The following is a 57,671-nucleotide window of genomic DNA, read 5'->3' on the forward strand; positions in this document are numbered from 1 at the left end:
ACATTAATGCCAAATGGCGATCTATACTTTGTACACTCAGATCATGGGGTATTTATATACAATATAGATTCTCAAGTAATAACGCGTTTGGGTGGCCAGTTTGATCAATTTGAACCCTTTTTAGCCCATGGTTTTTTACCTGCGCTGAGCAATAAACCAGATTCACCATTATTTTTTAATGCCGGTATTTTATACCAAGTAAACCCAAGTGATTTAGCACTTAAAATGATTTATAAAGTGCCAAAACAGCATGAAAACGTAGCCATTAGTGTGCTTTCTTACTTAATTGATAACAACAATATATTGTGGATATCACTTTCTAATTTCGGCTTAATAGGCCTTGACGCATCTACCTATCAATTAGTCCATACAATTGATTTAGAAAGGAATAAATTAGGCACTCTGCTATACGATATGGTGCTAGATGATGATGGCATGATCTGGATGAGTAGCCATAAAGGCATTTGGCGATTAAACCCAGAAACACTTCATTTTCAGCAATTTTCTACATCAGAAGGGCTACTCTCTGCTGAGTTTAATAGCAACGCCATGGCACAGCTCAAAGATGGCCATATTGCGTATGGTAGCTTAAAAGGTTTTACTTATTTTCATCCAATGGAAAACCAAAACTATCAGTCGCTTATTGATCACGTAAATATTACGCGAGTAGATTTAATGTCACGAGATTTATCGCTTGATCTAAAACAACCGCTCAACGAGGTTGTTTTAAACCATGATGATATAGGGCTTGAAGTTGCATTTTCGGCCATGGCATTTAGTAATCAAGAACGCATCATTTATGAGTATCAACTTGATAACGGACAAAAAAGTTATACCCGAAATAACAACCGTGTATTGTTTCCAAAATTGAATCCAGGTAATTATCAATTAAAAGTTTGGGCTAAAGACCCCCTGACTGGCGAATATACCTCGCCTGCTATTTTAAAAATAAAAGTAAAGTATCCACTTTGGCGTGCACCTTATTTTATGGTGCTTTACGGCATGCTGTTTATTGGCTTTGTTGCCATGTGGGTTATGCGGCGTAATAAAATTCAGCGTATTTTATTGGCAGCAAATAAAGAAAGTAAAGAAAGCGAAGCGCGTTTAAAACTAGCGCTTGAAGGCAGCGAATCGGGTGTTTGGGATTGGGAATCAAGCAATCCAAGTATTTACCAACCTCGCTTAGCGAGTGAGTTAGGCTACGAAAATGAAACCGTGAGCCTTGATGAATATTTATCTAAAATTCATCCGCAAGACAAACAGCTATTTCGCTTAGAGTGGCTTGAGTTTTTATCTACCGATAAAGGTTACTTTAATTGCACCTACCGCCTGCGCCATGCAAAAGGCTATTGGCGCTGGTATAAAGATTTTGGAAAAGTAGTTGAGTGGGATGATAAAACGCCACAAAAAGTAGCGGGTACCTACACAAATATGACCCGTGAGATGGTGTTTGAAGAACACGCTTTATTATTTACGGCAGCATTTGAGCAAACACGTGATTGGGTGTTTATCCTCGATAAAAATTTAAATATTCGGGCTTCTAATAAATCACTGCAAACCGCCTTTAACTTCTCTGCTGAGTCGTTATCTAGTCGAGCATTAAATTTAGGTATATCGCGCAGCAATCGTTTTGATTATTTACGCATAATGCAAAAGCTATCTATTGGAGAACACTTTTCGTGTGAAGACAGTGTAGTTTTAGCAAGTGGTGAGTCGCGTCATGTACTTGTGAAAATAAGTGCAGTGGCCGATAACGAACAGCGCCTTAATAGTTATGTCATTATTTTAACCGATATAAACGCACAAAAATCAGCCGAAAACGAGCTGCACTTATTGGCCAACTACGATGCATTAACAGGGTTGCCAAATCGTACGTTATTTAATGACCGCGTTGAACACGCCCTTGAGCAAGCAAAATTGCACGAATGTAAAGTTGCTTTATTACATATAAATATTAAGCGTTTTAAATACTTTAATGACTCTTTGGGGCATGCAGTTGCTGATGAACTAATTAAAGAAGTTGCTGAGCGTTTAAAATGCTCCTTGCGTCCGTCTGATAGTGTTGCTCGATTTGGTGGCGATGAATTTGTAGTACTGGTGGAAGATATTCAGCAAATCGAACAAGTACTCATTATATGCACTAAGTTGATGGATTGTGTGAATCAAAATATTACGATTAATGGCCAAGTTGTAAACGTTAATTTAAGTATTGGTGTGGCTATATCACCAGATGATGCACAGCAAGGCTCTGCGCTTTTAAAAGCTGCGAGCATAGCGTTATATCATGCAAAAGACTCTTTAGAGGGGCGTTATCAGTTTTATAAGCAAGAGATGAATCAGCATGTTCAAAGAGCGTTGCATCTTGAGTCTCAGCTAACTAAAGCGTATCAAGAAGAAGAATTTTGTAATTACTACCAGCCTATCATTAACGCTGAAAGTCAAAAAACAGAAGGCTTTGAAGTACTGCTGCGTTGGCCTGAAAATAAGCTTGTGCAAACTCAAGAGTTTTCGGTGGCAGCAGAAGGTATAGGCCTAATTACAAAAATTATGCTGCAGACTTTTGCGCGCGCTTTATTAGAGCTAAAAGAGTGGCGAAAAGCCTCACCTAGCCTGTATTTATCTATTAATTTATCGGCTCTTGATTTTGAGTTTAAAGACCTTGTTCCTGAAATTAAAAAAGCGTTAAGTAATTCAGGAGTGTCGTCTGAGGCAATTGTTTTTGAAATAACCGAATCAATATTAATGCGTGATTCAAAAGAAGCGCTACACAGCATGGAACAACTTAAAAAGTTGGGCTGTAGATTGTATATGGATGATTTTGGTACGGGTTACGCATCGCTTACTTATTTAAAGCGTTTTCCTATTGATGTATTAAAAATAGATAGAAGCTTTGTACAAGACATAGGCATAGATTCTGACGATGAAGCTATTATTCAATCAATACTCGCGCTTGCAGATAGTTTAGGTAAAGAATGTGTAGCTGAAGGCGTAGAAAGCTCGCACCAACTCGCCTTTTTAAAGGCGCGAGGATGCATGCATTTTCAAGGGTACTTATTTAGTAAACCGGTACCTAATACCGAAGTGCTACCGCTTATTAATCGCAATTGGAGTGATATATTTAATTAATAATAGCAGTACATATTTAAGGCCTTTTACCGCAGTGCCTGCAAAACAAATGGCTATTATGCTCATTCAACTGCGTTTTAATGGCCTTATTAGCTTCTAGTTTACTCAAGCCTAATTTATAGCGTAGTTCTTCTAGGTGTTCTTGTTGAGTATCATTAAGAGTGCCATCTTGAATTTGTTCATGTACGGCATCTTCAAAAAATTGGCGGCGTTTACGTATTTGTTCTGAAAAACTAGACGCCAGTAAACCGGTAGGTATCGCAACCATTCCCATGCTCAGTAGTGTAATAACCCCGCCGAAAAACTTACCCAATGGTGTTATAGGTACTACATCGCCATAACCAACGGTTGTTAATGTTGCCATTGCCCACCACATAGCCGCAGGAATAGAGCCAAATTTATCGGGTTGTATGTCGTGCTCAATTAAGTAAATTCCGCATGAAGCTAAAATAAGCACGACGGCCATAATAAAAAAAGCAGCCATTAATGAACTACCTTCATCGTTAAAGGCTTTTAAAAGTAGCTGCATGGCGCGTGAGTAGCGAGTGAGTTTAAATACCCTTAATAGTCGGAGCACGCGTAAAAAACGTAAATCGAGAGGAAATAAAAACATCATTAAGCTTGGTAAAATCGCAATTAAATCAACAATTGCCAAAGGGGAGAAAAAATAGCTAAGCCGACGTTTGGTATGAGACCCTTCCATTGCTGCATATTGTGTTTTATCTACGCAAGCCCAAAGTCTGGCTAAGTACTCAATAGCAAAAATAGCGACCGAGACAATTTCTAAAACTAAGAATTCGTTGTAATACTGCTCTGCCACACTTGGAATTGATTCAATAACAATGGCTACAACGTTAATCATTATTAAGCTAATGAGTGCAATATCAAGAATATGTCCTGCTCGATGGTACTGGCCTGTGCCTTCAAACAGGCAAGCCATTTTTTGTCTTAAAGTGTGTGGTTCATTCATTATTTAAGTTTAAGTACCATATTAATACTGCCTTCTTCAAAGTCGCGACTAATTTTAAAGCCTAACTTACGGGCAAGCTCAATCATCCCCGTATTCTCTGGTAAAGTTATGCCTTCAATCGACTCAACACCTTGGCGTTTACAGTGGTTAATTGCAGCACTCATTAGTATGCGACCAAGCCCTAAGCCTTGGCAATCTGAGCGTACTACAATGGCAAACTCAGCATGCAGGTTATCGGGGTCCATAATGACGCGAGACACACCTAATGTGCGAGTTTTACCTTCAAAGCGTTGGCAAACAATAAACGCCATTTCACGGTCGTAATCAATTTGCGTCATTTTCGCGAGTTGATCGTGGTTAAATTGTGGTAGTTCGCCAAAAAAGCGTTTATATCTGTCTTCTTTATTAAGTGACTCGTCAAATGCTTTATGAGCTTGTTCATCTTCTGGCTTTATTGGTCTGAGCGTAGCTTGGGTGTCGTTTTTAAGTGTTACCACTTCAACAAGTTCTATAGGGTAGGGACGAATAGATAAGCGCTTACGATTGCTCTGAGTTTGATAACGGCTAAGTGTCATGGTGGCATCGAGCACTAAAAACTGTCCATTACTGGCAAGTATAGGATTAAGTTCCATTGAGCTTATGTCAGGTTGATCAATAACTAACTGAGAAATACGCGTTAGCAGTGCACACAAACGATACTTATCAACTTTTTCGGGTAATATGCGCTCCTTTAGTACGCCTTTATCGTGCGCTGCGGCAATTAAATACTTTGCTAAGTTCATATTTAGTGGAGGCAGAGCAACGGCGGCTTGCGCATATTCAAGGCCGGTGCCTGCTTCACCTAATAATATAACAGGACCAAAATTAGGCTCGGTTTTAATTGCAATTCGCAGCTCATTTGCGCCTGCTCGCGGCGCCATTTTTTGTAATGAAAACCCTTCAATAACAGCATCCGGATAAGTGTTTTTAATACGGATAAGCATTGCAAAAGCGGTTTGTTCAACCTCGTTGGCGTCGTTTAAGTTAAGCACCACACCACCTACTTCAGACTTTGAAGCAATACTTGGGCTAATAAGTTTTAACGCGACCGGAAAACCAAGTTCTATGGCTTGCTCTCTGGCTTCTGTTGGGGTGTAAGCCACCTCAGTTTGAATGCATGTAATACCATAGTGATTTAATACTTGGCTTGCCTGATGGGTAGGTAAGTAGCTTTGTCCGTCATCTAAAAACTCATTAATAAGCGCTTTAGCTGCTACTTTATTTATTTTTGCGTCATCTGTATTCGACTCAGGTGTTTGCGTTAAATGCTTTTGGTTACGGCGATACGTTACCAAGTGCATAAACGCGCCAACAGCACCCTCTGGTGTTCTATAAGTTGGTATTGCGTTGTTTGAGCACACTTTTCTGGCGGCGTAAGATGCGTCTTCACCCATAAAATTAGTTATAACGTAAGGGCGTGCCATTTTGGGTAATGTTTGTAAGGTTTCTACAATAATGTTGGCGTAGTCTTCGCTGGGCGCAAGCGCTGATGGAGTATGGATAATCAGTAAGTTTTTAACTTCTTTTGCGTGCAGTAAAATTTCTAATGCTTGCTTATAACGCGCAGGTGCTGAATCGCCAAAAATATCCACAGGGTTTGAGGTGGTTTCTGATTGCGGAATTACTTTATTTAGCGCATTTCGGGTTTCAGCGCTCAACTCGGCTAATTTACCGGAGCTTTGAATTAGCTCATCAACGGCCATAACACCCGGGCCGCCACCATTAGTTAAAATTGTCAGTTGCTCTACTTTTAATAATTTTGGATGCATGGCGAGTGTTTGTGTCGCTGCAAATAGCTCTCGTAAATCATTTACGCGCAGCATACCTGCACGTTGAAATAACGCATCGTAAACAGCATCAGAGCTTTGCTTTCCGCCGGTGTGAATTTCGGCTGCAAGTGCGCCTGCACTTGTTTTACCTGTTTTAATTGCAATTACAGGTTTACTAAAGGCCGCAGCTCTTGCTGCTGATATAAAGCCACGAATATCTTCAATGTTATCAATGTAGAGTAAAATAGCTTTGGTTTTAGCATCACGACCTAAAAAGTCGAGTAGTTCATTAAAGTTTATATCAAGGCAATCACCTACCGATACAAAATATGAAAAGCCAATTTCTTTGTTTTTAGCCCAATCTAAAATAGTTGAGCATACTGCTGCTGATTGCGATACAAATGCAATTTTACCTGGGCTTGCTACAGTATGTGAAAAGCTCGCATTTAAACCAATATGAGGGATCAGCAAGCCCAAACAATTGGGTCCAAGCAAAGTAACCTGTTTGGCTTGAGCGCATGCTTTAAGTGCGCTTTTTTGCTCTCCAGAAAGCCCATCTGCAATAACAATAGCCGTTTTACAGCCAAGCTCTCCAAGCTGCTCAATAATATCAATTAAGGTATTTTTGTTAGTACAAATAACAGCAAGGTCGGGTACTTTTGGTAAGTCAGCAATAGAGGGGTAAGCAAGTACGCCATGTACTGCGCTATGGCTTGGAGTAACGGGCATTATCGGCCCTTTAAAACCGCCTTGAAGTAAGTTGCGCATAACCACAAAACCAGCACGAGTTGATATATTAGAGGCACCAATAACGGCCACTGAGCTTGGGTTAAAAAACTGGGTAATGCGCTTAAGGCTCATGGTTTTTCCTAGGCTGATTAAATTTTGCGTTATTTATAGTCTCAATGTACCCTGTTTACTGTGTTATTTCGAGCGTCTAGATGCTTATTATTGATATCAATCAAGGAGATTATTGTGAATAAAACCCCCGGTTTTTACATTGTTATAGCGGCTATTTGTTTAAGTATAGGCTTAATTAGCTTAGGGTTTATTTTAAAGAGCACAGCTCTCAGTGTAAAAGAGATGGAACGTACTGTGCAGGTTAAGGGATTGGCCGAGCGAGAAGTAATAGCCGATACGGTAATTTGGCCTCTGCAATTTAGTGATGCCGACAATAACCTTGAAAAATTAGTCAGCCGAGTTGAGAAAAAAAATGATGCTGTAACTGCTTTCTTAAAACTGCATGGTTTTGACGACGATGAAATAACAATAGGCAGCCAGTCAGTTATTGATAAGCAAGCACGTGAATACAGTAATGAAAATCAGCAATTTAGATACATAGTGCGTTCAAATATTATTGTTTATTCTGATGCGCCAGATAAAGTGCAAAACGCGCTGAGTAAAGTAAGCCAGCTTGCTAAACAAGATATCGCGATAGTGCAGGACAGCTACGAAACTAAAGTTGAATACATTTTTACAGGCCTCAATGATGTAAAACCTGCGATGGTGCAAGAAGCAACTGAAAAAGCGCGTGAAGTCGCTAATAAATTTGCTAAAGACTCTAATTCAAAATTAGGCAAAATAAAAACAGCTCGCCAAGGGCAATTTAGTATCAGTAATCGAGATTCAAACACACCGCAGATAAAAAATATAAGAGTGGTAACCAGTGTTGAATATTATTTAAATGACTAGGAAATAATATGTCAGAGTCTAAATATGGTCAGTTTGTACTGGCGCCCCGTTCGTATTTTTTTACTGCTATAGCGAGCGTGGTGTTTGCGTTTATTGGCTTTAGTTATAATGCATGGCGAATGGAGGCAAGTGAAGAGAACAATAATACACGCATTGCTAGCTTTCAAATATTACAAGAACTAGCCGAGCTTGAGCTTATTGTATTTGCGGCACATTACGATAATAACAAAATAGATGGCAGCCCTAGAAAAGGCTGGGTTAAAGTTAACTTAATTCATGACTTAAGCTACTTAGCCGTTGATAAAGTACATTTAAAAACAAAAGACTTACAAAAGGTCTGGCAAACAAATTGGCCAAATATGATTGATCAGCAAAGTGCTGCGCAATCTATTACACATGCCATAGACAGTGTGCGTACAGAAGTTGTGAGTGAATTAAAGCGCCTTGATTAAGTGAGTAACTTGCGCCGTTGAGCGTTGCAAGTAAGCGGCGCTAAGTAAAATTGTGGTCTCGTTAACTTTTTGCCCTTTTAGTACGTTGGCAAGCTGCTGTTTTACGTTAGGGTTTTGTTTTTGCTCTATTTCCATTAATGCTAACAAAGCTGAAAATTCATGCTTTACCGGTGTGCTCGGTTTATTTGCATAGGCAATGTAGCAGGCAGCTGGTGTTAATCCGTGAGAGTTGGGCTGCGCGAGTGCTTTAACTAAGTCATCATTTGATTCAAACAACATTAAAGAGCGTACATAGTTAAATGGCAGCTTTGTAGCATCGGCATGCTTAAACACATTGTGCAGTACGTTATTTCCTTGAGTATCTTGTACTAAAAAGCCTTTATTTACTCTCAGCGCTGGGGTGAAAAAGCTCAATGCGTCAATATTAGTGAGTTGATTAATAAATAGAGAAGGTGCTGTATTAGTACTTAATATACGGATTGCTATGTTTTGCATAAAGTCATACTTAACACTCAACCGTTGGGCGCTGTCATATAAATGGTTAAGCTGCAAAGTTTGCTGAGCAGGGCTTAACTGCCTAAAGTCGTTATCGAGCTCATTTAACTGCTGCTTTGAAATACGCGCATTAAGTAGTTGTATGCTTAAATCCATTATTATTTCCAAAATCTTTTTTACTACTATAAAACAAAAAAGGTCGCAAATGCGACCTTTTCATATTTAAAGCAATTGTTTAAATTGGTTTTAAGCCTTTTTGCTTGCTACCCATTCATTAACAAAGTTTTCTAGTACATTAAGTGGTACAGGACCATTTTTAAGCACTACGTCGTGGAACTGGCGAATATCAAATTTATCACCAAGTTGCTTTTTAGCTTCTTCACGAAGCTCTAAAATCTTAAGCATACCCACTTTATAAGCTGTTGCTTGTGAAGGCATTACAATGTGACGCTCAACCATTTTAACACCGTCAGATGTTGCATTAGGCGTGTTATTTACGTAGTAATCAATACCTTCTTGGCGAGTCCACTTCATTGCGTGAATCCCCGTATCAACAACTAAGCGACATGCGCGCCATAATTCCATTGAAAGACGACCAAAATCTGAGTAAGGGTCTGAGTACATGCCCATTTCTTTAGGAATGAACTCTGAGTATAAACCCCAGCCTTCAATATACGCTGTGTAGCCACCAAACTTACGGAACTTAGGAATACCTTCTAGTTCTTGCGAAATAGCTATTTGCATGTGGTGTCCCGGAATACCTTCGTGGTATGCCAGCGCTTCCATTTGATACGTTGGCATTGCTTCCATATCGTAAAGGTTAGCGTAGTAAACACCTGGGCGTGAACCATCAGGAGCTGGCTGTTGGTAAAATGCTTTACCTGCTGCTTTTTCACGGAATGCTTCAACCGCTTTTACTTTTAAACCTGCTTTTGGTTTAACAATGAATAACTCATCTAAACGCGTTTTCATTGTATCAATAAGCCCAGTGGCTTCATCAAGGTAGCGTTGTTTACCTTGTGCATCATTAGGGTAGTAAAATTGCTTGTCAGTTTTCATAAACTGCATAAACGCTTTTAAGTCGCCTTTAAAGCCAACTTTGTCTTTAATTTCACGCATTTCATCATGAATACGTGCCACTTCAGATAGGCCAATTGCATGGATTTCTTTAGCAGTTAAATCTGTTGTAGTTGTGCGCTTAAGTGCGTTGTTATAAAACGCTTCGCCATCAGGTAATTTCCATGCGCCATCGCGATCATCTGCGCGTTTTTCAAGCTGTGCAAGGTAATTAATTAACTTAGAGTAAGATGGTTTAACAGCTGATTTTAATGCATCTGATGCATCGCTGATTAACGAGTCTTTTTCGTCTTGGCTAATTTCAAGCGCTGTTACTTTACGTTTAAAGTCAGCAAGCAATGTAGAATCATCGCCTTTTTCAAACGGTGCACCGTGAATAATGTTTTTGCTTGAATCAATAACATGCGGGAATACAAATTTAGGGGCTATGATGCCTTTTTCTGCACGTACAGTTAAATCAACGATAAGCTGATCAATAACACCAGTTACACCATTTAAACGTGAAATGTAGTCTTTAGCTTCTTTTACATTACTAATTGAGTGCTGATTAATTAAAAATGCAGGGATCATAGAATGCGTACCAAACATTTGGTTCACAGGGTAATTATGGTAGCGCCATTTAAAGTCAGCAATTGAGCTTTCAAGATCTTGTTTTTTTAAGTCGTAGCTAACTTTTGTTGCATCATCTAATAAATCACGGCTGATTGCTTTTAGTGCAACTAGGTCAGCTTTTGTTTGCGCTAAATCTTTAAGCTGTCTTTCTTCGCTGCCATCATCCCACTTATCGTAATCTTGCTTAATACCCATGTATGTTTGATATACAGGACTGCTCATTACGTCGCGGTTAAATGTATCTTCAAAAAATGCATTGGCTTTGTCTATTTCACTTTGTTGTGATTGAACTGCTTGTGCAATAGGAGCTGAAGTCGCTTGTTGTGTTGTTTGCTGGCAACCAGCAAGTAGTGCAACGCTTACTGCGGCCGCAATAAAAGTAAGTTTACGCATTGTTTTCCCTTTTGTTGTTAGAAACCCATTAGGGTATTTTATATTTATTTTTTGTGTAGCGCTGGGGGCTACACAAATAATTCTAGCAGGTCATTTAAAAAGCGATGACCTTTTAAGCTTACCTGCCAATGGCTGTCTGTTTGAGTCAATAAACCTTTATTAATTGCTTGGTTTAATGCACTTTGCTGACTTTGCAGTGGCAGTGTTGTAAGTTTATTAAAATCATTAATTGGGCAAGGCTCAACAAGGCGAAAGCGATTCATAAAAAATTCAAACGCTAAATCGTCTTGCTCTACATGCCAGCTTTTATACATATACGGTTTAATTAAATCCATATAGCCGCGTGGGTGTTTAACCTTTTCAGTACGCGTAATAAGCCCTGTATTTGCATCAGTAACCTTACCATGCGCGCCGCAGCCAATACCGAGATAATCGCCAAAACGCCAATAATTCAAGTTATGTTGGCACTGATAACCTGGTTTTGCATAGCCCGATATTTCGTATTGTATGTAACCTGCTTGAGCTAGTAACTCGACCCCTTGCTCTTGAATGTCCCACAGTATTTCGTCTTGTGGCAAGGTAGGTGGTTTTGAAGCAAACTGAGTATTGGGTTCAATAGTTAATTGATACCAAGATATATGCGGTGGATCGAGCGCTATTATTTGTTTTAAATCACTCAGTGCATCATCAAGTGTTTGCCCAGGTAAGCCATGCATTAAATCAAGGTTAAAGCTATTTAAACCGGCTTCTTTAGCTTGTTGCGCGGCATAGTTTGCCTCGTCGCTGCCATGAATCCGACCAAGTGCTTTTAACTTGTCGTTTTGCATGCTTTGCACACCGATAGAAATACGGTTAATGCCTGCTTTTACGTAATCTTTAAAACGACCTGTTTCTACTGTACCTGGGTTGGCTTCAAGGGTAACTTCGCAGTGTTCTTCAAGACCAATTAGGTTGTCGACTTCATTTAATAAACGGGTATAAGCTGCACCAGTTAATAGGCTCGGAGTGCCGCCGCCAATAAAAATACTATGAATTTTACGCCCTTGCACTAGGTGCAAATCAGCTTTTAAGTCATCAATTAAGTGTTGAACATATTCAGCTTCAGGTATTTCACCTTTTTGTCCGTGGCTATTAAAATCGCAGTACGGGCATTTTTGCACGCACCAAGGTACGTGCACATATAAGCTCAGTGGTGGAAGGTTCACAGGCCGCCTTTTTGCTGTAGCTCTAGCAATAGTTTTTGTAGTGCTTGGCCGCGATGACTCACTGCATTTTTTTGCTCTTTTGTAAGCTCAGCACTGGTACAATTTTTCTCTGGTACAAAAAATACAGGGTCGTAACCAAAGCCACCGTTGCCATTTTGAGTGAGCGTAATTTTGCCTTCCCAGCTTGCACTGCAAATAAGGGGGGTAGGGTCATCTGCGTGGCGCATTAATACCAGTACACACCAAAAACGAGCACTACGGATAGGGTTATTACCCAAGTCTACGAGTAACTTATCAATGTTATCTTGATCGCTGGCACCTGGGCCTGCAAAACGGGCAGAGTAAACACCGGGTGCGCCATTTAGGCCATCAACTTCTAAACCTGAGTCATCGGCAATAGCAGGCATGCCAGTGATTTTAGCGGCATGACGCGCTTTAATAATGGCATTTTCAACAAAGGTAGTGCCGGTTTCGGCAACTTCACCTACGTTAAAATCGCTCTGTGGAACTACATTAATATTCAGAGGGCTTAGCATGTTAGCTAGCTCATTTACTTTGCCAGGGTTACCTGTAGCAAGTACTAAAGTTTTGGTCATGTTATTAATCTACGTAAAATTTTTGCTGAAACTGTAATTTTTGAAATTGATTACTTTGTTGTATTTCAATCTCAAAGCGTAAAATCTCTTCGTTGGTATAATCAACTTGGGCAAGGTAATAAATTGAATCACCTTCTTTTACTTCTTTAAAAGTAAGCGTTTGTTTATTGCCAAGTAGGTTTCTAGCTGTGCCAGTAAGCTTTGCTGTTTGGGCTGTATTTTCGGCATCATTTTTTAAAACAGAAATATTCACAATGCCTTTGTATCCGCTTCGCTCAAGGCCATACGCTTTTGCTATTTTTGGCTGAATAAAAGTAGAAGGAAAGGCGATGTAATGCACTTGCCAAGGGCCAAGCTCTTTATATTGTGCGCCTTGCATTTCTTCGCTTTGCGCGTTAAATGCAAATGCTAAACAAGCAATAAAACAAAACTTAATTAAACGGTTCATTATGTATTCCTCAAAACATATAAAAAAGAGGCCTTTGGGCCTCTAATTAAAAAATCCATATTAGACTAAAAAATCCATAAGCAGCATTTGCAAAAACTGAATACCAATAATAAGCACTAAAACTGATAAATCTAAGCCACCCATTGATGGCAATATTTTACGAATTGGTTTTAGCATTGGTTCAGTAAGCTGATGGAAAACCGCTTCTATAGGGTTATAACCTTGGCTAACCCAACTTAAAATAGCGCGAATAATAAGTACCCAAAAAACTAAGTTAAGGCCTTCTTTTAGTACCGTTATAAGTGCTTGTATAATTACTGGCTGTATTGCCCACGCATTATATATAACAAGCATTAAAGTACTAATTTTGGCTACAGCCACTATAAATGCCAACAACAGAGATGCTAAATCAAGTCCGCCAAATCCCGGAATGATTTTACGCAGTGGTTTTACCGCAAACGAAGTGGCTTTAACCACAAACTGGCTCATTGGATTATAAAAGTCGGCTTTTGCCCACTGCAGCCAAAAGCGCAGTAATACCACCATTAAAAACAAATCAAACAGGGTACTGATTAAAAATTGCATGGCATTCATAGTGTAACCTTCAATAAAAAAGTGGTTTTAAAGTTCTTTTTCCATTTGCATCGCACGCGCAATACACGCATCCATTGCATCGCCAACGGTTTTAGTTAAGCCTTCATCTTTTAAGTGCTCAACAGCTGCGTGAGTAGTACCGCCTTTAGATGTTACGTTTGAACGTAGTTGCGAAATAGTAATATCAGGCTGGCTAAGTGCCATTTCTGCGGCGCCAAGGGCTGTTTGTTGTACTAAACGACGAGCGTCTTCATCATTAAAACCCAGCGCTTTGGCTTTTTCTTCTATGGCTTCCATAAATAAGAAAAAGTAAGCTGGTGATGAGCCGGTCACAGCAATAATATCGTTAATTTGTGATTCTTTTTCGACCCATACAACAATGCCAGTGCATTCAAAAACTTGTTGTACAAACTCGTGTTCGCTTTGTGTTTCGCCCGCGCCATATAAACCTGATACACCACGGCCTAATAAAGACGGTGTATTTGGCATGCAACGTACCATTTTAACGTCTTGACCTAGCATTTCACGTAAACGTTTTACAGTTAAGCCAGCAGCAACAGAAATAAACAGTTTATCGCTAAAATCTACGCCCGACTCTTGAAACGATTTACATAAATCGCCCATCATTTGTGGTTTAACAGACAAAACAATTACATCAGCATCGCGCAGGGCTTCGTTATTGTCACTGGTGGTTTGCACCTTGAAATCAAAGGCTACCTTTTCAAGCTTTTCTTGGTTGCGGTTAGTCGCAATAATGTTACTTGCGTTAAAACCGTTTTTTACCATGCCACCAATAATGGCGTAGCTCATATTACCTGTGCCTATAAATGCGATTTTTTTATCTGACATAAATCTATTATCACCTTTTAAGTTCGTGTTCCAAAAATGTCTGTGCCGATCCTTACCATGGTTGAACCTGCACTAATGGCAGCTTCAACATCGTTACTCATACCCATCGACAAAGTATCTACTTGAGGATATTGGGTCTTTAGTTTATCAAAGCAAGTTTGTAATTGCTCAAAAGATTGAATTTGCGTATCCAGATCGTTGCTTTTAGCGGGAATTGCCATTAAACCTCGAAGTGTTAAGTGCTCACATTGGTTAATAAAATCGGCAAGTTCATCTATTTCATCGCGGTGGCAACCCGACTTCGCTTCCTCATTACTTATATTTACTTGAATAAGTATATTAAGAGGCTGTTTATCGTCTGGGCGCTGGGAATCTAATCGTTTCGCTATTTTTATGCGATCAACACTTTGCACCCAATCAAAGTTGGCAGCCACTAAAGCACTTTTATTAGATTGAATAGGGCCAATGAAATGCCAAATGATGTCGCTATATGACTGTAGTTGAGCTATTTTATCTATAGCCTCTTGAACATAAGATTCACCAAATTCGCGCTGACCATGCTCATAAGCTGCAATAACATCTTCGCTTGGTTTAGTTTTAGACACTGCCAGTAGAGTGACTTCGTTAGTGTTTCGTTGTGCAATTTTTGCCGCGTCTGCAATTCTAGCGTAGGCGGATGTGAGTCGTTCTGCTATTGTAACCATATATTTATCAGTTAGTTGTGGAGTCATAAATGGATATTACCGAATTATTAGCGTTTAGTGTGCAACACAAAGCATCCGATTTACATTTATCGTCGGGTGTTTCACCTATGATACGCGTAGACGGTGATGTTCGCCGCATTAATATACCAGCCCTTGCAGACAAAGACGTAAACAGTCTGGTTTACGATATTATGAACGATAATCAACGCAAGGACTATGAACAAAATCTCGAAGTGGATTTTTCGTTTGAAGTGCCTAATTTAGCACGTTTTCGTGTGAATGCGTTTAACTCTAATCGCGGGCCTGCTGCGGTATTTCGTACCATACCAAGTGAAGTGTTAACGCTTGATGATTTAGGTGCGCCAGATATTTTTAAAACAATCTCCGATACCCCACGTGGACTCGTGTTAGTGACAGGTCCAACGGGCTCTGGTAAATCAACAACACTTGCCGCTATGGTCGATTATATAAATCAAAATAAACATCACCATATTCTAACAATAGAAGATCCAATCGAGTTTGTTCACGATAATAAATTAAGCCTTATTAATCAACGTGAGGTACATCGCGATACTCATAGCTTTTCAAACGCGCTACGTAGTGCATTGCGTGAAGATCCAGATGTAATATTGGTCGGTGAGTTACGTGATTTAGAAACAATTCGTCTTGCAATGACCGCTGCTGAAACGGGTCACTTAGTGTTTGGCACGTTGCATACAACATCTGCACCAAAAACCATTGACCGTATTATCGATGTATTCCCAGGTGAAGAAAAATCAATGGTACGTTCAATGTTATCTGAATCTTTGCGTGCTGTTATCTCGCAAACACTGCTTAAAAAGATTGGTGGCGGGCGAGTTGCAGCACACGAAATTATGATTGCAGTACCTGCTATTCGTAACTTAATTCGTGAAGATAAAATTGCACAAATGTACTCGTCTATTCAAACCGGTGCGTCTGTGGGCATGCAAACAATGGATCAATGTTTAACTAATTTAGTTAATCACGGCATTGTTACAAATGCGGCAGCGAAAGAAAAAGCACAAGACAAAACACAATTTGGTGGGTAAGAAACTATTATGGCTTTATCTTTAAACGACTTTTTACTCATCATGATTGAGAAAAAAGGTTCTGACTTATTTGTATCGAGTCAGCTACCTGTAAGTGCAAAAATAAACGGCGAGCTAACAGCCCTCAGTGACGATAGGCTTACAGATGAGCAATCGCTTGAGTTAGTTGAATCTGCAATGAGCGAAAAGCAAAAAGCAGAGTTTCATACAACGAAAGAATGTAACTTTGCGATTGCCACCGACGAAGGGCGCTTTCGTATTTCTGCCTTTTGGCAACGCGATAAAGCAGGTATGGTTATTCGCCGTATTGTGACGCAAATACCTGATGTGAGTGAGCTAGGTCTTCCTTCTATTCTTACCGATGTAATTATGTCTAAGCGTGGCCTTGTTTTGTTCGTTGGTGGTACTGGCACGGGTAAATCAACCTCGCTAGCCGCACTTATTGGCTACAGAAACCGACATCAACGTGGTCATATACTGACTATTGAAGATCCGATTGAATTTGTTCATGAGCATCGTAAAAGTATTATTACTCAACGCGAAGTAGGGCTTGATACCGAAAGCTTTGAGTCAGCACTTAAAAGCTCATTACGCCAAGCTCCCGATGTAATTTTGATTGGTGAAATTCGCTCTCAAGAAACTATGGAATACGCACTAAGCTTTGCCGAAACAGGTCATTTATGTGTTGCAACACTGCATGCTAATAATGCTAACCAAGCGATTGACCGTATTATGCATTTAGTTCCAAAAGAAAAACACGATAAGCTTAAGTACGATTTAGCACTTAATTTACGTGCTATCGTGGCGCAGCAATTAGTGCCGACTGCTGATGGTGAAAGCCGTGTTGCAGCTATTGAAATATTGCTTAACTCACCAATGGTTGCTGAACTGATTAAAAACGGTGATATTGGTGGTATTAAAGAGGCAATGGCTAAATCGAAAGAAATGGGCATGCAAACCTTTGACCAAGCATTATTTGAGCTGTATAGACAGCAGCGAATTAATTACGCTGATGCACTGCATCATGCTGATTCGCCAAATGATTTACGCTTAATGATTAAACTGCGCAATAACGAACAGCAAGGTGCGGGCTTTTTACAAGGCGTTACTATTGATGGCCTTGACGATAAAAATAGCGATCAATGATTTAAAAAGTAATGAATATAAATACTTAATATAAAAAAAGCGCCAATTGGCGCTTTTTATTTATATAACGGGTTATTTATATAGCGGGCTTATTCACCGTAACTAGACTCAAAAAAACTTTCTAAAATAATAACCGCAGACATATTATCTACGTTACCTTTACCTAAGTTTTTATAGCCACCACTTTCAAAAAGTCGCGCTTTAGCATCTGCAGTCGTTAAACGCTCGTCTTGTGTTTGCACAGGAATGCCATAATGATTATGTAATCTGTTGGCAAACTTTTTTGCTTTAAAGGTAACCTCTTGTGACGTTCCATCCATATTTAGTGGTAAGCCAACAACCATTAAGTCAGGCTGCCATTCGGTTACTTGTACAGCAATATGGTCCCAGTTAGGAATGCCATCTTGTGCTTTTACAGCCTTAAGGCTAGACGCGCTGCCTGTTAGCTCTTGCCCAATAGCAATACCAATACTTTTGGTGCCAAAGTCAAAGCCCATTACAGTGCGTTCGCCTTGCGGCTTAAGCGATTTTTTTGTCATGTGTATCTTGTTTAAGTTTGCTAAGGGTTAAGTTACTATTATGCGTGACCAGCTTCAGGGCTGAGTTGGCTAATATCAAAGCCCAACATTGAAACTGCTTTTTCCCATCGTTTTTCAACGGGGGTATCAAAAATGATCTTCGGATCGGCTTCTATGATCAACCAACTGTTATCAAGTAACTCTTGTTCGAGTTGTCCTTGCTCCCATCCTGAATAACCCAATGTAATAATAAATTGTTCGGGTGCTTGTGCGGTAGTTAAGCTTGCTAAAACGTCTTTTGAGGTAGTGATCATAATATCGCTACTGAGTTTTTGGCTTGCTGAATAACCTGATTGAGGAGAGTGCAAAACAAAACCACGGTCAGTTTTAACGGGTCCGCCTGCAAACACACTTACTTTTGCTGCGTTTTGAGTTTTGTCGTTATCAATTTCTATTTTATCTAAAAGTTCGCCAACAGTAACATCAATAGGTTGGTTTATTACCAAGCCCATAGCCCCATCTTCATTGTGCTCACAAATATAGGTAACAGCACGTTTAAAAAAAGGGTCTTGCATCGACGGCATCGCGATTAAAAAATGATTTTCTAATGACTGCATAGATTTCACCCTTTTTAGTTAATGAACTTTGAGTATGGCACATACCTTTGTTTTTAAAACTAAAAAAGCACTTTCATACAGTTTAAAAATTAATAGTTAACAACTATATTAAAATTTATGACACGAAAGTGCTTTTAATAACGATAGGTAGATACTTATTTATCTAGCTTTCTTTCAATGGCATCAAACAAAATACCTGTAATAGAAATATCATAAGCAGCTTCAATTTCGCGCACGCACGTTGGTGCAGTTACGTTAATTTCAGTTAATTTATCGCCAATAATATCTAAACCTACAAATATTAAGCCTTTTTCTTTAAGCGTTGGTGCAACCGCTTGCGCTATTTTTAAATCTGACTCGCTAAGTGGACGGGCTTCGCCTCGACCGCCAACAGCTAAATTACCGCGTGTTTCACCATTTTGTGGAATTCGCGCTAAACAATACGGAATAACCTCACCATCAATAACCAATACGCGCTTGTCGCCTTGTTTGATCTCTGGGATGTAATTTTGCACCATAGCAAAGCGGCTGCCGTGCTCGGTTAGCGTTTCACAAATTACACCAATGTTGGCATCGTCTTCTCTAAGGCGGAAAATAGATGCGCCACCCATGCCATCAAGGGGTTTTAAAATAATGTCTTTATGCTCGGCTAAAAACTCACGAATTTGTTTTTGGCTACGTGTAACAAGTGTGTCTGGCGTATGTTCGCTAAACCATGCTGTAAATAGCTTTTCGTTAGCATCGCGAAGGCTTTGTGGCTTGTTAATTATTAACGTACCTTCTTGTTCTGCACGCTCTAAAATATACGTCGCGTAAATGTATTCGGTATCAAAAGGAGGATCTTTTCGCATTAAAATAACATCAAGGTCGGCAAGGGCTATAGTGGCTTTTTCTTCAAGCTCGTACCATTTTTCTGCATTATTAAACACTTGCGCTTTAGACGCTGTAGCGTACGACTTACCTTTACGAAGAGATAAATCATCCATCTCCATATAATAAATTTCGTAGCCGCGTTCTTGCGCTTGCATCATCATTGCAAAACCGGTGTCTTTTTTGATGTTAAATCCACTAATAGGATCTGAAATAATACCTAACTTAATTGCCATGCGCTGTGCCTTACTATAAATGTTACTGTTTATATGAGGGTGCTTTTAGTTATTTCAATTAGCTAAATCGCCAAATTGAAGTTGTAATGCACTTAAGACCGTTAAAGCGGCTGTTTCCGTTCGTAAAACGCGCGGGCCTAAGCGAATATCCACAAATTCTAGTTGTTTAGTTAGTGCCATTTCATCGTCGGTAAAGCCTCCTTCTGGGCCGACTAAAAAGCGTACGCCATCTTTAGGTACCGTAATGGTTTTAATGCTGTGCTCAGCACGAGGGTGAAGAGTGAGCTTAATTGCATTGGTTTGTTGTGCAAGCCATTGTTTTAAATCTACAGGGGGATGAATAATTGGCACAAAATTACGCCCAGATTGCTCTGCCGCTGCTATTGCAATTTTTTGCCATTGTTGGTGTTTTTTCTCAAGGCGATCGCCCATTAGTTTCACGCCACAGCGCTGACTAAAAATGGGGGTGATTTCGGTAATGCCCAGTTCAACTGACTTTTGAATTGTAAAATCCATTTTATCACCACGGGATACACACTGGCCTAAATGAATTTTAAGCGGGGATTCTACATCATGAGGATTAAGCTCTAACGGCATTACGACGACTGTTTTTTTTGTTACCTCAATTATTTCACTAAGGTATTCGCCGCCTTCGCCATTAAAAATAGATACATGCTCGCCTACTTTCATGCGCAGCACTCTGCCAATATGCCCTGCAGCATCGTCATCTAAAGTTACAGGGGTGTTTAGGGCAATACTCGATGTTTGATAAATATGAGGAACTCGCATAGGGCGTCACTTATTACTTAGCGTAAAAATATATACTGCTATGGTAAGTAAGCTGGGAGCTGTGCGCAATTATTTATTTTTATTAAGTTGCTCTGCAAGGTCTATTAAATCTTGTGGTGTGCGCGCTATATCGTGGTGATTTTGCGAAGGTTCTGTTAACGTCTCGTCAGTAACTAGGCTTAGTGTATAGCCTGTATCATCAAAGCTTATTAAAAAGCGCTCTTCATGTAACGAGTTATAAATAAAGCGTTGTTTATCGCTTGCTAGTAAGTAATCGGTACTATTAAAAAGGACTCCGTGTAAATCGTGATGCTCTTTTAGATAGTTAATTAATTCAGAAACGCTTATTTCGTTTTCAAGGTCGCAATAACTATAGTCTTTAATAAGTTCGTCAAACATCATTTTTACTAACTGGCGGGTATTACTGCCTGCTGCAATAAGCGTACTCGCTTTTGTTTTACCATTATTATTTACATAGTATTCGGCAAATGCTCGGCTAAATTCGTTGTCTATGTCAATTAACAAGTAATTCGTTATTTCAAGTGGCATAGAGCTAGGACCTTGTTGCATTTAAGTAATTACCATTATTACTTAAATGCAGACTTTTAATGGCTGTATTTTAGTAAAAAGGTCTAAAGAGAAAACATGCTAATAAGTAAATAGCCTATAGCACAAAAAACAGCAAACTCTATACATGCTACCCCAATATTATCTTGATGGTCTATTTCAAGAGCCGTATCAATATTTGGTAAAGAGATAACTTTTATCACATACGTTAAGCTGTAAAGTAGTATCCACATTACACCGCAATGCATAACGAGTGTAAATATGTTTTCTACCATTTTACCGTTTTGAAATGCTGCGCTAGATAAACCAGCATACACAGCCAATGCTAAACCGATTGATTTGCCAGCATACCTTATACCAATAGATGTATTCTCTAGGTTAAAGTTACTTTGTAGCGAAGCTCCTTGATTTGCTTTTGCAAAACGGTGTTCTCGTATTTTACTATCCAGTGCAAACATTCCCTGAAGCGTAAAAAAGCTAACACAAGCAATAAGTAAGTTGCTAAATCCCTGTGTGTGCGTCCACGTGTACAAGCCAAGTGCGATAATACAGTTAGCGATTAACATGCCTGAATCTACCAATGCAGCACATACATTTTGTTTTAGTATGGCAGCTTCTTCGTTAAACCTGTGAAGTATCCATTTTCTGTGAATTAAATGACCCACTTTTATAAAAGTGAATAAAAGAATAATAATAATTAACACTTTTAACGGGTTTGACTGTGCGGTACTTATGCTTATTTCGTCAAATAAGAAAGCCATAGTGGCTATAACAACTGATATTTCAGATGCAAAACTAATACCCATGGCAAAGTTGTCGTGTTGTGCTAGCTCATCTTTAAGCGCTTGTTTTGCTTTGATTTGAGTGACAACTCGTAAACAAAAAATAGTTATGCAAATAACCGCAAAACTAATGGCAATCGCAATAAAACTAGTGTTAGATAAAGACAAATATGACATGGTGATCCTAATTAAGTTAACCTTTCTAGGTTTTAATCATTCTAGTACGGTTATTGATGATATAAAAGAGAGGATTGATGAGTAACGTAAAGCAACTTCCTATTCAATTACAAAAACTTGGCTTGATGCGCTTTGAACAGTTATACCCGCAGCAAAGTAAACAAAGTGAAGTTGTAAGGTTATTAGCATTAAGCGACTTTGCTTGGCGCAGTTTAGAATCACAACCTGATTTAAATACTTGGCTATTATGCAAAGACGAAATACATAATAGAGTAATAGATTCTCCTTTTAAAAACCTTAACTTAGCTGACATTGATGAAGTGCAGTGCCATAAAGTACTTCGCCAATATCGTGAAAAGTACTGGCTCAAAGTCGCCTTTTTAGATTTATGCTGTAACAATCCCATTGCCGATAGTATTAATTACATAAGCCAACTGGCTGACATGCTAATAAATAGTGCTAACCAATGGGCGCATGCACAGGTGGCAAAAGTAAATGGTGAGCCGCTTGATGAGCAAAACCAAGCAATGCCGTTAATGGTGTTGGGTATGGGAAAACTTGGCGGACAAGAGCTAAATTACTCCTCTGATATTGATCTCATTTTTGCATATCCGCGCAGTACAAAAACCCAAGGTGGCCGCAGAAGCCTTGAGGCTCAAGTATTTTATACCAAAGTTGCACAAAAGCTCATTGCATCACTTAACCAAGCCACCGGTGACGGGCAGGTATTTAGGGTTGATATGCGCCTACGCCCGTTTGGCGAAAGTGGCCCTTTGGTTATGAGCTTTAATGCCATTGAAGATTACTACCAAGAACAAGGTCGCGACTGGGAACGCTACGCGATGTTAAAAGGGCGCTTAATTGGCACGCCTAACAAATATTGGGATGAATTTATTAAGCTTTTAAAGCCGTTTGTTTATCGCCGGTATATTGATTTTTCGGTGATTGAATCTTTGCGTAAAATGAAGTTAATGATTGCACAAGAGGTTCGCCGTAAACGCTTAACTAATAATATAAAATTAGGCGCTGGTGGTATTCGTGAAGTTGAATTTATAGTGCAAGCCCTACAAATGGTACGAGGTGGCCGAGAGGCTAATTTACAAACTCAATCATTACTTAAAGCATTAAATGAGCTGGCACTTAGCCAAGTTATAGATGAGCAAGAAGCGAGCGAGCTTAAACGCAATTACCTTTATTTGCGAAAAGTTGAACAGTACTTACAAATATTTGACGATCAGCAAACGCAAACACTCCCCGATGATGAATTGAACCAGCAGCGCTTAAATTTATTATTAGAACAAGCTGATTTTTCTGCCACTTTAATCACTATTGAAAAGGTAATGAAGCAAGTTAACGGCGAGTTTGCACTCGTTATTGGTGAAGAAACCGCACCACTAGATACCTGTGAAGGTGCATTTATTAGTGCTTGGGATCATGGTGATGTGAGCTTTCTAAAAGAGGCTAGAGATGAATGGCAAACACCCCTTAACGATTTTAAATTAAGGCTGTCTAAGGTCAACATAGGTAACCGAGGGCGTGAAACCCTTGATAAATTAATGCCTGTTTTATTGAGCCAGTTAAATGACTTTAATGCCAGCGCAGCTGCTTTTACAATGGTTTGCCAAATTTTTAATAAGATAATTTCACGTACTGCTTATTTAGAATTGCTGTACGAAAACCAAGGTGCATTAAAGCAACTTGTTTTACTGTGTTGTCATAGCAAATGGATAGGCGAGCATATTTCTCGCTACCCTATATTGCTGGATGAGCTAATAGACCCGGCTGTTCTTTATAAACCGACACCATTAACCGCTTATAAAGATGAAATAAGACAGTATTTTTTGCGAATAGAGCATGACGATTTAGAACTGCAAATGGAGTCGCTTAGGCAATTTAAGCAAACGCATCAATTACGAATTGCTGCTGCTGATGCAACCGGTGTTCTTGATGTAATGAAAGTAAGCGATCACTTAACCGTATTGGCTGAAGCGATTGTTGATCAAGCTGTTAATATTGCATGGCATAACACCGTTAAGCGTTTTGGTATGCCCCCTGGCACTGATGATGAAAACAAAGGTTTTGCTGTTATTGCATATGGTAAAACAGGCGGCTTAGAAGTAGGGTACGACTCAGATTTAGATTTGGTGTTTGTGCATAATCATGATGGCTCAAGCCAAACCAATGGTGAAAAACCGATAGATTCTCGCCAGTTTTATTTAAAACTCGCTCAGCGCTTAATGCATTTATTTAATACTCGTACTGCTTCGGGTATTTTGTATGAGCTTGATACGCGATTACGCCCTGAAGGTGCATCAGGTTTACTTGCTATCAATCTAGAGAGTTTTAATCACTATCAGCAAACTCAAGCATGGACGTGGGAACATCAAGCGCTTGTGCGGGCTCGGTTAATTTTGGGCCAAGACGATCTTATAGATCGTTTTTCACAAATCCGTAAAAATATACTTTGCCAACAGCGCGATGATACCGTGTTAAAAGCCGATGTAATAAAAATGCGCGAAAAAATGCGCGACCATCTAGCGAAAGGAAATTCTGAACAATTTGATTTAAAACAAGATATTGGCGGTATGGCTGATATTGAGTTTATTACGCAATATTTAGTACTTAAACACGCGAATGAGTTTGAGCAGCTTACCGTTTATTCAGATAACGTAAGAATATTAACGGATGCAGCAAATATAGGCTGTATTACTAAAGAGCAAAAACAGCAGTTGATCAAAGCGTATATTGATTATCGCTCGTGTTATCACGTGCTGAGCTTGGATCAAAAAGGCAAATTGATCTCGCGAGAAGCTTTTTTACAAGATATTACTAACGTAACGAATATTTGGAATAGTATTTTTGAATTGAATTGAATTGAATTGTAAAACCCAAGCGCTTGCTTGGGTTTTTTGTACGTGTAAACCCTTAAACCCTTAAACCTTTAGCTTTAAACAGTTTGTTCGCACAAATTCTGATGGTAACTCTGTAATAACCGCTGCTCTTTGTTTGTGGCAAAAGTAAGTGTAAACCTCATGCTCAAAGTCGTCATTTATAGCACGACCAATTTGATAAAGTGCTGAAGTAAAGTTGCTGTCTACTCTAAAATGATCTTTAACTACGTAGTCTTTACTTAAATACCAGTAAAGCTCAATACCTTCATTTTTAGCATATTGATAGAGTACGTCTTTAAGTGTTGTGCCATTTTCAAAGCGTCTAGGTTCAACTTCTCCAGTCCAAGTGGTCGGCATTGGATCAACTGTTCGCGCACGTTCAGCCAATACTCTATCTAAGGTCTGTTCTGGTGTTTTAAGTTTTAAAACAAATTGATCTCGTTCTTTATTACTTTTTACTTGGTTACGAATAGAGGAGTAAAAACGTGATAATCCTTCGGCAGCTGCATTTTTAGATTTTTTAATATCAAATAAAGAGCCATCACTCAACAAAAAGTATACGGCGAGTGCTATTAGTACAGCTGCAAATGATAAATGCCTAATCCAAAACCACATGATTATTACCCACCTTATTTGTTCCTATTATTGTTATACCATTACTTTTTATAAAAAGAAGGGGTATTTTTATCAGGTCGAGTTTTAAAACGACGGTGTAGCCACATATATTGTTCGGGTGCGGCATTAACAGATTGTTCCATGCGTTGATTTACACGTGTTACATCAGCCTTATTATCACCACTGGGGAAGTTTTCAAGCTCTGGCAGTATTTCTAAGTGATATTTACCATTTTCATCACGGCGAGTTATTAAACTCATTGTTTCGCAGTTTTTACTGCCTGCAAACATAAGAGTACCCGTTGTAGTTGCAGCGTCAGGTACTGCGTAAAATGGGACAAATTCACAGCGGTTACGACCGTAATCTTGATCGGGTAAGTAATAACATACCTTTTTATTTTTTAATGCTTTTAGTAAACCTTTTACATCTTTTCGACCGATTAAATATTCGTTAGAGCGAAGGCGCCCATTAGTCGTAAAGTATTCCATTAGTGGGTTGTTATGAGGGCGATAAAAGCCAACACCCTGACACTCTAAGCCCATAATACGGCTAGCCATTTCAAGATGCAGAATATGAGGTACAAGCAATAAAACACCTTTACCAGACGCTTGTACGCGTTCAAAGTGCTCAAGCCCTTTAAAAGACCCTAATGCTTTTTGTGCTCGCCACTGTGGCCACCACCAGGCCATGCCAGTCTCAACCATTGCAATACCGGTGTTTTCCATATTTTTGAGCACAAGGTCTTTTTGATCTGCTGCGCTCATATCAGGAAAACACAGCTTAATATTTACTTCTGCAATATGGCGACGGCGCTTCATAAATTTATGAACTAAGCGACCAAGCTGTTTACCCATTGCTAATTGTAGTTTTTGCGGTAACCAAGAAATTAAATATAAAAATAGAACGCCAATCCACGTTAACCAGTATCGAGGGCCCAAAAAAGATGCTTTAAAAGGAGATGAGGTGACCACAAAAATATCTCTGAGAATAAAAACGATAGTTTAACGCTAAGCGCTGTAAAATACAAAAAGCCAGCATTTAGCTGGCTTCCAATGTTTTTAACTACATGAATCATGCGATTTAAGCGGCTTTTAAACCTTGGTTTATAGCAACTAAATCTTCACTTGTTAATGTACCCGCAGCTTGTTTTAGGCGAAGGGTAGATAACACATAACGGTAACGTACATCAGCAAGGTTACGCTTTGCATCGTATAAATTTTGCGTACTTACTAGTACGTCAACAATGGTACGAGTACCTACTTCAAAACCTGCTTCAGTTGCTTTAAGCGCACTTTGAGCTGAAACAACGGCTTGCTCTAGCGCTTTGTAAGTAGCAATGTCTGATACAACTTGGTTATAAGATGTAATCACTGTTCGAGTTACTGCGCGGTAATTTGTTTCATAGTCTTGGCTCGCACCTACGTAAAACGCACGGGCCTGATTTGTTGCAGCAACTGTTGCACCACCTGAATATAAAGGTACGCTAAAGTTAAGCCCTACAGAGCTTGAGTCTGAACGTGGCTGATCATCAAAGTTAGCGCCATTTATTTGATTGTCTGTAAGAGAATCGCCATAACTAGCACTTAGGGTTAGCTTTGGATAATGACCCGCTTTTGCTAATTCAATTTGATCTTTTGCAATATCAACCGTTACTTTAGACACTTGTAGGTTTATATTTTTATCTTCAGCTACTTTAACAAAGTCGCTTGAGCGCTTAGTTGGTTTAGTTGTTGAGAAAGTATCTGTATTTAAAAAGTCTAATTTTTCGTGATATTTACCTGTAATCTCACGAAGTTGCTCACGTGCTGTTTCTACAGCATTACCTGCAATAATTTCTTGAGCTACAGAGTTATCAAACTGAGCTTGCGCTTCGTGTACGTCAGTAATTGCTGTTAAGCCTACCGCATACCGTTGTTTTGTTTGCTCAAGTTGACGTTCAATTGCACGTTTTTCAGCTTCAACAAATTCAAGGTTATCGCTTGCACTTAATACGTTAAAATAACCTTCAGCAACGCGTACAATTAAGTTTTGTTTAGCTGCATCGTATAGGCCGCTTGCTTGAAGCGCTTGCTTGTCGGCAATATCTAACGTATTCCAGGCACCTAAATCAAATAATGTTTGCCTTAAGCTCACACCGCGAGAGAATTGGTCTGTATCACTTTCAACTTTTACTTGGTTAGATAAGTCGCCAACGCTTTGGTACGACGTTGCATCGCTTTTTGTATAACCCATAGTTAAACCAATTTGAGGTAATAGTGCACTCATCGCCAAATCGCTTTGGTAAGACTGCGCATCGGCTTGGGCTTTTGCTTTTAAAACAGTAGGATCGTTAGCTGTCGCTATTTCAAAAACTTGTAGTAAATCTTCAGCTTTCACTGCTGTTGCACCTAATGCGCATGATAAACTAACTAGCGCCGCAAGAATGTTCTTTTTCATGTGGGGTTCGGTCCTTAGACAATTTTTGTACTAAAAGCATGTTAACCTGTTTTACTGCATAACAAAAAAAATAATTAGTAAAACAGTATGTTCAAGTGTAACAGAATATATTAACGCATTTTAAAGCTTTAGATAAGTAGGAGGTATGTACGTGGTTGATAAAAAGCTCGTTCAATTTACACATAAAGATGTGAATTTAAAGCCAATAAAAAACCTTTATAAAGGTTTTTTTCAGGTTGATTTATACCAGTTTGAACATGCTCTTTTTGCGGGTGGAAAATCTAAAGTAATTAGTCGAGAAATATTAGAACGTGGCGATGCTATTGCAGTACTCCCTTACGATCCAATATCAGATACTGTTCTTTTAATTGAGCAAATACGTATTGGCGCTATTAAAAGCAAGCATTCGCCTTGGCTGCTAGAGTGTATAGCCGGAATGACAGACGGCAGTACGGATTACGAATCAGTTGTAAAAAAAGAAGCGTATGAAGAAGCTGGGCTTAAATTAACTGAACTTGAATTTATGCTTTCATACCTATCAAGCCCTGGTGGTACAACTGAGCGCTTACATTTATATTTAGCGCGTACTGACTTAAGCCAAGTGAAATCAGGTGTATATGGTCTTGAAACTGAAGGCGAGGATATAAAAACTCACATTCTATCAGTTGATGATGCGCTAATGCGCCTCAATAACGGTGAAATGGATAATGCGGCAACGGTTATTTGTATGCAGTGGCTTGCGCTAAATCGCGAAAAAATGGCAAGCAAATGGGCATAAACTCTTACTAATATTATGGTGGTACTTTGACAGCACAATTAGCAACAAAGCGATATATTCAGAGCCTCCCAAAGTATTTAACACTTTGTGAGCATAACTATGTGCGACTATTAAAGTTGTTACCGAGCGAGCGCAATATAGGAAGCATTCGTGAAGTTAAACTTGGCAACAGTGAGTTTGCTACAAAAATTGATGGCAGCGCAAAATACACTATGGATATTTCAATTAAGCAGCTAACAGGAATGGTTAAAGGGATTACGCCACTGTATTTAACGGTGCGTTTGTATCACGATGCCAAAGTGGCTGAAATTGTTCATCACGATTATCATCAACGCATAAAACCATCTTATGGATACCCTAACCCTAAAATGCATCAAAAAGATGAAAAGTATCAACTTAATGCTTTTTTATACGATTGGTTAGTGGCCTGTGTAGAGCACGGACAAGCGACGTTAAATTGGGATGTAAATAATGGCTTGGTTTGATGATACATATACATTTGATAAATCATCTTTGTGCATTGCTCATATTACTGACAGCCATTTATTTGCAGACAAAAGCGGTGAGTACTTTACTGTAAATACCGCAGAACATTTTGAACAAGCCTTGGCACACATAGCAAAACAATCAATAGACTGCATTATTTTTGGTGGCGATTTAACACAAGATCATAGTTTTGAATCGTACTTATTATTTAGTGAACTTATAAATGCCAGTGACATTACTTGTCCTGTATTTTGGGTGCCAGGTAATCATGATGAACTAGCAATGCTTAATCGCATAAGTGGTGGGCAAATAAATTCGGCTAAACATATTATTGCTAATGGGATTGAGTTACTTCTTATTAATTCTAAAGGGCCCACGCCCGCAGGATGGGTTACTGGCACGCATTTAGATGAAGTAACGGACGCTTTAGTCAACTCGAATAATAGTAAAGTTATATTTTGTCATCATAATCCGCTGCCAATAAACGGCTACCTTGATAAACACTTATTAGAAAATGGCCCACAGCTTTTAAATATCTTAGTTAATAGTAATAATGTATCTGCGCTTTTTCATGGGCATGTGCACAATGATTACGAACAAAGTTTTAGAGGGCTGCCCATATATGCGACCCCAGCCAGCTCAATACAGTTTGTAAAGCACACTTCACAGTGGGAGCAAAAAAATGCGGGACCAGCTTACAGAACGCTAAATATAAAGAGTAAAAAAGATAAAGTAGAAGTAAAAACGGAAGTAGTATGGCTAAACGCGTAATTTATATTCATGGCTTTAATAGTTCACAAAAATCATATAAAGCTGTGCGCTTTGGTGAGCTTATGGCAAACTATGACGTTGATTATTGTGTACCGAACTTAAACCACGAGCCCCTACAAGCTATAATTGAGCTTGAACAATTACTAACGCCAAATACCGTTTTATTAGGTAGCTCGTTAGGTGGTTTTTTTGCCACGTATTTATCGCAGCGTTATCAAATTCCTGCAGTGGTTATTAATCCCGCGGTCGCACCCTATAATTTATTACAGTCGTTACTTGGACCTAATTATAATCCGTATCAAGATTATCATTACGATTTAAATAACAGTCATATTGAGGCACTTAAATTACTCGCTGTAGATAAATTAGCATACCCTGAGTTACTGTACTTATTACAGCAAACAGGCGATGAAGTGTTGAACTTTCAACACGCAGTAAAATATTATTCGCAATGCAAGCAATTGATAGAATTTGGTGGCGATCATAGCTACGTTGAATTTGAACGCACTTTTGCAAGTATTGTAGATTTTCTTAAAATCACGTAAAACTAGTTAGCCTGAACTGAGGTTAGTTACTATATTAACGCTTTAGCGCATATAACAATAAAACTAGTAAAACGTATTAGAGCCTTAGCGGATATAAAGACAAAAACTATGAGTGATCAAAATTATAACGCCGAAGCCATTGAAGTACTTAATGGATTAGATCCGGTAAAACGACGCCCAGGGATGTACACAGATACAACACGTCCCAATCATTTAGGCCAAGAGGTTATCGATAACAGTGTCGATGAAGCTATGGCTGGTCATGCTACTCGTATCGACGTAATACTCCACGAAGATAACTCGCTTGAAGTAAGTGATGACGGGCGTGGTATGCCTATTGATATTCACCCAGAAGAAGGTATCCCTGGGGTTGAATTGATCTTCACTAAATTACACGCCGGTGGTAAGTTTTCTAATAAAAACTATCAATTTTCGGGTGGTTTACACGGTGTAGGTATTTCGGTAGTAAATGCGTTATCTACGCGTGTAGAAGTAACAGTAAGGCGCGACGCTCAGCAATTTAGAATGGCATTTGAAAGCGGCGATAAAGTAGAAGACTTAAACGTAATTGGTACAGTCGGTAAGCGTAACACCGGCACTACGGTTCGTTTTTGGGCTGATGTTAGCTACTTTGATTCACCAAACTACTCAATTACTAAACTTAATCATTTATTAAAAGCCAAAGCCGTTTTGTGTCCAGGGCTGCGAATTAAGTTTGTTAATAAGCAAACAAAAGAAACCCAAGAATGGTTTTACGAAACAGGCTTAAAAGATTATTTAGTTGAAGCAATTAAAGGTTTTGAAACATTACCGCAAGACCCGTTTGTTGGCGAATTTAAAAGTTCAATTGAAGGCGCTGACTGGGCTGTTGTATGGCTACCAGAAGGTGGTGAATCAATAGCTGAAAGCTACGTAAACCTTATTCCTACCGCGCAAGGTGGTACGCATGTAAATGGTTTACGCCAAGGCTTACTTGAAGCAATGCGTGAATTTTGTGAGTTTAGAAACTTACTCCCTCGTGGTGTGAAATTAACTCCTGATGACATTTGGGATCGTTGTAGTTACGTGTTATCGGTTAAAATGCAAGACCCTCAATTTGCCGGTCAAACAAAAGAAAAACTATCATCACGCTCGTGTTCTGCGTTTGTATCGGGGGTTGTAAAAGACTCGTTTAGTTTATGGTTAAATGAACATACAGATACCGCAGAGTTATTAGCTGAGTTATGTATTTCAAATGCGCAAACTCGCTTGCGTGCAGCTAAAAAAGTAGTGCGTAAACGTGTTACTGCAGGTCCTGCTTTACCGGGTAAACTTACCGATTGTAGCGCGGCTGATAACGACCGTACCGAATTGTTTTTAGTGGAAGGTGATTCTGCTGGTGGCTCTGCTAAACAAGCAAGAGACCGTGAATTTCAGGCTATCATGCCGCTACGTGGTAAAATTTTGAATACCTGGGAAGTTGAGTCAGGCCAAATACTAGCATCACAAGAAGTACACGATATTTCAGTGGCGCTGGGTATTGATCCAGAATCAACCGATATGTCGGCATTACGCTACAATAAAATTTGTATATTAGCCGATGCTGACTCGGATGGACTACACATCGCAACACTATTATGTGCACTGTTTGTTCGCCATTTCCCAGAGTTAGTAAAAACAGGGCATGTGTATGTAGCAATGCCGCCATTATTTAGAATCGATATTGGTAAAGAAGTTTATTACGCACTTGATGAGCAAGAAAAAACCGCTATTTTGGCGCGCATAGAAGCCGAGAAAAAACGCGGAAAAGTAAACGTACAACGATTCAAAGGTCTGGGTGAAATGAACCCGTTACAACTGCGTGAAACCACGATGGATCCAAATACACGACGTTTAGTGCAGCTTACGCTTGATGAAGAAGTAGAAACCATGGAAATGATGGATATGCTGCTTGCTAAGAAACGATCGCCTGATCGTCGTCAATGGTTAGAAGATCATGGTAACAAGGCACTCGTTTAATTATCTGTGCTTAACACTAGGAGAGGCGAATGAAAAAACTACTAGGAAGTTTGCTGTTACTTGGGCTGACTACCGCTCCTGTAATGGCGAAAAATATACTCGATAAGCTCACCGTAGCACCGGGATTTGAAATAAGCTTATTTGCAAATGATGTAGAAAATGCACGTCAAATAGCTGTTTCCAAAAAAGGTATTGTGTATGTTGGCTCTCGTAAAGCGGGCAACGTATATGCGCTTATTGATCATAATAGCGATGGCGTAGCAGATAAAAAAATTGTTGTGGCTAAAGGCCTAAACATGCCCTCTGGCATAGCAATTAAAGATGGCGATTTATACGTAGGCGAAGTACATCGTATTATTCGCTTTAAAAATATTGATACCCAATTAAAAGATCCAAAATTTGATGTGGTTTATAACGCATTACCGAGCGAGCGTCATCATGGTTGGAAATTTTTACGTTTTGCACCAACGGGCGAGCTAATCATTCCGGTGGGTGTACCGTGTAATATTTGTGCTGAAGATGAACGTTTTGGTCGTATTTTTGCGCTTAATGTAGAAACAAAACAAATAAAAACAATAGCCAAGGGCGTTAGAAACACCGTCGGTTTTGATTTTCATCCAGCTACTCAAGCTTTATGGTTTAGTGATAACGGTCGCGACATGATGGGCGATGATATTCCGCCTGATGAGTTAAACCGTGCAACGCAAGAAGGTGAGCATTTTGGTTTTCCGTATGTTCATGCCGGTGCAATTATTGACCCTGAGTTTGGTGAAGGTAAAAATATTGCCGATTACACGTCGCCAGCTCTTGCACTTCCAGCGCATGTAGCGCCATTAGGTATTCATTTTTATAACGGTAAGCAATTTCCAGCAAGCTATAAGCAACAATTATTTGTTGCTGAACATGGCTCATGGAACCGTTCTAAAAAGTCAGGTTATAAAGTAGGGCTAGCAACAATTGAAGTAGGTCGCGTAACTAAATATACGCCATTTATTACTGGCTTTATGAAAGACGAAACAACATTTGGACGCCCTGTTGCATTTGCAGAATTAGGTGACGGCAGTCTGTTAGTAAGCGATGATTACGCCAATGTAATCTACCGTGTAAGCTATAAGAAAAACTAGGTAAGCTTTAATGAGTGATACAGATACCTTGCTAATGCAAGGAATTGAGCAACAAACAATGGGGCGTTTTACCGAAGACGCCTATTTAAATTATTCCATGTACGTGATCATGGACCGCGCCTTACCGCATGTAGGTGATGGTTTAAAACCAGTACAGCGTCGTATTATTTATGCGATGAGCGAACTGGGTTTGTCGGCTAACGCTAAGTACAAAAAATCAGCCCGTACAGTGGGTGACGTCCTTGGTAAGTACCATCCACACGGCGACAGTGCATGTTACGAAGCGATGGTATTAATGGCGCAGCCGTTTTCTTACCGCTACCCTTTGGTGGATGGACAAGGAAACTGGGGCGCGGCAGATGACCCTAAATCGTTTGCAGCAATGCGTTATACCGAAGCGCGTTTATCTAAGTTTTCAGAAGTACTGCTTAAAGAGCTTGGCCAAGGCACCGTCGATTGGACACCAAACTTTGATGGCACAATGGACGAACCTGTTGTACTGCCTTCTCGTTTACCGCATATTTTACTAAACGGTATAACGGGTATTGCCGTAGGTATGGCAACCGATATTCCGCCACATAACGTACGTGAAGTGGCTAGTGCATGTTGTTTATTACTTGATAAACCAAAAACAGAGCTTGAAGAATTACTTGAGCTTGTACATGCACCAGATTACCCAACAGATGCTGAAATAATTACCCCAAAAGCCGATATTCACAAAATATATAAAACCGGTCGAGGGTCTATCAAAATGCGTGCGGTTTATACCGAAGAGCATGGTGATATTGTTATTACAGCGCTGCCGCATCAATGTTCTGGTGGTAAAGTACTTGAGCAAATTGCAGCGCAAATGAACGCTAAAAAATTACCAATGATTGCCGATTTACGTGACGAGTCAGATCACGAAAATCCAACACGCATTGTAATTATTCCGCGCTCAAACCGCATTAAAGCTGAGCCATTAATGGCGCACTTATTTGCAACCACCGATCTTGAAAAAAATTACCGAGTAAACTTAAACATGCTAGGCCTAGATGGCCGCCCGCAAGTTAAAGACTTACGCTGTATTTTAAGTGAGTGGCTAATATTTAGACGCGAAACAGTGCGTCGTCGTTTGCAGTATCGTTTAGATAAAGTATTAGCACGTCTACATATTTTAGAGGGTTTGTTAGCCGCCTTTTTAAATATTGATGAAGTGATTGAAATCATTCGCAGCGAAGATAAACCAAAGCCTGTATTAATGGAGCGCTTTGATTTAACTGATACGCAGGCAGAAGCAATTCTAGAATTAAAACTTCGTCATTTAGCAAAACTTGAAGAGTTTAAAATTCGTGGTGAGCAAGACGAACTGGCTAAAGAGCGTGATAAATTAGCGCAAATTTTGGGCTCAGAACGTCGTATGTCGACACTGCTTAAAAAAGAAATTCAAGAAGCCGCTGAAATGTACGGTGACGATCGTCGCTCGCCAGTGATTGAGCGCTCAGAAGCGAAAGCACTTAACGAAAAAGATTTAATTCCGTCAGAGTCAGTTACTGTTGTGCTATCAGACAAAGGCTGGGCACGCGTTGGTAAAGGTCATGACTTAGATGTACAAGGCTTAAATTATCGCTCAGGTGACGGCTTTAGAGCCTCTGCTCGTGGTAAGAGTAATCAACCTGCGGTATTTTTAGATTCAGCAGGGCGGGCGTTTGCAACTGATGCGCACAGTCTACCTTCGGCGCGTAGCCAAGGGGAGCCAATGACAGGTCGTTTTAACTTAACACCAGGCGCTAACTTTGAGCACGTGGTAATGAGTGAAGACGAGCAAGTATTGCTTATGGCGTCAGATGCAGGTTACGGCTTTATTACCGACTTTAAAGACTTAGTTAGTAAAAATAAAAACGGTAAAGCGCTGGTAAGTGTCCCTAAAGGTGGAATATTACTTTCTCCTATTAGAGTGAACGATGTTGCTAGCGATTACTGTATGGCTATTTCTAACGAAGGTCGAATGCTTTTATTCCCGCTGCGAGACTTACCAAAATTAGGTAAGGGTAAAGGTAATAAAATCATCTCTATACCAGGTGCTAAAGTACAAGCCCGTGAAGAGTTTGTAAAAGTGCTTGCTGTTGTACCACTAGGAAGCAGTGTTACGCTTCATGCTGGTAAGCGTAAACTAACACTTAAACCAAATGATTTAGAGCATTATCATGGTGAGCGAGGACGTAGGGGTAATAAACTACCGCGTGGCTTACAGCGTGTTGACGAAGCCGTTGTTGAGCTAACTCCTCAAGATGATGAACCAATAGACGTTATTAGCGAAGAGTAGCCAATTACTTTTTTGTATAAATAAAAACGGTCTGCATTTGCAGGCCGTTTTTGTTTTAAAATAAAGAGCTTAAATATTTCAGCGTACACTTGTGCGCTATTGACTCGTTTGTGCCACAAAATAACGCTATAATAATTATAATTCATTTTTGGAGAAGCCCATTTGCTAGCTGTTATACGCGTTTTTATTATGCTGCTGTTTATATTATTCAGTTGTATTTTTGGTTTATTACTTTCGATTGTAAGACCATTTCACCCTAATAATGTACATATTATAGCGGGTTGGTTTGGCTCAATGGCTAAAATGGTTGGCGTTAAGCTAGTTCTAACACGTCATAAAGATGCCGTTGATCCAGGTCCTGCAGTTTATGTTGCTAATCATCAAAATAGCTACGACTTATTTACAGTGCCAGCAATGGTGCCAAAAAACTGCGTAAGTTTGGGTAAAAAGAGCTTAAAGTGGATCCCATTTTTTGGTCAGCTTTATTGGTTGTCGGGTAATATATTAATAGACAGATCGAATCGCTCTAAAGCGGCAGGAACTATCTCAAAAGCAGCCGAAAAAATTAAAACTAATGGCTTATCTGTATGGATGTTTCCAGAAGGCACACGAAGCTATGGAAGAGGGTTACTACCATTCAAAACGGGTGCATTTCACACCGCAATGAGCGCAGATGTACCCATAATTCCGGTATGTATGAATACAACACATAAAACCATTAAGCTAAATCGTTGGGATAATGGTACAATTCACATCGAAATGTTAGCGCCTATACCGCTTGATAAAGAAATTAGCGCGCGTGAGCATGCTAAAAGCGTGCATAGCATTATGGCTGCTAAAATAACTGAATTAGATGCTCAAGTGAGAGAAAAATAATGGAAAACTGGCGTGAAATAAGTGAAGACATCGTAAGTTCACTACTTGAAGATGGGTCAGACCCTGAAATACTTTATGAAGTAGAGCACCACTTTGTGTGTGAAGACTTTCCTAAGTTAGAGCAAGCTGCACTTGCTGCTTTTAAATTGGGTTACGATGTTGAAGAACCAGCAGAGCTTGAGCTTGAAGACGGTAACAAAATTTGGAGCTTTGACATTGTAGTTGAAGCTGAGCTAGACGTAGACGTTATTATGGAAGACGTTGATAAGCTAGCGCAACTAGCCGTTGAGTGCGAAGTTGAGTACGATGGTTGGGGTACTTACTTTCAAGAGTAATGTAATTAACGAGTGTTTAGATTAACTAGTTTAAAAGCGAGTGCTGTAGAAGCACTCGCTTTTTTATGCCTATAACTAGGGCATGTTTATTTTCGAGGTTATACCAATCCGTAATAATACTTAATCATTTTACGGGGCTAAACGTGTCGCTACCTGCGTTAAAAAATTCTCATTTAGAACAACTAAATAGCGATTTTTTTACCTAGCTATCAACACGTTTTTCCAGCCTTAAAATAGATCACTTAATTAAACGAATTGGTATTAAATAAATATACTGCTACAAATTCAACCACCAAAGGTCAACATGGACTAGCTAGAGACTAATAAATCTAAATATTTAGGGCTTTAATATGCTAGTAAATGTGTTGATTAAAGCTCCATTTAATTAATTATTCGTACTAAATCTATTTTCAAATCAAGCTGTGTTAGTGCCTTACTGGTATGACTAGTTTTTCTCAGTTACAATTTAATCAAAATTTAATTCGGTTTATTCATAAAGCATTAAGCTATAAATAAAAATTGGTAATAGATCATTTTATTTTAATTACTACTATTTTCTGAAATTTACAAATAAGAACATTCGTTTTTTTAAATTGGTTTATTTTTAACTTGTTGTTATTAATTGATTAATTTTTATTTTGTTATTATTTTTAGAACGTTTAGCTGATTTCATGGTAACAATTCACTTGTTGACATATTGGATACAAAAAATATAGCCTTGCCTTACCGGTTTGGTGATGTTTTGGTAATACCAATTTGAGTTGTTTTAATTTATTTTTGATATTACCAATTTTTTGAATTGAAAGTCTGTTTACATGATGCAAGCTCAAGCTAAGTTTGGTATTTAGTACTAAGTTAGCTGTTAGGTTATTTATACAGATTTAAAGGAATAAAAATGATGGTTAAATATAAAAAGTTACTTATTTGTTCTGCAATTGCTGCGAGTACTTCTTTTGCGCATGCTGCCACGATTGATAATTCTGGTTTTGAAGATGGTTGGAGTAACTGGAATGAAACAGAGCCCGCAGCACTATCTTCAGATTCGTATAAAGGCTCTAAATCATTAAAAATTCAAGGTAGCCCAGGGCGTGTTTACCAAAATGTAGATGTAGATCGAAATACTCAGTACACGTTAAGTGCGTACGTACTTGGCAAGGGACAAATCGGCATTAACGATCTTAATGGTTTGTTTAAAAGTGAGAAATTTAACGTTTCTTCGTGGACAAAAGTATCTAAAACTTTCACCACAGCTAATACAGGTTCGCTACAAGTATTTGCTAAGCATGATAAGAGCTCAAGCGATGTTCGTTTTGATGACTTTTCGTTAACTAAGGGTAGTTCTTCTGGCGGCGGAGACACAGGTGGTGGTGATACTGGCGGTGGCGACACTGGTAGTGGCTCAGGTATAGCAAGCAACATCACCAACGGTAGTATTTTTGACCTTGAAGGTAACGATCCTCATCCATTAGTAAATAGCTACACTTTAGAGTTTGTTCCTCTAGAAGCGCGTCATATCACTCCAAACGGGAATGGCTGGCGTCATGAATATAAAGTAAAAGAAAGTGCACGTGTTGCAATGACCGAAACCTATGAGGTTTTTGAGGCAACTGTAAAAGTTGAAATGTCAGATGGTGGTAAAACGATTATTTCTCAGCACCATGCTAGCGATACGGGTACGATTTCAAAAGTATATGTTTCAGATACTGATGAATCAGGTTTTGATGATAGCATAGCAGGTAACGGGATTTTTGACGTTTATGTTCGCCTGCGTAACACCAGTGGTAAAGAAGAAAAACATGCACTAGGTACTATCAGAAGTGGTGGTTCATTCAATCTAAAAGTAGTTAATAATTACGGTGATGTAGATGTGACTGCATTAGGTACTACCTTTGGTATTCCGGTAGAAGATGATTCAGAATCTTACTTTAAGTTTGGTAATTATTTACAATCACAAGACCCATATACACTAGATGAGTGTGGCGAGTCAGGAAACTCAGATTCATTTAAAGAGTGCTTTAAAGATTTAGGAATTACAAAAGCTAAAGTAACAATGACTGACGTTAGTTATACGCGTAAAACTAACTAATTATTTAGTAGTTTAGAAAGCCACTCAGTTTAAAACTGAGTGGCTTTTTTAACTGTAAAAACTAAATTTATAACCATTTTTTATTTTTAAAATACACACCAATACCGCCAGTAAGTAAAATCAAAAATATAACAAACGCACTAAATGCATAGGGGCTCTCGGTACCCGGAATACCTCCTACGTTTACGCCTAACAGGCCGGTTAAAAAGCCTAAAGGTAAAAACAATGCAGCTACAACCGACATTACATACATACGCTGATTTAATTGCTCAGACACTTGGTTAGTGATTGTTTGCTGAATGATTTGCGCACGTTCAATAGAGCTATCAAGCTCCTCTAAATAACGAATAAGTAAGTTTGTTGTTTCGTTTAATTTTGCTTTATCGTCATCTAACAGCCACGGGTAGTGATTATTTACCATTGAGCTAAGGGCTTCTTTTTGCGGTTTTAAATAACGCTTTAAGGCAATTGTTTGACGGCGCAACTGTGATAAACCTTGGTTATCAAACTTTTTACTTGGTTCATCTATTTCTTCTTCAAACTCGTCGAGTGTTTCATCTAGTGAGTCAATAACGCTTTGCATACGTGAGGTTAATTTTTGTGTAATAGAGCACACTAATTCAGAAATATTGCATGGGCCTTTATTTTCATTTAAACAGGCGAGCGTATCTTGCACCGATAATAAACGACGCTTGCGGGTAGTAATAAGAATGTCTTCGCTAATAAATAAACGAATTGAAACCATGTCTTCAGGGCTTTGTGCTGGATTTAAATTTACACCACGTAAAAATAACATATGTCCGTTAGTCGTTGATGTAATACGCGGGCGTGTTTCATCAGCAATTAAGGACTCTAATTCGTAGTCGTTTAAATGAGGTTGTGCCTTGAGCCATTCAACAGCCTCGCTTTGGCTATAGTCCATGTGCACCCAAAGTTTTCCGTGGCTTGGTTGCCAGCTATTTAGCTCATTAGTGCTTTCAATAGGGCGAGCGCCGCCTTGTCCATCAAGTACAAGTGCATGTAGTAAACCATTAATCATAATTATTTCTCATAATAGTGTATTTTTAATACCGTTAACTATAGTGTATCTACTTAAGTATTTTAAACTTACCTTTATTTTTAATAAGTTAAGCTTAAATAGCAAAATATATGCAGAGCCTTTGGGATGAGTAAAGTGGCATAAAGTACTATTCAGCAAGGCGTGCATTGTGTGACCAGTTGTTTAAAAAGATCAATTTAATTTACTAATCGACTAGATAAATTTATTTCGTTGGTGTTTTTTTACCTGTAGCGTATAAGTCACTTTTTTATTAAGGGCACATTTATGACAGCAAAGATTACAGTTGGTTGGCGTGAGTGGTTAAGTTTACCTGAGCTTGGTATTAACGATATAAAAGCAAAAATTGATACAGGCGCTCGCACTTCATGTATTCATGCAATTAACATTGAAGAATACGAAGTTGACTCAGAGAAATGGGTTAAATTTACGGCCCAACCATTGCAGGATGATGAGCAAACGCAAGTCACTTGCAAGGCAAAAGTTAAAAAAATGAAGTACGTAACCAGCTCAAGTGGGCAAAAAGAGTTACGCTATTTTATAGAAACGACATTGCATGCAGGCGAGCATAGTTGGCCGATAGAGCTTACTTTAACAAGCCGTGCAACAATGAAGTTTAGAATGTTATTAGGGCGTACAGCCATGGAAAATCGTATAGTCGTTGACCCGGCTTTATCTCAACTATTAGGTCGTAAGGTTTAACTATGAAAATCGGTATTTTATCTCGCAACAGAAAATTATATTCAACACGTCGCTTAATTGAGGCGGCAGAAGCACGCGGTCACGAAGTTAAGGTGATTGATGCATTACGCTGCTATATGAATATAAACTCGGAGCAACCAGAAATTCACTATCGCGGTGAAAACTTAAAAGAATTTGACGCAATCGTCCCGCGTATTGGTGCATCGGTTACATTTTATGGATGTTCGGTACTTCGTCAATTTGAAATGATGGGTGTTTACCCAGTAAATGAATCAGTCGCTATTTCTCGTTCGCGCGATAAATTACGCTCACTTCAGTTACTTTCGCGCAAAGGCGTTGGTATGCCAGTAACTGGCTTTGCGAGCAAACCAGATGATGTAAAAGACTTACTAGAAATGGTAGGCGGTGCACCTGTTGTAATTAAATTACTTGAAGGCACACAAGGCATTGGTGTTGTACTTGCTGAAACACGCAAAGCGGCAGAAAGTGTTATTGAAGCATTTATGGGCTTAAAAGCTAATATTATGGTTCAGGAATACATTAAAGAAGCAGGTGGCGCGGATATACGTTGTTTTGTACTAGGCGATAAAGTAATAGCAGCTATGAAGCGCCAAGCACAAGAAGGTGAGTTCCGTTCTAACCTTCACCGTGGTGGTAGCGCTACGTTAGTTCGCATTACTCCAGAAGAACGTAAAACGGCAGTAGCAGCGGCTAAATCAATGGGCTTAAACGTAGCGGGAGTTGATTTACTTCGCTCATCTCGTGGACCACTTGTGATGGAAGTTAACTCATCACCAGGTTTAGAGGGCATTGAAATAGCAACAGGTAAAGACATTGCAGGCATGGTGATTGATTTCATCGAAAAAAATGCTTCAAGTAAAGGGACAGCAACACGTGGCAAAGGTTAAAATTAACCGTCCTTTTTCCTTATTAGGAGAGAGTGTAGGCGTAGGCGAACGTAAAACACTTGCCTTAGAGGCAGCTAAACTTTATACCCATTCACCACTTAATATTCCTATTGAAGTGGTTAACGGTGTAATGGAAGGTCCTGTGCTTATGGTGTGTGCGGCTATTCATGGTGATGAGCTAAATGGCGTAGAAGTTGTGCGTCAGTTAATTGCTAAAATAGACCCAAGCCAACTGCGCGGCACAATAATCGCTGTGCCTATTGTGAATGTGTTTGGCTTTATTCATAAATCGCGTTACTTACCAGACAGACGCGATATGAATCGTAGCTTCCCAGGTTCTGAGCGTGGCTCACTTGCTGGGCGTATGGCTTATATGTTTTTTAATCAAGTGGCAATACATTGTACCCACATTATTGATTTACATACTGGCGCTATTCATCGAACTAACTTACCGCAAATTCGCGCTAACTTAGCTGATGAAGCAACCGCTGAAATGGCTAAAGCATTCGGCACGCCAGCAGTTATAGATGCATCATTGCGTAATGGCTCATTACGAAGTGAAGCTGCAAACCTAGGTATACCGGTTATAACCTATGAAGCTGGTGAAGCACTGCGTTTTGATCCAATCGCAATTGCGGCCGGTGTACAGGGTGTTGATTATGTTATGCGTCATTTAAAAATGATCCGTGGCAAGCGTCCTAAAAAGTTACCAGATCCTATTATTGCAGGTTCAACTAGTTGGATACGTGCCGAAGTTGATGGCATTGTGCGTGCACAAGTATCACTAGGGGAACATGTAACTAAAGGGCAAGTACTTGCTTATATTAGTAGCCCACTAGGTGACTCTGAGCTTGAGCTTTTAGCGCCTAAAGGCGGTATTGTTATTGGTCAGCAAACTATGCCATTGGTAAATGAAGGTGATGCGGTATTCCACCTTGCTTACTTTGCAAATGACAATAGTTTAGTAGAGCAGCAACTAGAGAACTTTATTGATGAGATAAACGATTTAGATGACGAGCTTAAAACAGCTGAGCTAAATAACTAATAGCTAGGGCGTGTTTAACTTTGCGGATTGAAATTTGTTCAATCTAGGGGCGATTAAATCGCGGCGCGAGGTTTGTAACCTAGTGGGCTAAGTAAAAACCGAGTAACAAAGAGTTTATCGCCCCTAGGCAGAACCCGAAGGGCAGCGCATGTTTGGCATTTATGCTGCGTTATCGCCTATTTATGGGGAGTAACCACACTTCATAGGCTCTGCCTTGCCTAAAAACCAAACATACTGCTGCAAATTCAACCATCAAAGATCAACACGCCCTAGTCTTAATTTTGGTTAGTTAAAGCATTAAAAAAGCCGCAGAAGGTAATTATCTTCTGCGGCTTTTTTGTGACTATTACTTTTTTAACTATGTTTTTTAGGGCCAATAATACGCTTTATAACGGGAGCTTTTGTTGGCTTTGGTTCTTTATTTAAAACCATGACAGGGCGTGTCACAAATAAATTATTAGGGTAAATTACACGGTGCCCATCAATATGCTCAAGTACTACATTCATTAAGCCCATTTCAACAATGCGCCCTTCAACATGATTTGCACCATCAATAATTCGTACCCAATAGCCAACACGGCAATCGTTTTGAATAAACATTAGTAAAAATGCGGTTAGGTTACTCAGTAATGACCAAGCGGCAAAAAGCGCTACGCCTAACATAGCGAATAAAGAGGAGCCTAAAACCAATAAGCCACGAAGCTCTATACCCCAAAATACTAAAACTAAACACAGCACGACAAAGGCGAGTATAATTTTTAGTAAGAGCTCTGCACGGTATTTTCGGTGTAAATCAACTTTCCCCTTAATTGCTTTTTCGAGTAATTTTTTGGTTATTTTTAATAGCAGAGGGAAAACCAAAATAGCGATTATAGTTACAATTAACTTATATTGTGATGCAAACAATTCTAAAACTTCTATTATTTCCACATTAGGTCCTGAACTTTCATAACAATGTAATTTAATGCAATTGGTATTAGTTTAACGTGTTTGTATTATTTAAAAAGTGTTTTTAACGCTTACTAGCCACTGTACTGAGTCTACGTCATCGTAGCTATCAACTGGGGCGGCAATATCAATGTGGATCATGGTTCCTGAATTTGCACGACTCGGTGCTAAACGAAGACCCACGCCTATATTTTTTAATACATGTGCGTTTTCGCCATTATCTTTATCGTTAAACCATGCTCTGCCCACATCTACAAAAGCTGCGCCACCCACTTTAAATAGTTGTAGTAAATCGTACTCCCAGTAATAGCGCTTTTCTAGATTAACTAAAAAGCTGCGGTCGCCATGTTGATAATCCATAGGGTAACCACGCAGGCCTGTTTCGCCGCCTAAAGTAAGTTGTTGATCAGCAGTAAGGTTTTTGGCGTATTGCACCCGGGCTTTAACATACCAAGATTGGTCTTCACTGGTATTTAAATAATATTGTACTTGGCTAGTGGCCATAAAGTTTTCGAGTTTTTTCTGTTCTTTATTCCAATAGCCATCAATATCAGCACTAAAACGCCATAAGGTATTATCGTTAGTAAAGTGGGCTTTTTTAAAGTTAAAAGAATACACCGCGCGGCTGTCGTCATTACTTAATGATTCGTCTGAATAGCCAATTAAGCTTTTAATATTCCAACCTAAGTTTAAATCCTCAGTGCGAGATATACTGTCAAAATTGCGTACTTTTATGTAGTTATCTTCAAACCAATGGCCGCTTATAAAGGGATAACTTAAACTTCTGTCATCGGCAAGTGGTGCAAATGTAGTGTCTATAGCTTCAAAGGTATGCTGCTCGTCGGTATAACCTAAGGTTAAGCGTTGGGTCCAATTATTATTAAGCGCTTTAGAGTGTCCTATAAATGCACGGTTTAAATCGGTAGTTTGATCAAATTCGCTAAACTCTTCGCCGCGTTTATATAGTGACTCTTCGCGCTGCTCAGAATAGCTTAAAATACCGTAACTAAAAGGGGTGTCTATCGCGTAAAATGGGTAGGTTAGCTCAAGTAAATGGCGCTTGCCATCGCTGTTATCAGCGTACTCTAAACGGCCGCGGTAGCGAGTAGATAAAATATTAGGATCGTCGTAAACAAATAAATAACCGCTACGATCGCTGTCGGTCGTGCGTGACAACGAAAGGCGCTTCCCCCAACCAAGCAGGTTTGATTCTCTAAAACCTATACTCGATTTATTTTCTCCGCCGCTACGGCTAAAGTTTACTTCAGGTAAAAGTGTCCATAAATCACGGGTAACCACTTCTACATTAACGTCACCGTCGCAGTTTTCGATTGCACTAATTTGTGCATCATATAAGTAGCTTTCTTTACGAAGTAGGCGCTCAGACTCTGCAAGCTTTTTAGCATCGTACTTGTCACCAGGGGAGAATAATAAAAGGTTATTAATGACATCGGGTTCTGTTTGAATATGAGCGCGGTTAGCAAATCGGAATAGGGCATTATTTTCCTCTTCAAGCTCAGTATTAAATACATTAAGTTGCTTGAGCTTTATTGAGGCTATTTTAGCGTTACTATTACTGTGCGTGAGGGTTGTTTTGTCTTGAACTTCTCGGCGTAAGTTTTTATTTGTGCTTAAATCTGTCTGTTCTACAAGGCAGTTATCAGTTTTCGTTGAAGATTGTTGTGCGAATGCATTAGGCACATAAAAGCTTAAAACCGTTAAGCTAATACAACATTGTGCTATCCATTTCTTATTCACCATTAAACCTCTTTACTGCTACGTAGCAAATGACTATCGTAATATCAGCTTACATCATTGTTATTATAATGTAAGTAAAAGGTATGGATTTTGAAACTAATTAATTGTTACTCATATTCACTTATGTTAATAACCAACCTGGTTTAGAACCGCCTGTGGGCGGGATATTAAAAGCTAACTTAAATAAAATGCTAAAGCGGCTAATAAGTGCTCAGCTTCATGGCCTTCGGCATTAATCCAAATACTTTGGCTGTAATGCTCATAGTTTAAATTAAAGGTCTGCTGATTATAGGTAAAGCGAACTTGATGGCGATCGGCGCCTGCAGAATACTCATTGAGTGTTACATCGTCTGAGTGCAAAAAGAGTGTGCTCCACAGTTCAAAGTCTTCATCGTGTGGAGGCTCGACTGGTGTAATTAAAATGTATTTATGGGCGTGGTCATATTCTATTTGGGTCATAACATTCTTAATTTGTAGCTAGGTAATTGCGAATTGCAGTTAAAAATTCGCCGCCGTACTTATTTAACTTAGTAAAACCCACACCCGACACTTTTAAAAATTCACTGTCGTTTGTTGGCATAAGCTGCGCCATTTCGGCTAATGTTTTATCATTAAATACCACATAAGGTGGTACATCATCGGCATCAGCAAGTTCTTTACGTAGTGCGCGCAGGCGAGCAAACAGTTTTTTGTCGTAATTAAATTGTGCTAATTTATCTTGATAAACGTGTTTGGCTTGCAGGCGTGGCTCGGCTAATTGCAGTGCGTACTCACCTTTTAAAATTGCACGCGCGGCTTCGGTTAACCTAAGTGACGCACCTTGCGTTATATCTTGGCTAAGTAAGCCTTGATGAATAAGCTGGCGTAAAATACTAAGCCAAAATTCACTGCTTTTATCTTTACCTATGCCGTAAGTGCTTAGCTCATGATGATTGTTATCGCGTATGCGGCTAGTATTTGCACCACGTAGTAATTCAACAATGTACCCAAGACCAAAGCGCTGGTCAGCTCTATACACACAAGAAAGCGCTTGTTGGGCAACTAATGTACCGTCAAAGCTTTTAGGTGGATTTAGACAAATATCGCAGTTACCACAAGGTTCGCGTTGATATTCACTAAAATAGTTAAGCAATATTTGCCGACGACACGTTTGTGCTTCTGCAAAGCTTGCCATTGCGTTAAAGCGTTGTTCTTCTACACGGCGGCGTTGCTCGTCGTCTATGTCTTCAAAAAAGCGTCTTACACGGCCAATATCAGCTGGGTCAAAATACATTATGGCTTCTGCGGCAAGTCCATCTCGCCCAGCACGCCCTGTTTCTTGATAGTACGACTCTATACTTTTTGGAATATCGTAATGCAGTACAAAACGCACGTTAGGCTTGTTTATACCCATACCAAAAGCAACGGTTGCGACCACTATTTGTATATCGTCACGGGCAAAGCCAGTTTGTACAAATTGTCGTTGCTCGTTACTCATACCTGCATGGTAAGCGGCAGCGTTTAGCCCTGCATCTGCAATTTTTTCAGCAATGTCGTCTACGCGTTTACGGCTGGTGCAATAAATAATACCGCTTTGGCTTTTTTGCTCCTTTAGGTAGCGAAGCAATTGCACCATAGGTTTAAATTTTTCTTCTATGGTGTAGCGAATATTGGGGCGATCAAAGCTGCCAGTATGAATATAAGGCTGTTGTAGTTTTAGTTGCTCAACTATATCAAACCGTGTGGCTTTATCGGCAGTTGCAGTGAGCGCCATCATTGGGACATGTGCAAAACGTTGCTTTAATTCGTTTAAGCGAAAGTAATGAGGCCTAAAATCGTGACCCCAATGCGACACACAATGCGCTTCGTCAATGGCAAATAAGCTTACATTTAAATGCGATAAACGCTCTAAAAATTCGCGTTGTAATACTTTTTCAGGTGCCACATATAAAAGCTTAATTTGCCCCTGATGAAGCTGTTGATACACCAATTGCTGCTCTTCTCGCGCTAAGCTGTTATTTACGTAAGCGGCTTTTACCCCAAGTGCTTGTAGTTGACTTACCTGATCTTGCATTAGCGATATGAGCGGAGATATAACAATAGTGACGCCTTCAAGCACTAAAGCGGGTATTTGATAGCAAACCGATTTTCCGCCGCCAGTAGGGAGCAATACAAGCGAGTCTTGGCCGTTAATAGCAGCATCAATCACTGTTTTTTGGCCGTCGCGAAATTCACTGTAGCCAAACACTTGTTTGAGGACAGTTTCGGGTTTACGCACAAGGGTGCTAGAAGGTGGTGTTGATGTATTCATTGGCGGGTATTTTAGTGGTTTTTTAGTGAGATGTCTTTAGCTGAGTTACTTATACCAATCCGCAATACTACTTAATCAATTTGAGGGATCAAATCTGACGCTCGCTGCGTTAAAAATTTCTGATATAGAACAACTAAATAACGAGTTTTTTGCCTTGTTATAGACACTATTTTCTTACCTCCAGATAGATCACTTAATTAAGCTAATTGGTATTAACCTCAACTCTATTGTAAGTAAATTAAACTCTGGTAGTGTTGAAACCGCTAATTAAGATAGATCTGCTTTCTTAAAGTTAGGTTGCTAAGTAAATGATTTAACTAGAACCTCGTAGTTTTGCTTAAGTTATGCTTTACTCATCGTACCAGTTTAAACATAGAGAATAATAATGAATAAAGAAATGTTAATTGAACAAGTGGGCGCATTATTTGTAAATGGCATGCCATTTAACCAGTTTTTACAAATATCGGTTGAGTCGTTGAGCCCTGAACAGGCCAAAATTACGTTTCCGTGGCAGGATGTACTCATTGGTAACCCTGCGCAAAAAATACTGCACGGTGGTGTTATTTCAGCCGTACTTGATAATGTAGGCGGTATGCTCGCTGCAGCAAGCGTGATTGATAAACTCACCGATTTAGATATAGGAAGTGTGCAAACAAAATTAGCCACGCTTGGGACTATCGACTTGCGCACTGATTATTTGCGCCCTGGTAAAGGAGAGAGCTTTACAGCGAGTGCCACACTTATTCGCTCAGGTAATAAAGTATGTGTATGCAGAATGGAATTACATAATGAGCAATCAGTTCAAATTGCTTTTGGGACAGGCACGTATTTAGTTGGATAAAACGTGTATGGGAAGTAAACTAGCGGCCTTTTAAATCACTAAGTGTTTATTATGTCGATTGATACTGAGCAGCGTAAAGGTGCTATTTTTGCTTGTCTTGCTTTTTTTATGTGGGGCCTTGCGCCAATATATTTTAAGTTGATTCAGCATGTTTCTGCCTTTGAAATTTTAATGCATCGGGTTGTTTGGTCGGTTGTATTTTTAGTATTAGTAGTAAGTGTTTTAAAGTATTGGGGTAAAATTAAACGCATTATTGTTCAGCCTAAGCTTTTGCTTATGCTTGTTATTACCTCAACATTACTAGGGTTTAACTGGGGTTTATTTATATGGGCTATAAATAATAACCATATGCTTGATGCGAGTTTGGGCTATTACATAAACCCTCTTTTAAATGTATTACTGGGTATGCTCTTTTTAGGTGAACGCCTGCGTAAGTTTCAAGGTGTAGCAGTGGCACTGGCCTTTACCGGTGTTGTGCTGCAGCTAATTAGTTTTGGCTCGTTTCCGGTAGTGGCATTTTCATTAGCTATATCGTTTGCGCTTTATGGTTTGTTACGTAAAAAACTACCCGTTGAAGCCTTGCCTGGCATTTTACTCGAAGCACTTATATTACTGCCTGTTGCACTCATTTATTGGTGGTTAATGGTGCCTACAACAACATCAAGCCTGCCAGCTAACGATTGGCATACTAATGCATTACTGATTAGTGCAGGTATTGTAACTACATTACCATTGCTGTGTTTTACCGGCGCCGCTAAGCGTTTGCAATACACTACATTAGGCTTTTTTCAGTATATTGGGCCAAGCCTAATGTTTATATTGGCAGTGGTGTTTTACGGTGAAGTGTTTGACGCTGAGAGATTAGTAACGTTTGCATGTATTTGGAGTGCGCTAGCTATTTTTAGTTGGGATTCTTACAATCAATCACGCAAACGTAAAAAAGCGGCTATTACAGCCGCTGAAGTATAATTAACCTAATAGAGCTGTTAGCTAACTACTTTATTACGACCAGATTCTTTAGCGTCGTAAAGCTTTAAATCGGCCTGTTTTAATAATTCATCAATTTGATAAACAGGTCCATCTGCAAAACCAATAGATATAGTAAATTTGATTTTTTCTTTACTAAACTCTTGGCTATTCGCCTCTATAAAGTACCTAAAACCTTCAAGTCTTCTTAGTGCTTCTTGTTTATCCGCATTTGCAAAGTAAACGGCAAACTCTTCGCCACCTAAGCGGGCCACTAAATACTTTTTAAAATATTTGCTAAAGCAAATGGAGAGCCCTTTTAATACTTCGTCGCCTACATCATGCCCGTGAGTGTCATTAATTATTTTAAAATGGTCAATATCAAGCATGGCTAGCGCTCCTGAACCTTGCTTATTTTTAATCTTTTTGAGTGATTTGTTTGTTTCTTCAAAAAAGTAACGACGATTAGGTAGATTAGTTAGGTAATCGGTGTTGGCTTGGCGTTTAATTGTGGCTATTTGTTCTAGCATATCGACGTTTTGGCTAAGCCTGCAGTAAAACTCTTCACTATTAAAAGGTTTATGTAAATAATCGTTTGCGCCATTTTTTAAAAATAAACTAGAAAGCCCTACAGAGTCAGAGCCCGAAATACCAATAATGGCTTTTTCGTCATTGCTATATAAGCGGCGAATTTCGCTACATAACTCATCACCATTCATGTTTGGCATTTCGTTATCAGTAATGATGACTGAAATGTCGGGTGAACTTTCGAGCATCTTTAATGCTTCTTGTCCGTCTTGTGCTTCAATAATTTGATATTTGTGACGAACTAACAAGCTGCAAATGTATCGTCGAGTCGATTTAGAATCATCAACAACGAGTACTTTTACATTTTCATTGCGAGGTAAGCGGTGTAATTGTTTTTCTAGGTATTGGTAAGCTTGTTTGTTTTCTTTAATGATGTAATCGATGATTGGGTATTTTTCGACGGTGTCGCGGGTTTTTTTATCAATATTACCCGTCATTACAATAGTTGGGATATCAGCATTAACAGTGCAGGGTACTGCTTCACCTGATGGGGCATCAGGTAATATAAAGTCAACTACAGCGCAAAAGTAGCTATTTTTACTTATAAGCTCTTTTGTTTGTGCTAATGACTCTGCTATATCAACTTCATAGCCTGCTTTAAGCGCGATGTGCTTTTGCACTCGCGCCATTGCAGGTGTATCTTCAACTATTAGTATTTTTCGCGTCACGGAACAACCCTGTTTATATTTTGCAAAAATATTTGCTTATACAAGTTGTAACTGTTAAAACGCAAAAAAGCAAATAACTTAAGTACTTACAGATTATCCGCTTCTGAATAATACTCTTGGCTAATCGGTGCTGGCCCTGACATTTTTGAGCGGCCAAATAAAGTATGAAACTTAGTTTTGCAGGTCGTTAGCTTTAAGTATTTTACCCAAGCACGTTCGATTGGGTTAGTAGGTTCTTGTGAGCCAGTTACTACTGCTACAAACTGTTCTTGATGTTCGTTTTGCGGCTCAATTGTTTTGCTATATAAGCCTCTTAAAACAACACCATGTTGTTCTAATATACTGGCTTCTAATAAGGTGAAGTTTCCGCTGCGGCTAAAACCACGTGGAAAATTCTGATCATCATAAAATTGACGTTGGCTAACAAATGCTTGGCGTAGTAATGAAATGTTATTGCTCATAGCTTTATCCTCATACCCTATTAATTAGCTGGAGTATGATGCAAGTTTGGCAATTTATTAAACAAATTATTTTTATCGTGAGGATAAAAAATTGGATATCGATTTATTAAAAACATTTGTTGAAGTAGTGCGTACGCGTCACTTTGGTAAAGCGGCCGAAAACCTTTATATTACGCAGTCTGCAGTGAGCTTTAGAATTCGCCAATTAGAGCAAGGGCTTGGTGTTAATTTGTTTATTCGCCAGCGTAATAATATTCAACTTACAGCACCTGGCGAGCGCTTATTACCGCACGCACAAATGATTATTACGGGCATGCAGCGCGCCAAAGTAGATGTTGCACTTGCCGACAATATGCATAAGCAAATTAGCTTAGCAGGAACGCCTAATATTTGGGATGCTTTTTTACAGTTTGGTATAACAAATATTGTATCGGCGATGCCGGGCGTGTCGTTGGTTGCAGAAGTTAAAGCACAACAAGAGAGCACTCGACTTTTATTAGAGCGTACTCTCGATTTGGCAATATTATTTGATCCACCAAAAGTAGATGAATTAGTGGTAGAGCGAATTTGTGAGTTGCCAATCATTCCAGTAAGCGGATACGACACCGCAACGAACGAAAACTTTTTTGATAATCAATATGTGTATGTGGATTGGGGAACTACTTTTTCTCTTTGGCATGCGCGTCAGTTTACAGGAAAAACGCCACCTTACTTTAGAACCAGCACGGGACGTATTGCACTTGATTTAATACTGCAATGTGGTGGTAGTGCATTTATACCTCAAGTATTGGTTGAAGGGCATTTAGAAAAAGGTGAGTTGTTTCATGTTAAAGGGGTAGAAAACACCTCAAGAGACGTATTTATTGCGTATCACAGAGACAACGAGCAAAAAGAGCTAATAGAAACCTTAGTTAATTTACTTTCGCAAATGACGCCAAGCTTGTCATTAAAGCAAGATAAGTAAGTACGACCACTTACTAGGCTTTCATGTTATTTTGATTTCACATTTAATGCATTTTTATTAACAAAAAAAGACATTAATATTTCCGTTGTAATATTACTGTCATTTAGGAATGACAAAATGCAGCAGTTTTGAAAATTAGTCTTTTGTGATTATCCAAGGAAATAACATGAAATTTGTAAAATCGAGCTTATGCTTAGCACTATTAAGTGGTTTATCTTTTAATGCACTTGCCGACGTAGACATTTACGGTAAAGCGAATGTAACAGTGCAATCATCTGATGATGGCGAAGGGTCTTTTACCGAGATAAAAAGTAATGCATCTCGTCTTGGTGTTAAAGGTTCTGAAAAAATAAATGATAGTTTAGAAGCGGTATATAAGTTTGAGTTTCAAGTTGATGTGTCTGATGCTGATTCAAAAGGCGATAACGACGACAATATTTCTGCGCGTAACCAATATGTTGGTTTAAAAGGTGCGTTTGGTCAGGTTGTAATTGGTCGTAACGATACTGCGCTTAAGCAATCTCAAGGTAAGTTAGATTTATTTAACGATCTTGAAGGCGACATTAAAAATGTATTTAAAGGTGAAAACCGCTTAGGAAATACAGTTAGTTATTCATCAAACTCATACGAAGGCTTTAAAGTACTTGCTACTTTTGTAGCTGAAGATGATGTAGACGCTGATAACGGTTACTCAATGGCGGTTACTTACGGCGACGTGGCACTTAAAAAGAGCGCTGTATATGCCTCGATTGCAGCCGATAGTGAAGTAAATGGCTACGATGTAGTGCGTGCATCAATCCAAGGTAAAGTTGAAAACTTTAAATTGGGCGCAATGTACCAAACACAAGAAGCAGTAGATGGCAGCGCAGAAGCGGATGGTTACCTATTAAATGCAGCTTACAGCATGGGTAACAACACATTTAAAGTGCAATACCAAGACATGGACTTTGACGACAGCGACGATAAGTCAGCAATATCAGTTGGTCTTGATCACAAATTAAATAAAAACATTAAAGTATTTGGCTTTTACTCAAGCTTCGACATGGACAACAACGTTGACCAAGACTACGTAGGCTTAGGTATGGAATACAAGTTTTAACTATTCGCTAAATTAGTTAAAACACTCCCTTTTTAACCGCGCTCTTTTGAGTGCGGTTTTTTTTGCTTTAAATTATTTACTTAGCCGCCCATAATAGAGCTTCATTTGGAATGAGGTGCGAGTCCTCGACTGTTCCCGCAACTGTAAGCAGCTGAGCTGTAAGTCAGATACAAATGGTATAATACCAATTTTATTAAAAACATGATCTTTCTAGCGAATTAAATAACTTACTAACTTTGTTCAAAATTATTCATATATAACAACTATATGTCATAATTTCGCCTTGTTATTAAGCTATTTATTTGTCGCTATAATAGCTTACTAATTTAATGCAATTGGTATGAATTTTTTTAACGAGCGGGTTTACTCATTTTTTCTTGTAGTGCATTAGTATTTTTATCGCATTTTTAGTGAGTTTAACCTAGGGTCTGCTGATCTTTGCGGATTAAAATTTGTTCAAACTAGGGGCTATTTAATCGCGGCGCGAGGTTTGTAACCTAGTGGGCTAAGTAAAAACCGAGCAACAAAGAGTAAATAGCCCCTAGGAAGAACCCTTTGGGCAGCGCCTGTTTGGCATTAATGCTACGTTATCGCCCATTTATGGGGAATAACCACACTACATAGGCTCTGCCTTGCCTAAATACCAAACAGACTGTTGCAAATTTAACCTTGAAAGATCAACAGACCCTAGCCTAGGACTGACTATTGCACACTCAAACGCCATTAAATACACCATTACTAAACGTTAAAAACGTATCGTGGGGTATTGGCAATAAAACGATTCTAAAAAAAATAAACCTTAAAATAACCACAGGTAAATTTGTTGGCTTAATTGGTCCCAATGGCGCAGGTAAATCGAGCTTATTGCGTTGTTTATATCGTTTTAATAAACCTAGTGATGGCGTTGTAGAATTTAACAACACCGACATTTGGCAGCTAAAAAGCGATGAGTACGCAAAAAAAGTAGCGGTTGTTTTACAAGAAACCCCGTCGCAATTTAACTTAAGCGTATTTGATGTTATTGCGCTTGGGCTAACGCCTCATAAATCGCTATTTAGCTCAATAACTAACATTGATAAACAAAAAATCATTCAAGCAATCAATACAGTCGGGTTGGTAGATCATAGTGATCAAAGCTTTGATTCGCTCTCAGGCGGTGAAAAGCAACGTGCCTTGATAGCCCGCGCCATAGTCCAGCAACCTCAGCTGTTAATAATGGATGAGCCAACTAGCCATTTAGATGTTAAATACCAAATACAGGTAATGGAGCTTGCTAAATCGTTGGGTGTAACGGTGTTTGCATCGTTTCATGATTTAAACTTAGCCTCTGCAATGTGCGATGAACTAGTGGTTATTAAAAATGGTGAAATTACGCATTCAGGCGCGCCAAGTGAGGTATTAACCGAAAACATGCTAGGTGAGGTTTTTGGTGTCTGCGCCCAAGTAAATAACCACCCGCAAATATCGAAGTCGGGAAATAGCATTCCTCATATCACTTACTTTTATGGTTACAAATAATATGAGCACTGTTAATACTCGCCAATCACTTGCGCTATTTATAAGTGCTGCAGCTGCTTTATTTAGCTTATTTGCAGCACTTAGTTTTGGCGCAGCAGATACCTCACTACAAGATGTACTTAATAGTTTTTTGCTCTCAAATGATGCGTCTTTTAATACGCGTATTATTTTTGAACTAAGAATGCCACGCACATTACTCGCCTTTTTAGCAGGCTCTGGCTTAGCCATTGCGGGGCTTATTTTGCAAACGGTAACGCGCAACCCCCTAGCCGACCCTTACTTATTTGGTATATCGTCGGGTGCCTCATTTGGCGTGGTGTTACTTATGGCGCTAGCAGGTATTAGTGCAGGTTTTATGTTATCGGCAGCAGCATTATTAGGTAGCTTACTCGCTATGAGTTTATTAATTCTTATTGCAGGTAGGCAGCAAAGTGCACAGGTAGAATCAATGCTATTAGCTGGCGTTGCTCTGTCGTTTTTATTTAGTGCGTTTACCAGCTTGTTGCTTTATTGGAGTGACCCTCAGGCGGTAGCCGCTATTTTATTTTGGACACTGGGCAGCTTTGCTCGTGCGCAGTGGGCTACGCTTTGGTTGCCTTTATTGGTAATTACATTGTGTACGTTTGTAATGCTGAGCTTTAGAAGACAACTCAATGCCATGTTACTTGGCGATGAAAGCGCAATTACATTAGGTGTCAGGGTCCAGCGCTTTAGAATACTCATGCTGGTTTTAAGCTCATTAATTACCGCAGTGCTGGTGGCTATGTGTGGTGGTATTGGGTTTGTAGGATTAATGGTACCGCACATTGTGCGCTTTTTTATCTCCCAAGGCACCATCGCGGGATTGCTAGTAACCAGCTTAGTGGGCGGTACATTTATGGTGTGGGTTGATGTACTTTCGCGCTCCTTACTAAAAAATCAAGAGCTGCCTGTAGGCGTTATTACCGCTGCTATTGGTAGTGTGTTCTTTTTAAGTTTATTATTTTTTAGAAAGCGAAAGGTGTAACTCCATGAAAACCTTAATGGTGCAAGGCACTACATCAGATGCTGGTAAAAGCACCCTAGTTGCAGCCCTTTGCAGAGTGTTTACAAAGCGCGGAGTAAAGGTAGCGCCTTTTAAACCACAAAATATGGCACTTAATAGCGCAGTAACAAAAGATGGCGGCGAAATTGGTCGTGCGCAAGCCTTGCAAGCAATAGCAGCTAAAGTAGAGCCCGAAATAGATTTTAATCCCATATTGCTTAAACCTAATAGCGATACCGGCGCACAAGTGATTATTCACGGAAAAGCCATTAGTAATATGGAAGCGGGCAAATATCACGACTATAAAAAAGTGGCGATGGATGCAGTAATTACCTCACATAACCGCTTAGCTAAACGCTTTGATTTACTCCTTGTTGAAGGGGCTGGCAGCCCCGCTGAAATAAACCTGCGTGAAAACGATATTGCCAATATGGGTTACGCCGAAGAGGTAGATTGCCCCGTTATTATTATTGCCGATATAGATAAAGGCGGTGTGTTTACACATTTGGTAGGTACACTTGCTTTGCTAAGCGAGTCAGAACAAGCGCGCGTAAAAGGCTTTGTTATAAACCGCTTTAGAGGCGATATAGGTTTGCTGCAAGGTGGGCTTGATTGGCTTGAAGAGTACACAAACAAACCCGTACTTGGCGTATTACCTTATTTGCACGACCTCGCGCTTGATGCTGAAGACGCCGTCGCAATTGATAATAACGTAACCAACGCCACAATTAATATTGCAGTGCTGCTTGTACCACACATTAGTAACCATACTGATTTTGATGCACTGCGCCTGCACCCAAACATTAATATAAATTATGTGCGCCACACGCAAACGATCCCAGACGTTGATCTGATAATTCTCCCAGGCAGTAAAAATGTGCTGGGCGATTTAACCTTTTTGAAAAATGAAGGCTGGGACACTCAAATTAAGCGCCACTTACGCTATGGTGGCAAAGTACTTGGCATTTGTGGCGGCATGCAAATGCTGGGCAATACGCTCAACGATCCCGATGGTATTGAGTCATCATTAAAGCAAGTAAATGGGCTTGCTCTATGCGACTTTGAAACCACGCTAACAGCGCAAAAAGTATTAACTAAAATAACCGCTACACTGCTTTTAAATAACCAACAAACACCGTGTAGTGGTTACGAAATACATGCAGGAATTAGCCAAGGTGCAGCGCTTAATAAGCCGTTTATAACCTTTAATAAAAACCACCCAAATGGCTTTAAAACAGATGGCTTTATTAGCGATGATAATGCCATTGCAGGCACCTATTTACATGGCTTGTTTGATGAAGCCGATGCTACATCGCAAATTTTAAAATGGGTAAAACCAGGCGCCTCAATTAATCCAATTAGTATTGCCACTCATCGCGAGCAGCAGTTAGAACGATTAGCAACCATGTGCGAAACGCATTTAAATATACAGCAAATTATCTCGATTTATGAAGGGCACAATAATGACTGAACAAAACAACGATAAACACCAAAAACGCCAACAAAAAGTAAAAGAACAAGTGGATGCGCGTGTTGCTGCAGCACAAGATGTAAAAGGTATTTTTCAGGTTATTACGGGTAATGGTAAAGGTAAATCAACCTCAGGTTTTGGCGTTGTAGCTCGCTGTGTTGGGCATGGTAAAAAAGCAGCCGTTTGCCAATATATTAAAGGTACTTGGGAATGTGGCGAGCGTAATTTATTACAAGGTGCAGGCGTTGAGTTTGTTGTAATGAACACCGGTTTTACCTGGGATACGCAAAATAAAGAAGCCGATACCGCAGCCGCGCAAGCAAC

General features: G+C 39.4%; 53 protein-coding genes and 1 riboswitch (2 of these 54 only partly in view). Of the genes, 27 read left to right on the top strand and 26 right to left on the bottom strand.

Annotated elements, in window-relative coordinates; all coding sequences use genetic code 11:
• A protein-coding gene (locus I6F43_RS10430) for an EAL domain-containing protein (RefSeq protein WP_197102158.1) crosses the window boundary here: on the top strand, nt 1–3,126 show its 3' portion. Its footprint begins 1,377 nt before the window's first position; the window shows 3,126 of its 4,503 coding nt (coding positions 1,378–4,503); the start codon falls outside the window, past its left edge; the stop codon is at nt 3,124–3,126.
• Nucleotides 3,127–3,142: 16 nt separating this feature from the next.
• On the opposite strand, the gene I6F43_RS10435 is transcribed toward I6F43_RS10430, so the two are convergent.
• Complete coding sequence (locus I6F43_RS10435; protein WP_024590672.1) at nt 3,143–4,096, bottom strand: ion transporter; 954 nt, start codon at nt 4,094–4,096, stop codon at nt 3,143–3,145.
• Entirely contained in the window at nt 4,096–6,765 is a 2,670-nt protein-coding gene (locus I6F43_RS10440; protein WP_165735491.1) for a bifunctional acetate--CoA ligase family protein/GNAT family N-acetyltransferase, read from the bottom strand. The genes I6F43_RS10435 and I6F43_RS10440 overlap by 1 nt, the downstream gene beginning before the upstream one ends.
• Before the next feature lie 114 nt (nt 6,766–6,879).
• Between I6F43_RS10440 and I6F43_RS10445 the strand changes: the two genes are divergently transcribed.
• Together I6F43_RS10445 and I6F43_RS10450 are read left to right on the top strand one after the other, a co-directional pair.
• Nucleotides 6,880–7,596, top strand: a complete 717-nt coding sequence (locus I6F43_RS10445; protein WP_024590673.1) for an SIMPL domain-containing protein — start codon at nt 6,880–6,882, stop codon at nt 7,594–7,596.
• Nucleotides 7,597–7,604: 8 nt separating this feature from the next.
• Nucleotides 7,605–8,048, top strand: coding sequence for a hypothetical protein (locus tag I6F43_RS10450; protein ID WP_197102160.1), 444 nt, complete (start codon nt 7,605–7,607; stop codon nt 8,046–8,048).
• On the opposite strand, the gene I6F43_RS10455 is transcribed toward I6F43_RS10450, so the two are convergent.
• The 8 genes from I6F43_RS10455 to I6F43_RS10490 all read right to left on the bottom strand — a co-directional run bounded on the left by I6F43_RS10455 (nt 8,031) and on the right by I6F43_RS10490 (nt 15,048).
• Nucleotides 8,031–8,699: a hypothetical protein gene (locus I6F43_RS10455; RefSeq protein WP_197102162.1), complete on the bottom strand. Its 669-nt coding sequence runs from the start codon at nt 8,697–8,699 to the stop codon at nt 8,031–8,033. The genes I6F43_RS10450 and I6F43_RS10455 overlap by 18 nt on opposite strands.
• A gap of 90 nt (nt 8,700–8,789) precedes the next feature.
• Nucleotides 8,790–10,625, bottom strand: coding sequence for a DUF885 domain-containing protein (locus tag I6F43_RS10460; RefSeq protein ID WP_165735494.1), 1,836 nt, complete (start codon nt 10,623–10,625; stop codon nt 8,790–8,792).
• A 68-nt stretch (nt 10,626–10,693) separates the two neighbouring features.
• Nucleotides 10,694–11,830 (bottom strand): radical SAM family heme chaperone HemW, encoded by a 1,137-nt coding sequence (gene hemW, locus I6F43_RS10465; RefSeq protein WP_197102164.1) that lies wholly within the window; start codon nt 11,828–11,830, stop codon nt 10,694–10,696.
• Nucleotides 11,827–12,426 carry an XTP/dITP diphosphatase gene (locus I6F43_RS10470; protein ID WP_197102166.1) on the bottom strand — a complete coding sequence of 200 codons (600 nt, stop codon included), beginning with the start codon at nt 12,424–12,426 and terminating at the stop codon, nt 11,827–11,829. The genes hemW and I6F43_RS10470 overlap by 4 nt, the downstream gene beginning before the upstream one ends.
• 4 nt (nt 12,427–12,430) lie before the next feature.
• On the bottom strand, nt 12,431–12,874 hold the full coding sequence (locus I6F43_RS10475) for a DUF4426 domain-containing protein (protein WP_007376526.1): 444 nt from the start codon (nt 12,872–12,874) through the stop codon (nt 12,431–12,433).
• A gap of 60 nt (nt 12,875–12,934) precedes the next feature.
• A complete protein-coding gene (locus I6F43_RS10480; protein ID WP_007585413.1) occupies nt 12,935–13,468 on the bottom strand; it encodes a YggT family protein in 534 nt (177 codons plus the stop codon).
• A gap of 27 nt (nt 13,469–13,495) precedes the next feature.
• A complete protein-coding gene (proC, locus tag I6F43_RS10485; protein WP_197102167.1) occupies nt 13,496–14,317 on the bottom strand; it encodes a pyrroline-5-carboxylate reductase in 822 nt (273 codons plus the stop codon).
• Nucleotides 14,318–14,334: 17 nt separating this feature from the next.
• Nucleotides 14,335–15,048 carry a YggS family pyridoxal phosphate-dependent enzyme gene (locus I6F43_RS10490; protein WP_007585410.1) on the bottom strand — a complete coding sequence of 238 codons (714 nt, stop codon included), beginning with the start codon at nt 15,046–15,048 and terminating at the stop codon, nt 14,335–14,337.
• Nucleotides 15,049–15,050: 2 nt separating this feature from the next.
• Between I6F43_RS10490 and I6F43_RS10495 the strand changes: the two genes are divergently transcribed.
• On the top strand, nt 15,051–16,091 hold the full coding sequence (locus I6F43_RS10495; protein ID WP_007585408.1) for a type IV pilus twitching motility protein PilT: 1,041 nt from the start codon (nt 15,051–15,053) through the stop codon (nt 16,089–16,091).
• A gap of 9 nt (nt 16,092–16,100) precedes the next feature.
• A complete protein-coding gene (locus tag I6F43_RS10500) occupies nt 16,101–17,237 on the top strand; it encodes a PilT/PilU family type 4a pilus ATPase (RefSeq protein ID WP_010553294.1) in 1,137 nt (378 codons plus the stop codon).
• A gap of 89 nt (nt 17,238–17,326) precedes the next feature.
• On the opposite strand, the gene ruvX is transcribed toward I6F43_RS10500, so the two are convergent.
• The 6 genes from ruvX to I6F43_RS10530 all read right to left on the bottom strand — a co-directional run bounded on the left by ruvX (nt 17,327) and on the right by I6F43_RS10530 (nt 21,793).
• Complete coding sequence (gene ruvX / locus I6F43_RS10505) at nt 17,327–17,776, bottom strand: Holliday junction resolvase RuvX (RefSeq protein WP_008170791.1); 450 nt, start codon at nt 17,774–17,776, stop codon at nt 17,327–17,329.
• Nucleotides 17,777–17,814: 38 nt separating this feature from the next.
• Entirely contained in the window at nt 17,815–18,372 is a 558-nt protein-coding gene (locus tag I6F43_RS10510; protein ID WP_007585401.1) for a YqgE/AlgH family protein, read from the bottom strand.
• Nucleotides 18,373–18,527: 155 nt separating this feature from the next.
• A complete protein-coding gene (gene gshB / locus I6F43_RS10515) occupies nt 18,528–19,478 on the bottom strand; it encodes a glutathione synthase (RefSeq protein ID WP_007585399.1) in 951 nt (316 codons plus the stop codon).
• A gap of 54 nt (nt 19,479–19,532) precedes the next feature.
• The gene (gene rsmE, locus I6F43_RS10520; protein WP_007585397.1) at nt 19,533–20,267 is read right to left on the bottom strand and encodes a 16S rRNA (uracil(1498)-N(3))-methyltransferase; all 735 of its coding nucleotides are present in this window, start codon (nt 20,265–20,267) and stop codon (nt 19,533–19,535) included.
• 69 nt (nt 20,268–20,336) lie between these two features.
• The gene (locus I6F43_RS10525; RefSeq protein ID WP_197102169.1) at nt 20,337–20,837 is read right to left on the bottom strand and encodes a hypothetical protein; all 501 of its coding nucleotides are present in this window, start codon (nt 20,835–20,837) and stop codon (nt 20,337–20,339) included.
• Between the two features lie 62 nt (nt 20,838–20,899).
• Nucleotides 20,900–21,793 carry a DUF350 domain-containing protein gene (locus I6F43_RS10530; RefSeq protein WP_007585393.1) on the bottom strand — a complete coding sequence of 298 codons (894 nt, stop codon included), beginning with the start codon at nt 21,791–21,793 and terminating at the stop codon, nt 20,900–20,902.
• Nucleotides 21,794–21,870: 77 nt separating this feature from the next.
• Between I6F43_RS10530 and glnE the strand changes: the two genes are divergently transcribed.
• Nucleotides 21,871–24,666: a bifunctional [glutamate--ammonia ligase]-adenylyl-L-tyrosine phosphorylase/[glutamate--ammonia-ligase] adenylyltransferase gene (gene glnE / locus I6F43_RS10535; protein WP_197102178.1), complete on the top strand. Its 2,796-nt coding sequence runs from the start codon at nt 21,871–21,873 to the stop codon at nt 24,664–24,666.
• A 60-nt stretch (nt 24,667–24,726) separates the two neighbouring features.
• On the opposite strand, the gene I6F43_RS10540 is transcribed toward glnE, so the two are convergent.
• The 3 genes from I6F43_RS10540 to tolC form a co-directional block, all read right to left on the bottom strand.
• Entirely contained in the window at nt 24,727–25,299 is a 573-nt protein-coding gene (locus I6F43_RS10540; protein WP_101163672.1) for a toxin co-regulated pilus biosynthesis Q family protein, read from the bottom strand.
• A gap of 41 nt (nt 25,300–25,340) precedes the next feature.
• Nucleotides 25,341–26,270 carry an LpxL/LpxP family Kdo(2)-lipid IV(A) lauroyl/palmitoleoyl acyltransferase gene (gene lpxL, locus I6F43_RS10545; RefSeq protein WP_024590685.1) on the bottom strand — a complete coding sequence of 310 codons (930 nt, stop codon included), beginning with the start codon at nt 26,268–26,270 and terminating at the stop codon, nt 25,341–25,343.
• A 109-nt stretch (nt 26,271–26,379) separates the two neighbouring features.
• Nucleotides 26,380–27,735, bottom strand: coding sequence for an outer membrane channel protein TolC (gene tolC, locus I6F43_RS10550; protein ID WP_197102188.1), 1,356 nt, complete (start codon nt 27,733–27,735; stop codon nt 26,380–26,382).
• 151 nt (nt 27,736–27,886) lie between these two features.
• Between tolC and I6F43_RS10555 the strand changes: the two genes are divergently transcribed.
• The 10 genes from I6F43_RS10555 to I6F43_RS10600 all read left to right on the top strand — a co-directional run bounded on the left by I6F43_RS10555 (nt 27,887) and on the right by I6F43_RS10600 (nt 39,039).
• Nucleotides 27,887–28,513, top strand: a complete 627-nt coding sequence (locus I6F43_RS10555; RefSeq protein WP_076916364.1) for an NUDIX domain-containing protein — start codon at nt 27,887–27,889, stop codon at nt 28,511–28,513.
• Between the two features lie 26 nt (nt 28,514–28,539).
• Nucleotides 28,540–28,998, top strand: coding sequence for a DUF1249 domain-containing protein (locus I6F43_RS10560; protein ID WP_024592841.1), 459 nt, complete (start codon nt 28,540–28,542; stop codon nt 28,996–28,998).
• Complete coding sequence (locus I6F43_RS10565; RefSeq protein ID WP_024592842.1) at nt 28,985–29,770, top strand: metallophosphoesterase; 786 nt, start codon at nt 28,985–28,987, stop codon at nt 29,768–29,770. The genes I6F43_RS10560 and I6F43_RS10565 overlap by 14 nt, the downstream gene beginning before the upstream one ends.
• Nucleotides 29,755–30,315, top strand: a complete 561-nt coding sequence (locus tag I6F43_RS10570; RefSeq protein WP_007585377.1) for a YqiA/YcfP family alpha/beta fold hydrolase — start codon at nt 29,755–29,757, stop codon at nt 30,313–30,315. Before I6F43_RS10565 ends, I6F43_RS10570 begins: the two co-directional genes overlap by 16 nt.
• A gap of 108 nt (nt 30,316–30,423) precedes the next feature.
• On the top strand, nt 30,424–32,313 hold the full coding sequence (parE, locus tag I6F43_RS10575; protein WP_010553287.1) for a DNA topoisomerase IV subunit B: 1,890 nt from the start codon (nt 30,424–30,426) through the stop codon (nt 32,311–32,313).
• A gap of 29 nt (nt 32,314–32,342) precedes the next feature.
• The gene (locus I6F43_RS10580; RefSeq protein ID WP_024590691.1) at nt 32,343–33,437 is read left to right on the top strand and encodes a PQQ-dependent sugar dehydrogenase; all 1,095 of its coding nucleotides are present in this window, start codon (nt 32,343–32,345) and stop codon (nt 33,435–33,437) included.
• Between the two features lie 10 nt (nt 33,438–33,447).
• Entirely contained in the window at nt 33,448–35,742 is a 2,295-nt protein-coding gene (parC, locus tag I6F43_RS10585; protein WP_197102190.1) for a DNA topoisomerase IV subunit A, read from the top strand.
• 162 nt (nt 35,743–35,904) lie between these two features.
• Nucleotides 35,905–36,618, top strand: coding sequence for a 1-acylglycerol-3-phosphate O-acyltransferase (locus I6F43_RS10590; protein WP_197102192.1), 714 nt, complete (start codon nt 35,905–35,907; stop codon nt 36,616–36,618).
• Nucleotides 36,618–36,953 carry a ribonuclease E inhibitor RraB gene (rraB, locus tag I6F43_RS10595; RefSeq protein ID WP_007585369.1) on the top strand — a complete coding sequence of 112 codons (336 nt, stop codon included), beginning with the start codon at nt 36,618–36,620 and terminating at the stop codon, nt 36,951–36,953. The genes I6F43_RS10590 and rraB overlap by 1 nt, the downstream gene beginning before the upstream one ends.
• Nucleotides 36,954–37,851: 898 nt before the next feature.
• A complete protein-coding gene (locus I6F43_RS10600; protein WP_197102211.1) occupies nt 37,852–39,039 on the top strand; it encodes a polysaccharide lyase family 7 protein in 1,188 nt (395 codons plus the stop codon).
• A gap of 67 nt (nt 39,040–39,106) precedes the next feature.
• On the opposite strand, the gene I6F43_RS10605 is transcribed toward I6F43_RS10600, so the two are convergent.
• Nucleotides 39,107–40,078, bottom strand: coding sequence for a zinc transporter ZntB (locus tag I6F43_RS10605; protein WP_165735504.1), 972 nt, complete (start codon nt 40,076–40,078; stop codon nt 39,107–39,109).
• Between the two features lie 285 nt (nt 40,079–40,363).
• Here I6F43_RS10605 and I6F43_RS10610 point away from each other — a divergent pair, with 285 nt between their 5' ends.
• From I6F43_RS10610 to I6F43_RS10620, 3 genes are read left to right on the top strand one after another with little or no spacing between them, the layout of a single operon-like run.
• Complete coding sequence (locus I6F43_RS10610) at nt 40,364–40,798, top strand: ATP-dependent zinc protease family protein (RefSeq protein ID WP_024596236.1); 435 nt, start codon at nt 40,364–40,366, stop codon at nt 40,796–40,798.
• 2 nt (nt 40,799–40,800) lie between these two features.
• Nucleotides 40,801–41,706 carry a 30S ribosomal protein S6--L-glutamate ligase gene (rimK, locus tag I6F43_RS10615; protein ID WP_002961977.1) on the top strand — a complete coding sequence of 302 codons (906 nt, stop codon included), beginning with the start codon at nt 40,801–40,803 and terminating at the stop codon, nt 41,704–41,706.
• Complete coding sequence (locus I6F43_RS10620; protein WP_007585786.1) at nt 41,693–42,751, top strand: succinylglutamate desuccinylase/aspartoacylase family protein; 1,059 nt, start codon at nt 41,693–41,695, stop codon at nt 42,749–42,751. Before rimK ends, I6F43_RS10620 begins: the two co-directional genes overlap by 14 nt.
• Before the next feature lie 354 nt (nt 42,752–43,105).
• Here the strand turns inward: I6F43_RS10620 and I6F43_RS10625 are convergent, their stop codons facing one another.
• The 4 genes from I6F43_RS10625 to recQ all read right to left on the bottom strand — a co-directional run bounded on the left by I6F43_RS10625 (nt 43,106) and on the right by recQ (nt 47,747).
• Complete coding sequence (locus I6F43_RS10625; RefSeq protein ID WP_007583721.1) at nt 43,106–43,681, bottom strand: mechanosensitive ion channel domain-containing protein; 576 nt, start codon at nt 43,679–43,681, stop codon at nt 43,106–43,108.
• Nucleotides 43,682–43,750: 69 nt separating this feature from the next.
• Nucleotides 43,751–45,460, bottom strand: coding sequence for a ShlB/FhaC/HecB family hemolysin secretion/activation protein (locus I6F43_RS10630; RefSeq protein ID WP_024609055.1), 1,710 nt, complete (start codon nt 45,458–45,460; stop codon nt 43,751–43,753).
• Nucleotides 45,461–45,631: 171 nt separating this feature from the next.
• Nucleotides 45,632–45,916, bottom strand: a complete 285-nt coding sequence (locus I6F43_RS10635) for a DUF3630 family protein (protein ID WP_007583724.1) — start codon at nt 45,914–45,916, stop codon at nt 45,632–45,634.
• Nucleotides 45,917–45,923: 7 nt separating this feature from the next.
• Nucleotides 45,924–47,747, bottom strand: a complete 1,824-nt coding sequence (gene recQ, locus I6F43_RS10640; RefSeq protein WP_010553279.1) for a DNA helicase RecQ — start codon at nt 47,745–47,747, stop codon at nt 45,924–45,926.
• Between the two features lie 385 nt (nt 47,748–48,132).
• Here recQ and I6F43_RS10645 point away from each other — a divergent pair, with 385 nt between their 5' ends.
• Nucleotides 48,133–48,588: a thioesterase family protein gene (locus I6F43_RS10645; protein ID WP_007583728.1), complete on the top strand. Its 456-nt coding sequence runs from the start codon at nt 48,133–48,135 to the stop codon at nt 48,586–48,588.
• A 51-nt stretch (nt 48,589–48,639) separates the two neighbouring features.
• Nucleotides 48,640–49,557, top strand: coding sequence for an EamA family transporter RarD (rarD, locus tag I6F43_RS10650; RefSeq protein ID WP_007583730.1), 918 nt, complete (start codon nt 48,640–48,642; stop codon nt 49,555–49,557).
• A gap of 17 nt (nt 49,558–49,574) precedes the next feature.
• Here the strand turns inward: rarD and I6F43_RS10655 are convergent, their stop codons facing one another.
• A complete protein-coding gene (locus tag I6F43_RS10655) occupies nt 49,575–50,810 on the bottom strand; it encodes a diguanylate cyclase (RefSeq protein WP_197102203.1) in 1,236 nt (411 codons plus the stop codon).
• An 86-nt stretch (nt 50,811–50,896) separates the two neighbouring features.
• Nucleotides 50,897–51,271: a DUF413 domain-containing protein gene (locus tag I6F43_RS10660; protein WP_007583734.1), complete on the bottom strand. Its 375-nt coding sequence runs from the start codon at nt 51,269–51,271 to the stop codon at nt 50,897–50,899.
• Between the two features lie 91 nt (nt 51,272–51,362).
• On the opposite strand from I6F43_RS10660, the gene I6F43_RS10665 reads away from it, so the two are divergent.
• The 6 genes from I6F43_RS10665 to cobO form a co-directional block, all read left to right on the top strand.
• The gene (locus tag I6F43_RS10665) at nt 51,363–52,235 is read left to right on the top strand and encodes a LysR family transcriptional regulator (protein ID WP_007583736.1); all 873 of its coding nucleotides are present in this window, start codon (nt 51,363–51,365) and stop codon (nt 52,233–52,235) included.
• A gap of 166 nt (nt 52,236–52,401) precedes the next feature.
• Entirely contained in the window at nt 52,402–53,334 is a 933-nt protein-coding gene (locus tag I6F43_RS10670) for a porin (protein ID WP_024590705.1), read from the top strand.
• A 43-nt stretch (nt 53,335–53,377) separates the two neighbouring features.
• A riboswitch (cobalamin riboswitch) is annotated at nt 53,378–53,527 on the top strand.
• 512 nt (nt 53,528–54,039) lie between these two features.
• Nucleotides 54,040–54,852, top strand: coding sequence for an ABC transporter ATP-binding protein (locus I6F43_RS10675; RefSeq protein WP_197102205.1), 813 nt, complete (start codon nt 54,040–54,042; stop codon nt 54,850–54,852).
• A 1-nt stretch (nt 54,853) separates the two neighbouring features.
• Nucleotides 54,854–55,858, top strand: a complete 1,005-nt coding sequence (locus tag I6F43_RS10680) for a FecCD family ABC transporter permease (RefSeq protein WP_197102206.1) — start codon at nt 54,854–54,856, stop codon at nt 55,856–55,858.
• Nucleotides 55,859–55,862: 4 nt separating this feature from the next.
• The gene (locus tag I6F43_RS10685; RefSeq protein WP_197102207.1) at nt 55,863–57,347 is read left to right on the top strand and encodes a cobyric acid synthase; all 1,485 of its coding nucleotides are present in this window, start codon (nt 55,863–55,865) and stop codon (nt 57,345–57,347) included.
• Nucleotides 57,340–57,671, top strand: the 5' portion of a protein-coding gene (cobO, locus tag I6F43_RS10690; RefSeq protein ID WP_170072474.1) for a cob(I)yrinic acid a,c-diamide adenosyltransferase. Its footprint extends 268 nt past the window's final position; the window shows 332 of its 600 coding nt (coding positions 1–332); it begins with the start codon at nt 57,340–57,342; the stop codon falls past the right edge of the window. Before I6F43_RS10685 ends, cobO begins: the two co-directional genes overlap by 8 nt.

This window comes from Pseudoalteromonas sp. NZS71_1 (assembly GCF_015864305.1).
Lineage (GTDB): Bacteria > Pseudomonadota > Gammaproteobacteria > Enterobacterales > Alteromonadaceae > Pseudoalteromonas > Pseudoalteromonas arctica.

Coding starts and splice junctions, on each gene's coding strand:
- I6F43_RS10435 (WP_024590672.1), bottom strand. CDS start 4,096: ATGAATGAACCACACACTTTAAGACAAAAAATGGCTTGCCTGTTTGAA.
- I6F43_RS10440 (WP_165735491.1), bottom strand. CDS start 6,765: ATGAGCCTTAAGCGCATTACCCAGTTTTTTAACCCAAGCTCAGTGGCC.
- I6F43_RS10450 (WP_197102160.1), top strand. CDS start 7,605: ATGTCAGAGTCTAAATATGGTCAGTTTGTACTGGCGCCCCGTTCGTAT.
- I6F43_RS10455 (WP_197102162.1), bottom strand. CDS start 8,699: ATGGATTTAAGCATACAACTACTTAATGCGCGTATTTCAAAGCAGCAG.
- I6F43_RS10460 (WP_165735494.1), bottom strand. CDS start 10,625: ATGCGTAAACTTACTTTTATTGCGGCCGCAGTAAGCGTTGCACTACTT.
- I6F43_RS10470 (WP_197102166.1), bottom strand. CDS start 12,426: ATGACCAAAACTTTAGTACTTGCTACAGGTAACCCTGGCAAAGTAAAT.
- I6F43_RS10475 (WP_007376526.1), bottom strand. CDS start 12,874: ATGAACCGTTTAATTAAGTTTTGTTTTATTGCTTGTTTAGCATTTGCA.
- I6F43_RS10480 (WP_007585413.1), bottom strand. CDS start 13,468: ATGAATGCCATGCAATTTTTAATCAGTACCCTGTTTGATTTGTTTTTA.
- proC (WP_197102167.1), bottom strand. CDS start 14,317: ATGTCAGATAAAAAAATCGCATTTATAGGCACAGGTAATATGAGCTAC.
- I6F43_RS10490 (WP_007585410.1), bottom strand. CDS start 15,048: ATGACTCCACAACTAACTGATAAATATATGGTTACAATAGCAGAACGA.
- I6F43_RS10495 (WP_007585408.1), top strand. CDS start 15,051: ATGGATATTACCGAATTATTAGCGTTTAGTGTGCAACACAAAGCATCC.
- I6F43_RS10500 (WP_010553294.1), top strand. CDS start 16,101: ATGGCTTTATCTTTAAACGACTTTTTACTCATCATGATTGAGAAAAAA.
- ruvX (WP_008170791.1), bottom strand. CDS start 17,776: ATGACAAAAAAATCGCTTAAGCCGCAAGGCGAACGCACTGTAATGGGC.
- I6F43_RS10510 (WP_007585401.1), bottom strand. CDS start 18,372: ATGCAGTCATTAGAAAATCATTTTTTAATCGCGATGCCGTCGATGCAA.
- gshB (WP_007585399.1), bottom strand. CDS start 19,478: ATGGCAATTAAGTTAGGTATTATTTCAGATCCTATTAGTGGATTTAAC.
- rsmE (WP_007585397.1), bottom strand. CDS start 20,267: ATGCGAGTTCCTCATATTTATCAAACATCGAGTATTGCCCTAAACACC.
- I6F43_RS10525 (WP_197102169.1), bottom strand. CDS start 20,837: ATGCAACAAGGTCCTAGCTCTATGCCACTTGAAATAACGAATTACTTG.
- I6F43_RS10530 (WP_007585393.1), bottom strand. CDS start 21,793: ATGTCATATTTGTCTTTATCTAACACTAGTTTTATTGCGATTGCCATT.
- glnE (WP_197102178.1), top strand. CDS start 21,871: ATGAGTAACGTAAAGCAACTTCCTATTCAATTACAAAAACTTGGCTTG.
- I6F43_RS10540 (WP_101163672.1), bottom strand. CDS start 25,299: ATGTGGTTTTGGATTAGGCATTTATCATTTGCAGCTGTACTAATAGCA.
- tolC (WP_197102188.1), bottom strand. CDS start 27,735: ATGAAAAAGAACATTCTTGCGGCGCTAGTTAGTTTATCATGCGCATTA.
- I6F43_RS10565 (WP_024592842.1), top strand. CDS start 28,985: ATGGCTTGGTTTGATGATACATATACATTTGATAAATCATCTTTGTGC.
- I6F43_RS10570 (WP_007585377.1), top strand. CDS start 29,755: ATGGCTAAACGCGTAATTTATATTCATGGCTTTAATAGTTCACAAAAA.
- parE (WP_010553287.1), top strand. CDS start 30,424: ATGAGTGATCAAAATTATAACGCCGAAGCCATTGAAGTACTTAATGGA.
- I6F43_RS10580 (WP_024590691.1), top strand. CDS start 32,343: ATGAAAAAACTACTAGGAAGTTTGCTGTTACTTGGGCTGACTACCGCT.
- parC (WP_197102190.1), top strand. CDS start 33,448: ATGAGTGATACAGATACCTTGCTAATGCAAGGAATTGAGCAACAAACA.
- rraB (WP_007585369.1), top strand. CDS start 36,618: ATGGAAAACTGGCGTGAAATAAGTGAAGACATCGTAAGTTCACTACTT.
- I6F43_RS10600 (WP_197102211.1), top strand. CDS start 37,852: ATGGTTAAATATAAAAAGTTACTTATTTGTTCTGCAATTGCTGCGAGT.
- I6F43_RS10605 (WP_165735504.1), bottom strand. CDS start 40,078: ATGATTAATGGTTTACTACATGCACTTGTACTTGATGGACAAGGCGGC.
- I6F43_RS10610 (WP_024596236.1), top strand. CDS start 40,364: ATGACAGCAAAGATTACAGTTGGTTGGCGTGAGTGGTTAAGTTTACCT.
- rimK (WP_002961977.1), top strand. CDS start 40,801: ATGAAAATCGGTATTTTATCTCGCAACAGAAAATTATATTCAACACGT.
- I6F43_RS10630 (WP_024609055.1), bottom strand. CDS start 45,460: ATGGTGAATAAGAAATGGATAGCACAATGTTGTATTAGCTTAACGGTT.
- I6F43_RS10635 (WP_007583724.1), bottom strand. CDS start 45,916: ATGACCCAAATAGAATATGACCACGCCCATAAATACATTTTAATTACA.
- recQ (WP_010553279.1), bottom strand. CDS start 47,747: ATGAATACATCAACACCACCTTCTAGCACCCTTGTGCGTAAACCCGAA.
- I6F43_RS10645 (WP_007583728.1), top strand. CDS start 48,133: ATGAATAAAGAAATGTTAATTGAACAAGTGGGCGCATTATTTGTAAAT.
- rarD (WP_007583730.1), top strand. CDS start 48,640: ATGTCGATTGATACTGAGCAGCGTAAAGGTGCTATTTTTGCTTGTCTT.
- I6F43_RS10660 (WP_007583734.1), bottom strand. CDS start 51,271: ATGAGCAATAACATTTCATTACTACGCCAAGCATTTGTTAGCCAACGT.
- I6F43_RS10670 (WP_024590705.1), top strand. CDS start 52,402: ATGAAATTTGTAAAATCGAGCTTATGCTTAGCACTATTAAGTGGTTTA.
- I6F43_RS10680 (WP_197102206.1), top strand. CDS start 54,854: ATGAGCACTGTTAATACTCGCCAATCACTTGCGCTATTTATAAGTGCT.
- I6F43_RS10685 (WP_197102207.1), top strand. CDS start 55,863: ATGAAAACCTTAATGGTGCAAGGCACTACATCAGATGCTGGTAAAAGC.